This is a genomic window from Paenibacillus pedocola, from assembly GCF_031599675.1.
Classification (GTDB): domain Bacteria; phylum Bacillota; class Bacilli; order Paenibacillales; family Paenibacillaceae; genus Paenibacillus_AQ; species Paenibacillus_AQ pedocola.
Map to the genome: position 1 here is coordinate 1,038,088 of NZ_CP134223.1, position 57,671 is coordinate 1,095,758.

Below are 57,671 nucleotides of genomic sequence, written 5' to 3' on the forward strand. Positions count from 1 at the left end.
CGAAGGAAATGTTAAGCAGCATGGCTCCCATGAAGAACAGCCAGAAGCTGACAGCGTTGAGGCGCGGAAAAGCAACGTCTCTTGCGCCGATTTGCAGCGGAATGATTACGTTCATCAGACCGATGATAAAAGGCATGGCCATGAAGAGGATCATAATCAGGCCGTGGGTGGTAAATACCTCGTTATAATGCTGCGCATCGAGGAATTTCATTTCCGGTGCTGCGGTTTGCAGACGCATCATCATCGCGTCCACGCCGCCTCGGAACAGCATCAGAAGTGCTGCGAGAATATACATGACCCCGATTTTCTTGTGATCCACGGTAGTAAGCCATTCACGCCACAGGTATCCCCATTTCTTAAAATAGGTCAACCCGACGAGAATCCCGATGGTAGCGAGTGCGATACTGACCATGGCTCCGTAAATCAAGGGTTCGCCGTGAACCTTAAATTTGTCTAAATCCATTAGGGTGGCTCCTTTCAGGTTGTTGCTATTGCATCATTAGTTCGTAGTTTCTTCAACAGGCGAACTTGGCAGCGGTTCATCGACTTCCGGATTAGGCACACTGTCAAACTCTGTCTGGCTGGATGGTTCCGGAGAAGGATGGATTTCCTTGTTGTCCTCATGTTCCGTACCGCCGTTCTCCATATCCATTTCCGAGCCGTTTCCGCTCATATGCTCGCTATGGTCACCCGGAGGAGGACTGAACGTCAGATGCGTAGAGGAGTAGGTTTTGCGTCCAAGTACTTCGGCGGCAAGCAGACCTTTGAATTCCTCTTCGGTAAGCGCAGGTGCAGTTTCTTTAACTTCCTTCACCCAATCCTGGTAATCTTTATCGGTCATTACCAGAGTCTCGAATTCCATATGGGCAAAGCCCTTACCGCTGAAGTTCGAGTTCTTTCCGATATAAGAGCCCACAGTATCGGCCGAGAGGTTAAGCTCGGTAAGCATATCGCTCATTGCGTATTTTTGACCGGCAAGCTGGGGAACCCAGAAGCTCGTGATTGTCCCGAAGGAGTACAGTCTGAATTCTACCGCACGGTGAACGGGAATGTTGACGTAGTTAACTGTTTCAATGCCTTCCTCAGGATAGCTGAAATGCCATTTCCAGTTGGATGACGAAGCATAAATGACCAGCGGATCCTGATCCTTGTACTCAGAGGCGACATTCTCGACCGCATGAGTGGACTTAACAGTCACAACGGACAGAAAGGCTACGATGATGATCGGGATGATAATCCAGATAGCCTCAAGAACCTTGTTGCCCTCCTCATGTTCAGGAATGTACCCTTCATTGCTCTTCTTTGCCCGGTATTTCACCAGGACGAAGATATATAAGATGTAGACAACTGCGAGGACACCGGCCATCACCAGAATGGAGAGGATGATCGTGTCAGATAAAGTTCGGGCAGCCGGCCCCTTCGGATTCAGTACGGAAAGCGAACTGCATCCCGGCAGAATAAAGAGCAGGCTTAGAAACAAAGCGTATAACGGTCCCTTTTTTTTCATATAGAACTCCTTCCTTCAATACTTCTTTTCATTAGCCGTTCGATGGCTGGCAAAGCTTAACCTGTATCTATAGTAAGAATTACTTACCCTAATTGCAAAATACATATTTTAACATAATATCTATTATCGACCTTAATAATGGCGATAAAGTTAAATATCTGTGATCAATTTGTTACAAGTGCGGTTAGGTATGACAAAGATCACTGTAGCAACGGGCTTTAAGCTGATTTTAAGGAAGTTCAAAATTTGTTCAAACATTCACAAATGTTGCTAATTTCGTCACAATTATAATGTGTAAAAAGGATGCCTTTTAACCGCTTTTTTTGTTGATGTGACAGCATTCGACGAATTATTAGGAAACTCTGCCTTTTTGAATGAGAAGGGCTTGCTATGTCTTATATCACAGTCCGAAAAAGTAACAATAATTTATGGATTGGGTTACAATCTCTCAAATTACGTTATATCTATGTATGATAGAGTTAGAGGTAAATATACATAGATTGGAGATTCTGCTCGTGCCTATGAAAAAAGTAATGGCTTTATTGATGACATTATTCTTATGTTTTGGGATTCTGCAAACCACAGCTAAGGCTGCGGGGGCAGGTTCAGTCTTGAAGCTGGGAGTCAACGATACCTTGACTGAAATCGAAGCTGTATCCGTCAAAGACACTTATTATGTTCCGCTCCGTGCGCTGTCAGCAGAACTGAAATGGACCATTACCGGTCTGCAGGAAGGAATTGCAGTTGCGGCCGGAGATCATTCGGTTCAGCTGCTTAACAATGACGGGGGACTTCAGCTTCCGGACGGAACCGTTGCTGCGATGAGCACCTTCCTGCAGGACGGCAAGCTGATGGTGCCTCTGCGGATCAGCACCTACCTCGGGTATAGCTTAACCTTTCAGCCGGATAAATATTTACTTCGGGTACGGGATGCTGCGGCGCTGCTGAGCGACGAGGAATACTTTGTTCAATATAAAGACAAGCTGAAACCGCAGGCCGCCAGCGGAACTGCTTCTGCTGGTACGTCAGAGGCCAAGGGGCGGACCCTGTATCTTACGTTTGATGACGGACCGTCGGCAACGACCTCTGAGCTGCTGGGTATACTGGATAAATATGATGCGAAGGCGACCTTCTTTATGCTGGGGCTGAACATGAACCGTTATCCTTCCCAGGTGAAACAGATTGTGAAGGCGGGCTACGGGCTTGGACTGCACGGAATGACTCACCGTAAGGAGGAATTTTATGCATCTCCGGCTGCTGCACTGGCTGAGATGGCGGGAGACAATGCGGTGCTGAAGAAGATCAGCGGAGCGGAAACGTCACTGATCCGGCCGCCATACGGAAGCAAACCCTATTTCACACAAGCCTTCAGGGACAAGGTGTTGACCCAGGGTTATCATTTATGGGACTGGAATGTCGACTCGGAAGACTGGAAGTACAAGGAAGACAGCGGCAAAATCTATGCTTCCGTCATGAGCCAGGTGCACAAACTGCAGAAATCGCAGACGAATCCGGTCATATTGATGCATGACCAGAAGGCGACGCTTAAAGTGCTGCCGCGTCTTTTGGAGACCTTCAAGAAGGAAGGATACAGCTTTGCGATTATCACTAAGGATATTAAACCGCTGAATTTCTGGAAGGATGAGCGTTAATCAGGAAGCAGCAGTGGAAACAGCGGCTGGCGGAAGTAATTCTGCCGGCCGCTGTTTTTTTGCGGAGAAAGGTTAAGACCCTTACGGCCATCCCATAATGGAACAATCTCAAGTTAATCTATATATCAGCCATACAGATACTTAACGAGCATATTGACGAGCTCTGTCTTCAGACGCTCAGGCGAAACCCGGTGCGGAGAGAAGGCGATTACATCCACAATGGCGCTTACGGACTCGAATACAAGGATGGCTGCCGCTTCCAGGTCGGTAACCTTCAGCTCATCCATCCCCATCTGGAGATACTGCAGCGTTCTGACGCGGCCCACTTCATACTGTGCGTCCATCTGCCGCTTAATATCTTCATCGCTGAGATACATGATCGACAGCTCTTTGTGGAAACCGGTATAGACCTCATGTGACAACAGGAGGCTGTCCACGAGATGTGTGAGCAGAGTGTGTTTGTCCATATTGTGGAAATTAATTTCAGCCATGGAAGCATCAATCCGTTCCAGTAAAACCTCGCTATACCCCGTTAGCACTTCCATAAATACAGCCCGCTTATCAATGAAGTAAGAATAAAAACTGCCTGTAGATACTCCTGCCGCGGCGGCTATTTGCTTGGTATTGGTCTGGTGGTAACCCTTCTCTGAAAAAAGCTTCATAGCGGCTTGAATGATCGCCTGTTTGGTTCTGATGCTGCGGTCCTGCTGCGGTGTTCTGATCTTATCTTCCGTATCACCCATGTGTTAAGGTCCCCCTTATATACCCGATTGTAGAGGAGAGCATTTTTACTGTCAATAAAAGATGAACTAAAGTTCATTTTAAATATTGACAAACATGAACTATGGTTCATATAATCTAAAATATGAACTATAGTTCAGATTATAAAGGGAGTGATGAGGTTGAGTATGCGTGTGCGGCGGATTTTTTCTTTTACTGCAATTGTCCTCGGTTTTTTTATGGCACTGCTGGATACCACGATTATTAATATTGCCTTACCGGAGATGACGCGTCATTTCGGGGGAACCGTTTCGCAAATTTCCTGGATAATGAACGGGTACAATCTGGCGTTTGCCGTGTTTATTCTGACGGCATCACGGCTGGCTGACCAATTCGGGCGTAAGCGGGTATTTTTGATCGGTGTTTTGCTGTTCACGGTTACTTCATTGCTTGCCGGTCTGGCTCCCTCACTGGGAATTCTGATCCTGCTTCGTGTTCTCCAGGGCCTGGCGGGGGCGGTTATTGTTCCTGTTACCATCCCGCTGACCACGACTACTTTCCCCAAAGAAATGCATGGCCTAATTATCGGCATCTGGGGAGCTGTGTCGGGTGTTGCTGCTGCAAGCGGTCCGGCACTTGGCGGCATAATCACCCAGCAGCTCAACTGGCAGTGGATCTTTTTTGTCAACGTCCCGCTTGGAGTGCTGAGCCTTGTGCTGACAGCGCTGTTCATCAAGGAATCCCGCGATGACTCTGCGGGCAGGTCCATCGATTATGGCGGAACACTGGGAATCACCGGAGCGATGTTCTTCATCACCTATGCGTTAATCAAAGTCCAGAGCTATGGCTGGAATTCCCGGGTAATTCTGCTGCTGCTGGCACTGGGTATAGTGTTCCTGATATTCTTTTTCTTCTCACAGCGGAAAGGAAGGGAGCCGATGCTGCCGCTCTCGCTGCTGCGGATCCGCACCTTTAACGGTGCATCGCTGACTATGATTATCGTAGGGGCGGCGCTGATGAATATCTCGCTGCTGACCAGCTTCTTCCTGACCAGGATGATGGGAATGACGGAGCTGAAAGCGGGTCTTGTTCTCTCAATGATTGCAGTGGGCTCCATTGCCAGCTCGGCCATATCCGGGCCGCTATCCGCTAAATACGGGAGCCACCTGTTCGCTGCGGGGGGTGTGCTCTTGATGGCTGGTGCCGCCTATTCCTTAAGCGGACTGCAGGCAGATTCGGCGCTGGCCGATGTATTGGTCCGCTTAGTCGCCATGGGACTGGGAACTGGCCTTACGATGGCGCCCGTGATGTCTTCCGCAGTCCGGAACGTTCCTGAAGAAAAGGTGGGAATTGCTTCGGGCGTCACGAATATGAGCAAGGCGCTGGGCAGTGTAATCGGCGTAGCAATTATCGTAACAGTGCTGCAGCAGCAAACGGACAATAACCTGCACACAGCCGGGAGCCGTGCGGTGCAGACGGTGCAGGAGGATCAGGTGCTGCAGCCGTTTATTAAACCGGTGCTGATTGCCGCAGTTACCTCGCTCGGGCAAGGAAAACAAGCCACAGACGGGAAGGCGGACGGCGATGAAGTATTCACGGATGTGATGGCGAAGACCAGGCTTGCCGCTGCCACGCTGAGTCCTGCGGAACAGCAGGCATTTGCGGCGGACAGCGGGAATCAGTTCCGCGAAGCCGGGCAGCTGCTGTCACAAGCTGCAGCAGGTTTGCAGGGGGCGGCTGTTGATGCCTTCAGCCGGACGTTTGTTTTTGCAAGTCTGCTGATGCTTCCCGGGATTCTCTTTGCGCTGCTAAGCGACAAGCGGCCGAAGAGGCAGAAGGAGACCGTGCTTGAGGCGGAAAGCTCTGCTATTTGAGCCGTATACACCAGTAGCAGCAGCCTGTTTATCCGCATAGAATTCTATTAGGATTCTATAGCCGGGGTGAATACGGATGCCACACACAATAGGAAGATCGCCGAGAGAAGACGGTTATCGTATGCCGGGTGAATATGAGCCTCATGCCGGCACCTGGATGCTCTGGCCTACCCGCACCGACACTTGGAGGCTGGGGGCTAAGCCGGCACAGGATGCTTTTGTAGCCGTAGCTGCGGCAATTGCCGAATTTGAGCCGGTAACGATAGGCGTTGTCTCCGGCCAGTATGAGCATGTACGCTCACGGATGCCGGAGTCCGTCCGGGTAGTTGAGATTTCTTCCAATGATGCCTGGATGCGGGATATCGGCCCGACCTTTGTCGTGAACCGGGAGGGTGGCGTAAGGGGAATTGACTGGGGTTTTAACGCTTGGGGCGGACTAAACGGAGGGCTGTATTTCCCGTGGGATCAGGACCTGCTGGTGAAACAAAAAGTGCTGGAGATCGAGCGTCTGGACCGCTATGATCTTCAGCATTTTATTTTGGAGGGCGGATCGGTTCATGTGGACGGGGAAGGTACGCTTATCACTACAGAGCAGTGTCTGCTGCACAAAAACCGCAACCCGCAGCTGACGAAATCGCAGATCGAAGCTGTGCTGCGTAATTCCCTGAATATCGACAAAATTATCTGGCTCCCGCGCGGCATGGTTCATGATGAAACCGATGGGCATATCGATGAGGTTGCGGCGTTTGTGAGACCTGGCGTCGTTGTCATGAGCTGGACGGACAACCGGCGGGATCCGCAGTATGAGGTGCTGAATGAGGCCTATAAACACTTGAGCCGGGCAACGGACGCACAGGGACGCAGGCTTGAAATCCATAAGCTGCACCTCCCGCAGCCCCTGGCAATTACCGGTGAGGAAGCAGGCCGGATTGACCGGGCCAGTCATAGCTATAACCGCAGAGCGGGAACCCTTTTAGCCGCCACCTATGTAAATTTCTATATCTGCAACGGGGGAGTCATTATGCCCGGCTTCGGGGACAGCAATGACGCCGGGGCTTATTCCATGCTTAGCAGGCTGTTTCCGGAGCGGAAGGTCGTGCAGATTAATACAAGGGAAATCGCCCTCGGCGGCGGCAATATTCACTGCATTACCCAGCAGCAGCCCAAAGGGCAGCGGATTAAATATAACCTGGCCCGATAATAGGCTACCGAAACGGCTCTCCGGCAAAGGAGGAAGGCCGTTTCTTTATGTTGACAATAGCATCTAACTGTACTAATAATAGTAGTACAGTTAATACACCTGAGAGAACTGCTATGCAATGGAAAGGAGGATGCTTATGTTCGAACTGGACGTTCGCAGCCGCAAGCCGATTTACGAGCAGCTGACGGGTAAGATCAAAGAGATGATTATGCATGGGATTCTCCGGGCGGATGAACAGCTTCCGTCGGTAAGAACGTTATCTTCACAGCTAACAGTCAATCCGAATACGATTCAGAAGGCTTACCGGGAGCTGGAGCGTGAAGAGTATATCTATTCTCTGCCGGGCAAGGGAAGCTTCGTGGCTCCGCTGCGGCAGGAACGGAATGAGAGCAAGAGGGCGGAGCTGCGCGGGGAGCTGCTGCGGCTGATGGCGGAGGCCGTATATCTTGGATTCACCGAAAATGAGATCAGCACATTGTACCGTCAGGTTCTGGAGCAGAGAGAGGGGGAGAAGCATGATTGAAATCCGCGGGGTAAGCAAGATTTTTCAAGGGGAAAAGGCCGTTGACGGCATCTCACTGACTGTACATAAAGGGGCAATCTATGGATTGCTCGGTTCGAACGGTGCAGGTAAAACGACACTGCTAAAGACGCTCGCCGGTATTTACAGGCCCGAGCAAGGAACGGTTACGATCGGAGGCAAGCCGGTGTTTGAGGCGCCGGAAGTGAAGCAGCGGATTATTTTCATGCCGGACAGCCCGTATTTTTTCCCGCAGGCGTCGATACGGAGCATGGCTGCCTTTTATCGGTCGGTCTATCCATCATGGAGCGAGGAGCGTTTCAAGGAACTAGCTGCCGTATTTCGGCTGGATCAGGGGCGGAAGCTCAGCAGATTCTCTAAAGGAATGCAGCGGCAGGCGGCTTTTTGGCTTGCACTGAGCTGTGCGCCGGAAGTGCTGATTATGGATGAGCCGATTGACGGGCTTGATCCGGTCATGCGGCGGCAGATCAAGAATCTGCTATTCCAGGAAGTGGCCGAGCGCGGCCTGACTGTACTGATCTCCTCGCATAACCTGCGAGAAATAGAGGATTTATGTGATCATGTCGGCATTATGCATGGCGGTAAAATGCTGGTCGAGAAGGATCTGGATGATCTGAAGGCGGACACGCATAAAATTCAGGTGGCTTTCCGTGATGAACGCCACGCCGGCGCACTTACCGCCAAGCTGCAGATTCTCCATCAGGAGCAGCGGGGCAGCGTTAACCTGTATATCGTAAAAGGCGACCGTGAGCGGATCTCCCGGGCGTTTCATGTCTATGAGCCGTATGTGTTTGATCTGCTGCCGCTGACGCTGGAAGAAATCTTTATTTATGAAATGGGGGATGCCGGTTATGACGCGCAGCCGATTCTTCTTTAACAGCAGCGTGATCCGCCAGAATTTGCGCCAGCACGGCTGGATCGGAATTATATATACCCTTGCTCTTCTCTTCGCACTGCCGCTGCAGATGTTCATGAACGGTGACCCGAATGCCAAGCCGCAGACTGTACAGAATCTGTTCTTCGTCGGCGGAGAGATTCAGATGCTGTTCGCCGTTACGGTTCCTGTAGCTGCCGGTTTATTCCTGTTCCGTTATCTGCAGGCCAAAATGCCGTCTGATCTGTGGCACAGCCTGCCGCTGCGCCGGGAGCATCTGCTGGTGTCCCATACGGTGAGCGGTCTGATTCTGCTGATGGTTCCCATCTGGCTGACGGGTGCTGTTGCCGCCATGGTGCAGCCGCTGGACAGTAATATGTACATTTATACTGGATCGGATGCCTTGGAATGGTGCCTGACGCTTAGTATCCTTACACTGTTCCTGTTTATCTTCAGCATGTTTGTCGGCATCTGTACCGGACAAACCGTACTTCAGGGGGCGGTTACCTACATCCTTCTGCTTCTGCCTGTCATGCTGCTCCAATTGGTCAATGAACATTTCGGGATGTACCTGTATGGTTATCCCAGATGGTTTGGGATAAGAGCGCATATCGAAGTATGGTCGCCTATACTGCATATGGTCTATGTGAATACCAATGCCTTCAGCGCCGGTGATCTGTGGATGTATTCGGCCTTGTCTGTCCTGTTGTTTGCGCTGTCTATTCTGCTGTACCGCAGACGCCACGGGGAAAAGGCAGGCCAGGCGATAGCCTTTACGTATTTCAATCCGCTGTTCAAAGCGGGGGTCATGTTCTGTGCAATGCTGATCTCCGGAACCTATTTCGCCCAGCTTAAGCAGCTGCAGCTTGGCTGGATTATCGCGGGCAACCTGGCCGGAGCGCTGATCGGCTACATTGCGGCGGAGATGATCATCCGTAAAACCTGGCAGATTCTAACCCGCCGGGTGCCGCTGGAATTTGCCGGTTATGCATTGCTGCTGGGTCTGCTGCTGTATATTCCGGTCTCCGGAATCTCAGGCTATGAGAACCGGGTGCCGGCGCTTGATAAGATTGAAGGTGTTTATGCCGGAAGTGATTATGCGTCTAATGATGCGTATTGGAATAGCTCCAATCCGAGTATCAGCAAGGATGATCCGTTCACTGAGGACCGGGACTATGTCGAGGCTGTCCGCAAGCTTCATCTTGCCGTGGCTACTGCACGGCCGGAGGTTCCGGCAGGTAATTCATACTCGGATTACCGGCAATTCTATCTGTCCTACCGGCTTGATAACGGGCGGATTGTACAGCGTTCCTACATGATTCCCACTGCCGGGTTTGAACCGGAACTCAAGGCCGTGATGGAGAGTGAGGGATACAAGCGCAAAGCCTATATGCTGTCCCGGCTTGAGGGGGACATCGAAGGTTTCCGCTTGGATAACTATAATAAAGCGCTTAGCCTCTCGGACCCGCAGGAGGTTAAGGAGTTTAAAGAAATCCTGAAACGTGAAATTCTGAATATGACCTATGAGGACCAGAACCAGCGGCTTCTCCGGCCGGCATATGCTTCGATCCAAATCATGAGTAAGCCGGATGCCACCGGATATCAGCTCTATTACGCTTACGAATGGCAGTCCTCCTTCAAGGAGCTGGGGGCATGGCTGGAGCAGAAGGGTTACGCCGATAGAATCCGCACTAAGCCTGGTGATATAGCATCTGCCGAGATTATTCTGGATAATTACAATGACAGTCTTCCAGTTGCTGAGCGATATGACCCTGAGCGCCATCTGCAGCTGGCCCGCAGCGAGAAACGTTCGGCTGTGATCCACGAGGCTGTGCCAATTGCCGATATCCTGGAGCATCAGCGCTATTATTCAGCGAAGACTGGTGATTACCTGGTGAAGCTGGTCTATAAAGAGGGCAGAACGGATTATATGACGCTGCGTGAACAAGACTTAACGCCAGCAGTTAAAGCCATCCTGCCTTAGCTCAGGAATACACTAGCGCAGCCGGCTGCTCTAATGAAGGTTGACAGAAACTGGACTATTGCTTTATGCTTTTGGGAAATGATGACAACAAAACAATAAACTTTTAGGAGGTCAGAACAGATGAATTATATGGAGAAGCATTTCAACCCGGAGAATACCAATTCCAATCTCCATCTGATTCAATCTGTCCAACTGTCCTCCCTGGTTCATAGCGTAGTCTCAGCAGCAGTATATTTATCGCCGGCAGGGTAGTTTAGCGTCGGCAATACGTAGCTGGAAGTCTGCTATAGACGGAGCGGGGCCATGGATGATGGAATCCATGGCCTTTTTTTATTGTTTTGGAGCTGAAGGGAGTGTTGAATGATGTCTGAAATTCATAAAGAGATTGTGCGCCAGCTGCGTTCGATTGAAGCGGAAGAGGATGTGCGTATTCTGTATGCCTGTGAGTCGGGCAGCCGGGCCTGGGGCTTTCCGTCCAAGGACAGCGATTACGATGTCCGGTTCCTGTACTTGCGCCGGCCGGAGGCTTATCTGTCGATCTTTGAGCCGAGAGATGTGATTGAACGGCCGATCAGCGACCTGCTGGATATTAACGGCTGGGATTTGAAGAAGGGGCTGACGCTGTTCCGCAAATCCAATCCGCCGCTGCTGGAGTGGCTGCAGTCCGGTATCCGTTATGAGGAAAACTACACGGTGGCAGAGAGCATCCGCAAGCTTTCGCCGCTGGGCTTCTCGCCTAAGTCGTGCATCTATCACTATCTGAACATGGCGCGGGGCAACTATCGTACCTATCTGCAGGGCAGCGAGGTCAAAATCAAAAAATATTTCTATGTGCTCCGTCCGCTGCTGGCCTGTGCCTGGATTGAGAAATACAATGAGGTTCCGCCATTGGAATTTTCCGTACTGGTAGAGGAGCTGATTCCGGCTGGCACCCTCCTGAGAGAGACTGTGAACAACCTGCTGATCCGCAAAATGTCCGGCGATGAACTGAACCTGGAGCCGCGCCTTGATGTGATAAATACATATCTGGAGCAGCAAATCGCCTATTTTGAAGAGGTGGCTTCCCGGTTTGGTCCGGGGGACGGCGTATCGGATGAAGTGCTGGATGAGCTGTTCCGCGCGGCGCTGGCAGAGGTATGGGGAGAAGATAGCTTATGGACCGCAGGTGTAAGCCGGTGAAGCGGCAATTAAGGGAGGAAAGAAACCGATGCACTTAATAATCAGAGCGACTGGAACGGGAGCAGGCATGCTTTCCCATTTGCTCGCCAAAAATCCCAACAACCTGTATGACCGGACTGAAAAAGAGGCCAGAGTACGCATTGTGTTCACCGTTTCCTCGGAGGAAGAGACGGAGGCAGTTATCTATGTGACACCCGATCCTATCGAACTCGTAAAAGGCGATTCCTCGGCACACAATGATATTACACAATATATTAACGACCGCGAATTTGTAACGAGCAGCCTGTTCTGTTCTTATATCCGTCCGGCGCTCGGCACTGCCTTGAACGGCAAACCCAAAGAAGCTTATATGCCCTGGGTCGGGAAGCCGCTTAAGCTCGAGTTGACTTTTGGCCCTGTTGCCTCCAACCTGCCAGACCGGACGCTTGAAGAGCTGTTTACTGCGCTTGGCTATGAAGTGCAGCTGGAACGGGGCGATGCAGAGTATTCTTTTGCACTCAAAACACGAAGCTCTGCCCGATACATTAAGCTGGCAGGAGAACAGACGCTTCAGACCGCGCTTCAGCAGTTGTTTGTGCTGATTCCTGCACTTGATGATTATAAGCATTATTACATCAGCGATGATGAGGTAGACAAAATCCGGCGGTATGGCGCGGGCTGGCTGGAGGAGCATCCGCAGCGCAGTCTGATTCTAAAGCGTACGCTGCGTTTTGCCGGAGCGATCAAGCAATACGAAGCAATGGCTGCAAAAGAAAAACGGAGCACAGCAGAGAATTCCGTAGATTCGGAGGATGTGCCAGCAGCAGTGACTGTATCCGGTGAATCCGCCGTTACGGAAATGCAGGAGGAGCCAAAGATTCGCCTCAATGATCTGCGCTATGCGGCCATTGCGGCAGCGGTCGAGGAGCTATACGCCAAGGCTACTATCGTTGATTTCGGCTCTGGGGAAGGCAAGCTTTCGGCGAAGCTCAGCAGTGTGCCGGGCGTCCGTGAGATCAAAGCGGTAGAGCCTTCTGCTGCGTCGCAGCTGCGGGCGATGGACCGTTTTGCCAAGCTGGCAGACAAGCCGGGGATCATCGTACCAGATCCGGTGACCGGCTCATTGTTTTATTTTGACGAGTCGCTGCGCGGCAAGGATGTCATGATTCTCTGTGAGGTCATTGAGCATATAGACGAATACCGGCTGGCCCGGGTAATGGAGAATATTTTTGCTGAATATGCCCCGAAAACGCTGATTGTGACGACACCGAACAAGGATTATAACGCTGTGTATGAAATGGAGCAGGAAGAGTTGCGCCATGGCGATCACCGTTTTGAATGGGGGCGGAAGGCCTTCTCCGTCTGGTGTGCGCGCTGGACAGAGACGTTTGATTACACGGCTGAGCTGACTGGGATCGGGGAAGGGTCCGTGGAATTTGGCTACCCGACGCAGATGGCTATTTTTACGAAAGGGGAACACCTGCAATGACGGATAAAATAGAAGGGCAGCGGATCATTCCGTTTCCACATGGCGGAATCGTTGTGCTGGTGGGGCCTTCAAACAGTGGTAAAACCACTCTGCTCCGCAGGCTGGTGGATGAAGGGGTGCTGCTGGGCACTGAGATTGTGTCTTCGGATGATTTCCGTACTCTGGTTGGAGATATCGAGTTTCTGGATTGGAAGGGACGCCCCCGGGAAGAGGCTGATATTATCTATAACGATTATCAGCTGTTGTCGAACTTGGCTTTTGAGGCGATGAACACGGTGGTGGCGATGCGCAGCAGGCTGGGCAAGCTAACAGTAGTGGATGCCACGCATCTGCAGCCGGAATACCGCCGGAAATATATTGAGCTGGCAGCAGAATATGATGTACCATGTGCTGCCTGGGTGCTGGATGTGCCGGAGCAGACACTACTAGCGCGGGATAAAACGCGGGAACAGCCGCGCGGTAAACAGCGGGTCAAGAGTCAGTACAGCCAGTTCAAACGTTCTCTGCGCGGAGTACGGGACGAAGGCTTTGAGTTCACTTATGTACTGAAGGAACCGGAAGCTGTGCAGTTCATCCGCAAGGTAAATCCGCTGCTGGCCGAGATCGGCGTGGGGATCGATGTGATCGGCGATATCCATGGCTGCTATGATGAAATGCTCGAACTGCTCGGGGAGCTGGGCTATGCTGCGGATGAGGAAGGGCTGTACAGACATCCTGAAGGCAGAACGCTGATCTCCGTCGGTGATGTAATGAGCCGAGGGCCGAAATCGCTCGACACGATGAGATTCTGGAAAAAGCACTGCGAGGCTGGAATTGCCCGGATGACGGACAGCAACCACGGCTGGAAAATCGCCCGTTACCTCAGCGGACGCAAGGTGACCTTGAGTCATGGTGACGAGCATATCGCTGCCGAATTGGAGCAGTATGCACAGGAAGCCGGTGAAGATGCCGCAGCGTTGTTAAAAGAAGAATTGAAGCAATTTCTCTTGTCTGCGCCAAATCATCTGGTTATGTGCCGGGACGGAGTGCGGCGGGTTGTCATTACCCATGCCGGAATCCGGGACGGGTATATCGGCAAGCAATCGGCGCGGATTCAGGATTTCTGCCGCTATGGTGATACGGATGGATTTGATGGCAAGGGTTCGCCAGTACGCAAGGAATGGTACACCGGGCATGAATCCGGTGAACTGATCATCTGGGGGCATGATCCGCGGCCTTACCCGACGGTAGTGAAGAATACGGTCAACATTGACCAGGGAGCAGTATTTGGCGGCTCGCTTACTGGCTACCGCTACCCTGAACAGCAGTTCGTCAGCGTCCGAGCCCACCGCGATTATGCCCGGGACCCGGACAGTCCGCTCATCCGCTGGGAGCGCGGACGTTTCTCTCCGCCTAATCTGCGCAAGTTCGTGGAAGGCTACTCCGTCATGACGGACGCCTATGGTGAAATCTCTGTACGCGGAGATTACGTGAAGGCTGCGATCGATAGTGTCTCCCACTTCACTATTCCGCTGGAGGAGTTGGTGTACATTCCGCCGACCATGAGTCCTACTCCATCTGTATCTGCGGATGAGGCGTACCTTGAGCATCCTCAGGAGGCATTTAATTACTTCCGCTCCCAAGGGGTAACAACAATGGTTGCCGAGAAAAAACATATGGGCAGCCGGGCTGTTCTGCTGCTGTTCCGTGATGAGGAGGCCGCTGTGTCGTTTGTCGGCAGGCCTACGCTCGGTACCATTTATAGCCGCACGGGCCGCGCCTTCTTCGACAAGGAAACCGAGGCGCAGGTGCTCGCTAAATTGAATGCTGATCTGTTGCAGGCTGATTATTTTGCCAAATACAACACAGAGCTGCTTTTGCTGGATGCTGAGATTATTCCGTGGAACCTGAAGGCGCGTGAGCTTATTGCTACCCAGTATGCCCACGTTGCCGAATCGGCCATAATGGACCGAGAAAAGCTGCTGGAGAAGCTGCGGCAGGCTGAAGCTGCGGGGCGGGACGTAACAGACTGGTTGCAGGAGATGGAGGAGAAGCTGCGGAATGCCCATGTCTTCCGCGAGGCTTTTCAGCAGTACTGTTGGGATGTTAGCGGGATCGAAGGCATCCGGATTGCGCCGTTCCATACGCTGGCCCACAGCGGTCAGAGTTTTTTTGATCATACTCATGTCTGGCATATGGAGCACGGCCGTGAACTTGCGGGTCTGTCACCTCTGTTCATGGAGACGGAATACCGGGTAATTACAAGCCAGGCCGACGAAGCGGATTTGATCAAGTGGTGGCAGGAAATGACGGAAGAAGGGCATGAGGGGATTGTCATCAAGCCCGAAACTTTTATCGCCCGCAACGGCAAAGCACTGATTCAGCCAGCCATCAAGGTCAGAGGCCGGAAGTACCTTCATATCATATACGGGATCGATTATTTGCATTCGAATAATTTGAGCCGGCTGAAGCTGCGCAAGACCGGCAAGAAAGAGCGCCATGCCCTGATGGAATGTGCGCTCAGCGCCGAATCGGTGAACCGGTTCATCCGTAAGGAGCCGCTTGAACGTGTTCACGAATGCGTACTGGCAGCCTTGTCTCTGGAGTCAGAGCCGGTTGATCCGCGGCTGTAATACGAAAGAGGTGAGTTTCACAGATGTTGAATTCTGATGCTGAGGTTTTACTCAGCAAATTTATGACTAAGCTGCTGCGGCATACGCCGGAGCAGTACGGATTAATTTTAGACCCGGAGGACGGGTCATGCCTGCTGGAAGAACTGCTTGAGGTCATTACAGCAGCGCCTAATTGGTCAGGCATCACGGAGGCAGATATCCGACAGACGGTAGAAGGCAGTACGAAGCAGCGCTTCGCCATTGAAGGCGAGCGCATCAAAGCAAGATACGGACACAGCCATACCAAGGTTGACTATAAACCGGGGCAGCCTCCGGGCATGCTCTATCACGGAACCCATGAGCCTGCCTTATCAGCTATTCTTAAGGAGGGCCTGAAGCCGATGGGTCGGCAGTATGTCCATTTGTCAGAGGGGCTGCAATTTGCCAGTCTGGCCGGCAGCCGCCGGGGGAAGCTTGTGATTCTTACGGTAGACACGGTTAAGGCTGCGGCTTCCGGTGTAACCTTCTATTATGCGGGCAATGAAGTGTGGTTGGCGGAGCAGGTTCCCGCGGACTGTATGGCTGTACTGGAAGAGCCAGAAGTATAACTAGAAGAGCGGAGGGCTGTTCATGGAGGAAGTGCCGGATCACCTGGATCACGGTCTGCAGATTGTCTTTATCGGCTTTAACCCGAGCATCCGCTCAGGGGAACTGGGGCATCATTATGCGAACCCGCGCAACAACTTTTGGAGGATTCTCCACCAGTCAGGTCTGACGCCGCGCCTGTACGAGGCCTCCGAGGATGGAGAGCTGCTGAAGCTGGGGTATGGTTTTACGAACATTGTCGCCCGTCCAACGGTAGGTGCGGAGGATATTACCCGTGAAGAATATGCTGCAGGGAGGGAGCTGCTGAGAACCAAGCTGGCCCTGTACCGGCCGGAAATTGCCTGTTTTGTAGGCAAAGGCGTCTACACTGAATTCAGCCGCAGAACCAAGGTGCAGTGGGGCTTTCAGCAGGAAGCGCCGGTAGTTGACGGTGTACGCGAGTTCGTTGCCCCGTCCTCCAGCGGCCTGGTCCGTATGCCGATGCCGGAGATCGTGGATATTTACCGCAAACTATATGACTTTACCCATGAGGGTGTTTAAATTAGACGCCAGGTTCATGGCAAAAGAAAAACACCCTTGCCGGCAAGGGTGTTTTTACATATTACCGGCTGCCGAAATACCGGCATGCTTGAATATCAGGTTTCGATCAACAGCAGGATGATCGAGGACAGCGACAGACAGACACTGACCAGATACAGGACGGCAACAACCTGCTTCTGGTTCAGTCCGGCTTTGAGCAGCCGGTAGTGTACCTGGCTGGCATCGGCCTGATAGATTGCTTTGCCTTGAATGAACCGTTTGATTACGACAAAAATATTGTCGAAGATCGGCACGCCCATCGCCAGAATCGGGATGAACAACGACAGCACTGTGGCCTGCTTGAAGGCTCCATCCAGGGCGATTACCGCCAGGATAAAGCCGAGAAAGGTAGCGCCGGCGTCGCCCATGAAGATTTTGGCAGGTGCTTTGTTGAAGCGTAAGTAAGCAAGAGTAACACCGACCAGAGAAATGGCCATGATGGCGGATGCGGACTGGCCCTTCATGAGTGCGACAATGAACAGCGTGATTGCTGAGATTGCCGTAAGTCCTCCCGCCAGGCCGTCCATGCCGTCGGAGAAATTAATAACCGTAGTGACACCGAAGATCCAGACGATCGTCAGTACGAACTGCAGAATGAACGGCAGGGAAATGTAGTCCCCGGAGAACGGGTTGATGAACCCGGTAAAAGCATTGCCGGACAGGAACACAAGAATTGCCGCCGCAATCTGTACAATAAACTTGGGGAGCGCCGGGAAATCCTTGCCTTTTGTCTTGTACCAGTCATCAATAGTACCTATAGTGAGCAGAAGCACCCCGCCGATGAAAAGGGCGAGCGTCTCCAGCGAGAAATCCCGGGCAAACAGCAGGTATGTAATGAAAAAACCGATAAATATCGCATAGCTGGCTGTCAGAGGAATAGGCTCCCTATGGATTTTACGTTCGACATCCTGCCGGGGCCTGTCCACAAAATCAAGCCGGAACGCAAGCTTGCCTAGCGGAGGGATGAGCAGGTAAACGATGAAAAATGACACCAGGAACGATAAAACGTATAAAATGACAATCACCACCGTTGATTTTTTTAAACAGGTCTGTCTAAATTATATCGCAGAGCATGTTATCTTGTCGATTGGACGTAAATTTGGAGGCGAATCATGAAATACGATGTGATTTTATTTGATGCGGACGATACCCTGTTTGATTATGGAATGGCAGAGGGGCAGGCTTTCATGAATGTGTTTGCCCATTTCGGGCTGCCGACCGGAGCCGAGGAGTATGCGGCCAGCTACCAGACCATCAACCGGGCGCTGTGGGCGGATCTGGAAGCAGGGCGCGTTACTTCCGCTGCACTGCGGGTGGAACGGTTTAACCGGCTGTTTGCCGCCCATCAGCTCGATCTGAACCCGGAGGAATTCAGCCAGGCCTATCTGCGGTTTCTGGGGGAAGGCACGTTTCTGATTCAAGGAGCAATAGAGCTGTGCCGGGAGCTGGCGGAATGCAGACTGGCGATTATTACGAACGGGTTCAAGGATGTGCAGCTGTCCAGAATTCAGGGATCGCCGCTTGCGGACACTTTTGAGCAGATTATTATTTCGGAGGAAGCGGGTTATCAAAAGCCGGCTGCCGGCATTTTCGACTATGCTTTTGAAAAGCTGGGAATTACGGATAAGCACAGGGTGCTGATTGTCGGGGACTCGCTGACCTCGGATATCCAGGGGGGGATCAACTACGGTATCGATACCTGCTGGTTCAATCCGCTGGGGAAGGCTAACGGTGCAGGGATTATGCCGACCTATGAAATCCGTGAGCTGGCTGCACTGCTGGAGATTGTCCGTGAATAGCAAGCGGACCCTCTAGGGCGTTTTTCCGTTAGAAAAAGGTTGGCGGGGTTCTTCTGGTGGTAAATATATGAAGACGCAACATTCATTTCTACATCATTCTAATACACGGGAGAGGATAGCTATGAATTTGAATAAAAAATGGCTGATTGCCGCGGTCGTTACAGGCATGGCGGTGACCGGCTCAGCAGGGGTCTATGCCGGAGCCAAATTACAGCAGATCAAAGCTTATTTAAACCACAGCATTGGAGTGGTCGTTGACGGTACGCCCTACTGGCTCAAGGACGGCAACGGCAAAACCTTAACGCCGATTACCTACGAAGGTCTTACGTATCTGCCAATCCGCTCGGTTGCAGATGCCCTGGATGTGCCTATCACGTATGATTCCGTAAATTATAAAGTCAGAATTGGCAGCGGTGCGGACACGGCTCAAACGCCGGGAACTTCCGGAAGCACTCCGGTGGAGAGCACGTTGCGGCCGGTCAACCTGCCGAAGGATTTCCCGATCCCGGGAGATGCCATCATTGCGACTACAGTAGATACGGATGCGGACGGAGTGAAGAAGGCTGCGTTCAGCTATTCAACGCAGGAATCGCTGGATACAATGGGCTTCGTGTACAGTGAGTATGTCCGGATAAAACGGCTGGAGAATGCTTCCCAGACTGTGACTTCAACAACGGTCAAAATTACCGGCCTTCTGGGCGGCACAAGTCCGGTCTCGATTACAGGCAAGCCGTCCACCGCCCGTCCCGGCTTCACTATTTTTACGATCACCTGGTCAGAGAGCTGATCTTAATTTCGCCTGCGGAATAGGAAATAACATACCAACAGCTGCGTTCCAGGGCCGGAACGCAGCTGTTTGTGTTGCTGTTACAAGAGGCAGGCCGGGACTCAAGCCTGCTGACGGGTATCCAGCGGCTTGAGATGGGCTTCGATCTGGGCGCGTTTGTCTTCCAGAAACGGCGGAAGAGCGAGAGATTCGCCGAGATGCTCCATAGGCTCGTCGGTGGCAAACCCGGGTCCGTCCGTAGCCAGCTCGAACAAAATGCCGTTGGGTTCGCGGAAGTACAGGGAACGGAAATAGAAACGGTCAACGAAGCCGGAATTGGGCAGCTGAACGGTGCGGATGCGCTCGATCCACAGCTTGAGTTCCTCCTCATTGTCGACCCGGAAGGCGACATGATGCACGCCGCCCCGGCCAAGCCGCTCCTGCGGAAGATCGGTGCGCTCTTCCAGATGCACTTCAGCACCGGAGCCGCCTTCGCCGGTTTCGAATACCACGACATCCGGCTGTCCGGCTACGGTTGATGGATAGCTTCCTTTGCGGCGGAAGCCCAAGAGATCCTCCAGAATGAGCGCGGTATGTTCTGCATTTTCAACGGTGAGATGAGCGGGGCCGAGCCCGGTAATGCCGTATTCGGCTGGTACGGGGCTGCCCGCCCATGGCTTGCCTCCGGCAACGCCCTGATTGTTCTGATCGGATACGAGCAGGAACCGCTGTCCTTCATGATCACGGAAGCCCAGCGTTTGGCGGCCTCCACGTTCAGTGATGGTCTCATGCTCTACGTTAAGGTCTGTAAACCGCTGCTTCCAATAGTCCAGTGCCTGATCATCCGGCACGCGCAGCGACAGTGCGGAGATGCTGTTGTTGCCGTCACGGTTGCGTCCGGCGTTCGGAAGCTCGAAGAAGGTCAGCTCTGTGCCGGGATTGCCTGCTTCGTCGCCGTAGAACAGGTGATAGACAGAGATGTCATCCTGATTGACTGTTTTTTTGATCAGCCGCAGTCCAAGCACTTCAGTGTAAAATTTGTAATTCTCCGGCGCTTTGGCTGTAATCGCAGATACGTGGTGAAGGCCTTTTAATGTTAAACTCATGGTGTACCCTCCTTGAAAGTGTATTTACAAATAATAATGTATGGAAAGATAGGAATGAGTCAGTTACTGGTCCAACGGAAGTTTAGTGAATAATATTAAGTTACTATAATTTTATAAGTAAACTATGATGATTGCAAGCGGAGATTTTAACCTATCCAGATAAGGAGAGAAATGTAATGCATACCGAAGCCAGTCTGCTGAAGCAGCTAAAGGAGCTTGGAATTAACCCGCGGGGGACACTGCTGGTTCATTCTTCATTCAAAAGCATCGGACCCGTGCAGGGTGGTGCAGATACGGTGCTGGATGTGCTGTCAGAGTATATGAAGGATGGACTGCTCGTCCTGCCTACGCATACCTGGTCGTATATTGATGCTGGTCATCCGCGGTTTTCTGTGGAGGAATCGCCTGTTTGTGTCGGCATTCTGCCGGAGCTGTTCCGGCGGCGCCCGGGTGTCATCCGCTCCTGGCATCCGACCCACTCCGTGGCAGCCCTCGGCCTGGATGCTAAAGCTTTCACTGCCGGAGATCACCGCTGGGATACCCCATGCGCCCGGGGTTCGGTCTACGGCAAGCTGCTGGACCGGAGCGCGGAGATTATGCTGCTTGGCGTCGATCTGCGGCGCAATACGTTCATTCACGGCATTGAGGAATGGGTTGACATTCCCGGCAGAATGACCGATGAGCCTGAGCTGCTGTACACAATCACTCCTGATGGCACGGAAATTGCCGTGCCGTCACGCAGACATTGCGGTCTGTCGTGGTCGCAGCATTTCTGGAAGGTGGAGCAGGTTCTGGAGGACGGGGGAGCCTTGCGCAAAGGCCGCTTTGGAGATGCGGCTGTTATGATCTGCAGCGCTGTAGGTACTACGGAAATCCTGAGCAGGATGCTGGCGGAGAATCCTGATCTGTTCGGTGACAACGAACCGTTACAAGGCCAGGACATACCGGAGCCGCTGCCCAAGACGAAACGGGGACTCCCGGAATAACCTGCTGGGCCAGGGTGTTCTGCACTATTGGAATCCCAAGCTGAAGCTACACTAGTATCTCCTAAATAAGGTTGACACTGTTTGGAAATACATGGTAATCTGGCTACAAATTTACGGCCGGCATTTGGCTGAGGGAGGCGAAGGATCAATGAATAAGGTGAACCGGTATGAACAGAAGCTCCAGCACGGCTGGAATGAGCAAGTTCTACTATCCAACCAAACCGCATTTGATTCCTATATAGAGGGTACCCAGGTATCACGCAGCGCTCCCTTGCCTCCCGGTATGCAGGTCTAACCCTGCACCGCTGATATGGCTATACCGGGAACTCAGGCTGCGTGCACCGCAGTCTTTTTCTTTGCCCTTGGATAGGGCAGGGGAGAAGACGGCGGGACGCAGCTTTTTTATTGTCCGGCGGGTGAAACGTACAAATCAGAGGTATAAATCCCTCTGATTCCGCCGCACGCGGGCAAAACGGCGGAATCAGAGGTATAAATCCCTCTGATTCCGCCGCACCCGGGCGAAACGTACAAATCAGAGGTATAAATCCCTCTGATTCCGCCGCACGCGGGCGAAACGTACGAATCAGAGGTAAAAAACCCTCTGATTCTGCCGCATGCGGGCAAAACGGCCAAATCAGAGGTATAAATCCCTCTGATTTCGCAGTGTGCATATCTCGGGACACTTATGTACCGATTCCCGGCAACTGAAATTCTAAGAAAAACTTCAACCCACCCTGAAAGGAGAGAGAAGCATGAATACAAAGATGAATTGGCAAGAGCGGGAGGATATACAGGCCCTATCTCTATCCGTTTCCCCTGATTACTCCACTATATTCCAGCGCGTACAACCCGATGAGCGAGAGCCTTATCTGTCCGTCTGTCTCAAGTATCCTGCTTCCTCTCCTGTGAGGTGGAAGAAGAGGGTTCTCCCAAGGCTATAACCTGCTTACGGAGTTTTTTCGTGAGCGGGTTATTATTTTATAGGCAGCAGCCGGAGAGGGATGATAACTTCCTGCTCCTTGTCTGGCTTGTCCCTATCAATGTATGGTATATTATTCTCACAAAAAACAAAGTAAGGAGATTGGAAATGGAAAAAACTTTGATCTTTGGACACAAAAATCCGGATACGGATACGATTTGTTCGGCAATTGCCTATGCTGCACTTAAGAAGGAACTGGGCTGGGATGCTGAACCGGTTCGTCTGGGAGAGGTAAGCGGCGAAACCCAGTTTGCGCTGGATCAATTCGGCGTGGCTGCACCTAGACTGGTTGAGAATGTTGCAGGGGAAGCTAAACAGGTCATCCTGGTTGACCATAATGAACGCCAGCAGAGTGCGAATGATATCGATCAGGTGCGTGTGGTTGAGGTTATTGACCATCACCGGATCGCTAACTTTGAAACGGCTCACCCGCTGTACTACCGTGCCGAGCCTGTAGGCTGCACAGCAACAATACTGAACAAGCTGTACAAAGAGAATGGAGTAGCCATACCTAAGGAGATCGCCGGCCTGATGCTGTCTGCTATCATTTCCGATTCCTTGCTGTTCAAATCTCCTACCTGCACAGAAGAGGATGTAGCCGCTGCGCGCGAACTGGCTGAAATTGCCGGTGTAGATGCCGAAAGCTACGGCCTGTCCATGCTTAAAGCCGGAGCTGACCTCAGCGACAAGAGCATTGCCCAGCTCATCTCCCTCGATGCCAAAGAATTCAAAATGGGTGACTACAAAGTGGAAATTGCCCAAGTGAATGCGGTTGACGTGAACGATGTGCTCTCCAAGCAGGCGGAGCTGGAAACGGCCCTTACTGCGATCATTGATGAAAAAGGACTGGATCTGTTCCTGTTCGTAGTGACAGATATCCTGAACAATGATTCCGTGGGTCTGGCACTGGGCCGTGTTGCCGGTGCAGTTGAGCAGGCTTACAATGTGAAGCTGGATGACAACAAAGCAATTCTTAAGGGCGTTGTCTCCCGCAAATCGCAAATCGTGCCGGTTCTGACTGAAACGATTGCTAAGCTGTAACTAATATTAGTATTTGTCAGCCTTGAACGGCTGGCAGCCTATAATCATGCGTAACAGGCCTCTGCCGGGGGAATGAAGTGGATTCCTGGCAGAGGCTTTGTTTTGCCAAAATGGTCTTTGCGTTCTATACTTAGTCTACAACATTGAGTTAGGAAGGAGCCGGAACAATGGCGAAAACACGGAACAGCGGGGCTCTTCAATATAAAACCTTCGGGCTTGTCCTGCAGGCGCTTGTGCTGCTGGCGCGCAAAGGCAATACCTGCTCCAGCTGTGAACTGGCGGAACTGCTCTCTTCGGAGGCAACTCTGTTAAGAAAGACAATGGCTAAGCTGACGCGTGAGCAGATTCTGACTACCAAGGAAGGACGGGATGGCGGCTATGCCCTGAACCGTGTCCCGGAAGAACTGACGCTTGCAGAGATTTATCAGGCACTGGAAGATGAATCGCGCTGCCAGGCAGGGAATGATACGATGTGCGGCACTGTGCTGGGGGGACAGCTGAAGGAAGCGTGCTTCGATATTTTTGAGGAAATGGACCGGAGCATGATGACGGTATTAGAGAAATATACGCTGGCGGATATGGTTCGGAAATCGGGCTGTTGACAGGAGGCTTTTTTGTGGATTATACTGTGCATAAATAATTACAGTTAAACACCGCAAGAAGTTGGGAAAGACCGAATATTTTTTTGCGGTTAACTGTGCTTTTATACACACAGAATACAAATCAACTGGATTAGGAAGAGGAGGAGTATGGCAATGACAACAGAACTGAAATCGGAAGTAGAATTTAACAAGGTGATCCGCGAGCGGCATTCGGTACGGAAATACGACCCATCCTGGAAAATTTCCGATGCGGAAATTAAGGAGATTCTGGGTGATGCCATTCTGGCGCCATCCTCATCCAATCTGCAGCCGTGGCGTTTCCTTGTGATCACGGATCAGGAGCTGAAGGAGAAATTGCTGCCGATCGCTAACAACCAGCAGCAGGTTGTCGACGCCTCGGCTACAATTGCCGTGATCGGTGACATCGAAGCTTACCGCAATGCGGACAAAATTTATGAATACGCCGAAGCGGCTGGTTATGTAACCGCAGAAATTGGCGCGGCGATGGCTAAGCGCAGTAAGGACGGCTACTCCAGCCTGCCGCAAGAGAAGCTGAAGGAGATTGCCCTGGTCGATGGCGGTCTGGTCTCCATGCAGCTGATGCTGGCTGCCAAAGCGAAGGGTTATGATACTGTGCCTATGGGCGGTTTCAATCCCGAGCAATTCCGCGAGCTGTTCAATATCCCGGAACGGTATGTGACCGTAATGCTGATTGCGCTGGGCAAAGCCGCTGTCGAAGGACGCTCAACCGCAAGACTGCCGCTGGATGAAGTTACCCAGTGGAACGAATTTGAGGGTTAACTGGCATTGAGTCCGGGAAGCTTCTCTTCTGAGGGCGTATCAAATGAATATATCGTGGAAAAAGGGGCGGCTGGCGTATGCTGGCGCCCTTTTTTTAATAGGCTTTACGTTATCGGCAAAGCTGCAGTTTTTTTGTTTTCCGGAGCTTTCTGCTAAACTATGTTTAGAAGAGGATGCTCACGAATCTTTCAGGAGGGGATCACATGATAAAGGTCTATTCTGCAGAATCCGCTCACCAATTTGATCATGGTTGGCTGAAAGGCAGCCACAGCTTTTCGTTCGGGGATTTCTACGATCCGGACAATACAGCCTTCGGCCCGATGCGGGTCTGCAATGATGATACGATTTCCCCGGGCAGAGGCTTTGGTGCCCATCCGCACAGTGACATGGAGATCGTCTCCATCGTGCTCTCCGGAAGGCTGCGCCATGAAGATAACTTAGGTAATGTGGCGGAAACAACCTTTGGCGGCATTCAGCGGATGTCGGCGGGGACGGGTGCCATTCATACAGAACATAATCCTTCTGATTCGGAGCCGGTCCGGCTGCTACAGCTGTGGTTCATGCCGCGTACCCGCGGCACCGCTCCCTCCTATACTACGGGGCGCTTTGATCCCGCTAAGCTTGAAGGCAGGCTGCTGCCTGTGGTAGCTGCAGAGCGTACGGCGGAAATTGTGGATATCGCCCAGGATATGACGATCTATCTTGGCCGGGCAGGAGCCGGACAGGAGCTGAACTTTCAGCAGGCGCCGGGGCGGCGGGTTTTCATATATCTGATTGAAGGGCAGCTCAAACTGCCGGATGATCAGGTTCTGTCACCGGGAGATTCCGCACGGATTGAAGAGTGGAGCGAATTATTGCTTGCTGCTGAAGCGGATACCCTGGTGATGGCAATTGATTTGCCATAAGCTGTCCCGCCTAAGTACAACATTGAGGGAGGAACGAATGATGATGCAGCAGGAGAGAGTGCTGGTGAAGCATTCCGTAACCGGGCGCATGCTCGTAAGCAGCACCGACGGGCTGACGTATAGTTTTGATCCGCAGGGCGAACTTACACTAATTACGGTTTGCGGAGTGGGGGCTGAGCAAGGTGCGGCAGTAGTGGGGCTGCGGTCCGAGCTGAATGTATTCCGCTTTGAGGAGCCGGCAGGCGGTCCGGTCATCAAGCATTGGTATTACGTGGGAGACAATCCCGTGGAGTATGATGCTGCTTCCGGGTGCCTGAAGATCACTGTACAATCGGAAATTCAATACCGCCCGGATGAGTACTGGGAATAGGGGCGGGGTTAGGCTCGTCTTGCTATTATCTAACACTTTACGTTATGTATATGTTTGCTATGCAGGTTTATTTCATGATTTTTCCTTAAATAAGGACAAATGAACTTGACAATAATCTTTCGGTGTACTAGCTTTGTTATGAAACGTAACACGTTATAAAGAAATGAGACAGGAGAAATGGACAAAATGGAATTGTTTGCAGCAATGGAGCGGGATGATTACGAGGAACTGTTGTTTTGTCAGGATAAGGCATCGGGCTTAAAGGCAATCATTGCAATTCATGACACAACCCTGGGACCCGCACTGGGTGGAACGAGAATGTGGACGTATGCGTCCGAAGAAGCGGCAGTAGTCGATGCGCTCCGGCTGGCCAAGGGCATGACTTATAAGAATGCGGTTGCCGGGCTGAATTTGGGCGGGGGTAAAACAGTCATTATCGGTGATCCTAAAAAAGATAAAAATGAGGCGATGTTCCGCGCCTTTGGCAGATACATACAAGGACTTAACGGCCGTTACATTACAGCCGAGGATGTAGGGACGACGGAAGCAGACATGGACATTATTCATCAGGAGACTGATTTTGTAACCGGGATTTCAGCGACTTACGGTTCTTCGGGCAATCCTTCCCCGGCTACGGCATTCGGAGTGTATCAAGGCATGAAAGCTGCCGCCAAAGCAGCCTTCGGCAGTGATTCACTGGCCGGCAAGACGGTTGCCGTGCAGGGGGTCGGGAATGTCTCGTTTACACTATGCAAGTATCTGCATGAAGAAGGCGCCGAGCTGATTGTAACGGATATCAACAAAGAGGCAGTGGCCCGGGCGGTTGATGCTTACGGCGCTAAGGCCGTAGATCCTGCTGACATTCTCGGCGTGAAATGTGATATCTATGCACCGTGTGCCCTCGGCGCGACCATTAATGATGAGTCGCTGAAGGTACTCCAGGCGAAGGTGGTTGCAGGTGCGGCTAACAACCAGCTTAAGGAGCCCCGCCACGGGGATGCCCTGCATGAGATGGGCATTGTCTATGCTCCGGATTATGTCATTAATGCCGGCGGTGTAATCAACATTGCCGATGAGTTGAATGGCTATAATAAGGAACGTGCCTTTAAACAGATCGGCAAAATTTACGACAGCATTACCCGCGTGCTGGAGATTTCGCGGACCAGCGGCATTCCTGCCTATGTAGCAGCGGACCGCCTTGCGGAAGAACGCATCGCGCTATTGCGGAATAGCCGCAGCACCTTCCTGCGCAATCCGCATCATGCGATTAGCAGAAGATAGCAGCAGGTCGGCCGGCTGCTCCGGCTGCTCAGCGGCAATAGAGCATCGCGGCCGGATGCATAGGCAAAAGCCCATTTCCCTCAAAATAGGGAAATGGGCTTTTTTGGTGTAAGGAAGCCGCGAATTCGGTGAAGCCAGGTGGAGGGCTTTCTCCGAAATATCACCGGCTGAAGTACCGGCGATGGCGGCATGGAATGTTATTGCACCTTTTCCGGCTCCGGATAAGCAACACCGAGTGTGTCTACAGTGACCTTAGTCATTACCGGCGGAGTTTCTGGCCGGTCCGAGCTGTCGCGCGGCAGATTGACGATGGCCTGCACCACATCCAGCCCTTCCGTTACTTTTCCAAAGGCCGCATAGCTGCCATCCAGGCTAGGATAAGCGGCAGCCATAATGAAGAACTGGGACCCGCCGGAGTTCATATCCTGGCTTCTGGCCATGGAGAGCACGCCTTCGGTATGCAGAAGGTTGTTTGTGAATCCGTTCGCGGAGAATTCACCTGCAATGCTATATCCTGGGCCGCCCATGCCGGTGCCATCAGGATCTCCGCCCTGAATCATAAAGCCGGGAATGACGCGATGGAAAATCGTCCCGTTGTAGAAGCCCTTTTGAATCAGGGAGATGAAGTTGTTTACGGTGTTGGGAGCAACCTCGGGATAGAGCTCGGCTTTGATAATACCGCCGTTATCCATCTCAATGGTGACAACCGGATGGCTGGCCGTGGCAGAGGGAACACCTTCAGTTGCGGCTGCCGCACTTTCCTGCGGAGCCGGACTGGCTTCGCTGCCGGTATTGCTGCCTGCGGCGGCATTAACTGCCGTATTGTTGTCTACCGGCTTATTGCCGCATCCCGCGATAATGAGCAGTAGGAGTGTCGTCATCAGCAGCAGGATGACAGGGGTTCTTTTGGTGCGCTTCACGTTTGAATCTCTCCTTTTTTCTTGAGTGTCATCATTCATAATACATGGTTTGTCCCGCTTCTTGCAAAGCCTTAAGACTTACCAGGGATTGGCACACCGGGAAAAGAGGTTTAGAATGGTAGGATACTTCGCGGAAAAAACAGAAAAGGATGGTGAGGGCATGCCATTTTCATGGAAGCGGAATCTGATCGTGCTTTGGGTAGGTGTATTCTTCTGCAGTACAGCCTATTCCATTTCGATTCCGTTCCTCTCGATTTTTTTGAGTGACCAGCTGGGAGTTTCCGATCATTTGGAGATATGGTCCGGGGCCAGCTTCGGTATTACTTTTCTGGCCAGTGCGCTGATCTCTCCTTACTGGGGATCGCTGGCTGACAAATATGGACGTAAGCCTATGCTGATCCGCTCGGGCTTCAGCCTGGCTGCCCTTTATTTGATTAATTTCTTTGTTCATGATCCTTATGTTTTCCTGATTGTGCGGATTCTGCAAGGACTGCTGGCCGGGTTTGTTCCGGCAGCCATCGCGATGGTCGCGACGAATACTCCGGAGGAGAAGACCGGCTACGCGCTTAGCATCATGTCTACGGCGGGAGCTACAGGGAGTATTATCGGCCCGCTTATCGGCGGAGTGGTCAGTTATTATTCGAGCAACCGCAGCGCTTTTCTGTTCTCGGCGGCGATCGTGCTGGTATCGGCGCTGATAGCCACCTTTTTCGCCAAAGAAGAGAACTTTGACCGTTCTGCCCCGCGATCCCGTGTCCGGGATGACATCCGTGAGGCGAGGAACAACCGGGCCTTTATTACTTTGCTGCTGCTTGCCGGCATCAGTACCTTTTCCGTGATGATTCTGGAGCCGCTGCTGCCGATATATCTGCTGGATATGGGGATTGCGAAGAACAGCGCCTCTTTAAGCTCCGGCATTGTATTCTCCGCTGTAGGCATAGCAACCGTTATTATGGCCCCGCAGTGGGGGAGGATCGGCAGCCGCAAAGGATTCGGATTTATTTTGTTCATCGGCCTCATCGGGGGCGGGATCGGGAACATTCTGCAGTATTTTGTATCGGGCTATGTGGAGTTTGCCATCCTGAGATTTGCCTACGGTCTGTTTTATGCCGGGGTGCTGCCTTCGGTCAATGCCATGATTGTACAGACTATAGAGCCGGGCTTCCGCGGCAGGGCGTTCGGCCTGAATCAGGCATCTACCCAATTAGCAACGATGGCCGGGCCGATTATCGGCGGGCTGCTGGGCGCATTCATTCCGATCCGCTGGGTATTTGTCATTAATGGAGTAATGCTGCTTGTAGCAGCACTGCTGGTGAAAGCCGCTAAACTGGAGGCCAAGGTCGGGGAAGCACGTTCCCATGGAGAAACGGCGGATGGAGGGGCAGAGATCAATTTATGAGCTCATATATATGAGCACTTATAGTAGAAGGAACTGCTCAAATTGCAGGCAAAAAAGCACCACCGGAATAGGATCCGGTGATGCGCTATGCCTAATTAATCCTCTTCGCCGGTGGAGCCGTTAAGCACATCGGTTCCAGGCATCACATCAAGCGGTGGGGCCGCAGGATCGACTGCGGTGCCTGGCTGCAATTCGTCAGCGTCAGGGATATCCTCTAGCGGTAAGTCTTCTTCATCCTCGGTGAGACCGTCTGCTAGGACATCCTCATCATCGGCATAATCAATTACACTGCCGGTTAATCCTGCTGCCCCTGCGGCGAAGATCGCATCCGATTCCAGCAGCTCGTCCCGTTCCGGGGCAGGTGCGGAAGTGATGCGGCCGTTGCGGTCGGCTCTTGGGCCAAGGGTAGTTTCCGGAGTATTCAGGCCGATATCGGCAGCCAGAATCGGATCCCCCTCCAGCTCCGGGTCAGAGCCTTCATCCACTACACCGTCCACATAATCGACAAGCGCTTCATGGGTGCGGGGCAGCCGCACATCCTCAGGAGGGATATCTTCTTCGGAAGTGATACTCCCCATTTTCTGATAACGCTCATATGCTAAATCGGCTTCAGTTTTGTTGAATTCATTACCCATAGCCGTTCAACTCCTTTAGGCTTTAGTCTGCCCCTCTTTGGGAACAGCGTGATTAATGGCTGCCTCCTGGTCTTCATCCGGCAGCGCACCGGGATAGGAATCTTCCTGAAACAGGCCGAACTCCTCATCGATATCCCGCTCGGTCACAAGTCCATCCTCGGCCGGAGAACCGCTGGCGGCGGATTTCTCATTGTCGTTCATTGCCCATCCTCCTCCACGAACATCTATAATCATTCTTTACCCGATAATTCGGCGGCGAATCTAATCCCTCAGTCCATTATTCATTGCCTTCCTTAATATATTCATTTTTCTGTGCGATTAACCGCGTGAAGAAGAAAACTACTTATTTCGAGTATTTTTGCAGGATTAGCAGGGATAGTGCGAAGGTTGTCGAAAGTAAGAATCATATGAACTACAAAAATCCAACTAATGATTTATTGAGGTGTCAAGATGAAGTTGCCATCACCAAAAAGAGTGGCTGCTATTCTCATGCTTCTGCTCTTGATAGCTTTAGTACCTTTAGGGATTGCTATGGAGTGGAGCGGCAAGACAGACCCCGCACTTCCGGAATGGGAGATGAAATGGGAACGGCCGGACGCTGATTCTTTAGCTGATTCTTTAAAAGAAGCGGCAGCAGCTCCAGACCAGGAATGGATAAAGGTGCCCGCGAATGCAGCCAGACCGCTGGCCCCGGCCGGAGTAAGCGCAGCCTGGCTGCGTTTTGCAATACCTAAGGTCACTACCAACTCGGCACTGCTTATAGATAAAGTATATGGAAATACAATCAAAGCGTATCGGAATAACGAGATCATATATGATTCAAGTCAAATGGTTAATTTTAATGGCAGCAAGGTACTGATTCCGTTATCCCCGAAAGACGGAAATGGACCGCTGTATCTATGGAGCAGTGGCGGGAGCAAGGGCTTCGGCGTAGAAGGCGAGGTCAGAACAGGGAATTATGATAAGCTGATCGCCCTTTACGTCAAACAGGATTTAGTGGATATGGTGCTTGGTGCGGCGCTGATCTTTATGGCAGCCGTATTGATGACGTGCCTGTTTTTTGTCAGGGTGGAGCTTTTCTCAGGCGGACTTTGGCTGGTGCTGGTTATTTTATGTTTTGGCGTTCTGTTTATTACATACTCACCGTTTTTGCCGCTTATTCTGCACAATCAGGGGCGGTTAATTGAAACCTTTTTTGATCTGGCTTTATTTACACTTCTGCCGGCCTTTACCTTTTATTTCGAACGGATTTTTGGCCCCGGCAGGGGGAAGTTACTTGTACGTTTCCGTAATTTTCAGCTCGGCTATTCCATCTTCTGCTTCGCCTTTCTCCTACTGAATACACTGCTGTCTTACCGGCTGGATCACCTGTATAGGGTCATGACTGTAGAGGTTATGGGAATACTGATGATTATACAGCTCGCTTATTTGCTTGGCCTGGCAGTAATTTATGCTTACAGAGGCAATAAGGATGCCGTTATTTTCTCGCTCGGATTCGCTGCATTTGCTGTTGTTTCCCTCGGTGAGCTGCTGCTGTACTTCACTTCTGCAGAACGCTACCATTTGTATTGGTGGAAGTGGGGAGTGATTGCTTTTGTTATTTCGCTGATTGTCATTCTTGGACGGGGGTTTGCCAGGAACTATGAGCAGGCGGTTAGCTATTCCCGGGATCTGGAGAAGTTCAACAATGAAGTGCAGCGCTCGGAGAAAATGGAGATTATCAGTGAACTGGCCGCGTCCGTTGCCCATGAGGTGCGCAATCCGCTGCAGGTTACGCGGGGGTTCCTGCAAATTTTAGGAGAACGCTCCGGCTCAAAAGAGAAGGAATATCTCGATATGGCGATGCAGGAGCTGGATAGAGCCTCCGTCATCATTACGGATTTTCTCACCTTTGCCAAACCTGGGCTGGATCAGGAGGATATCCTGGAGGTCTCCGGGGAACTGAAGCATGTCTCCGGGATTCTGGTGCCGCTGGCTAATCTGCAGGGCGGAGCTATTCAGCTTCAGCTGCAGGACGGTCTTCAAGTGCTCGGCAGCTCCTCTAAATTTAAACAGGCTTTTATTAATCTGATCAAGAACAGTGTGGAATCTTTACAGGAGAATGGTCTGATCAAGGTATCCGCCTGGAAATCGGGATCACATATAATGGTCAGTGTGAAGGACAACGGGGAAGGCATGAAGGTCAGTGAGCTGGCCCGCCTGGGCGAGCCCTATTACTCCAATAAGACAAAGGGGACAGGCCTTGGTCTGATGGTTACCTTCCGGATCATTGAGGCGATGAACGGTTCTATTCAGTTTCACAGTAAAAAGGGCGAGGGGACCGAAGTGATTGTGAAACTCCCAGCCTACCGCAATAAATAGCAATTTTTTTGGATAATACCGTTTTTTTGAAGGGATAAGGGACGTTTAGGGCGAAATACTAGCTTGTATACATTGCTTCTAAAACTTTATTCTGGGGTGCTTGCATGCGCTTGATCGGTAAAAGTTTATATATAACAGCAGTGTTTTTTCTGCTTTTAATGACATGCAGTTCGCTATTGGCTTCAGCAGATAGTCATTATGCCTCTAAGGAAATCAAGGAATGGCAGGTTAAATGGGGAAGTGATCCGGGGGATAACGGCTTTAACGTACCTGCTCCGGATCAGGGGGAATGGATCAGCAGCGGAGCAGACCCGGGCATGACGGAGCTTCCTAATGGTGTATCCTCGGCCTGGACACGTATTGAGCTGCCGGCATTCAAATATGTGGCACCTGCAGTCTATATCAAAACCTTATACGCCCTGCATGTGAAGGTGTATGTCGAAGACCGCCTGGTATTTGAAGATGACCGGAGCTATATTAAAGACAATTTCTCGCTGCTTGTCCCTCTAAGCGCAGATGATAACGGCAAAAAGATGTATATCTGGACATCAACGCTGCAGGACCGGATCGGAATTAAAGAACCAGCAGTCATCGGCGAGTATAGTGACCTAATGAGAGGTTATATAAAAAATGGGCTTATCGATGTGATCCTTGGCGGTGCTTTTGTTTTTGTAGCGGTGGTCCTGTTTGTATGCGGGTTTTTCCTGGACAGGGAACATTTCCACATAGCAGCCTCTTTAGCAGTTGTCATCGCAGCTACCGGGGTGTTATCGATCACGTATTCTCCGTTTATTTATACCTTTTACAGTTCCCTTGGAGCGCTCAGCATTATTTTTCTGGATCTGGGGCTGCTGTCGCTGCTTCCGGCGCTTACCTATCTGTTCGAGAACATATTCGGCAGCGGGCGCTTCTCGATTATCCGGCGGTTCCGGATCTTCCAGACAGCGTACTCCTTATTCTGCATCCTGTGTCTGATCGTGAATACATTGTCCGGCAACCGTTTTGTAGAATTTTATTATTTTGTATCCGCCACGGTCATCGGCTTTATTATGATTATCCAATTTATTCTGCTCATTGCTTATGTCATTGCCTTCTCTATAAAAGGGAATAAAGACGCGATTATTTTTGCTGTGGGCTTTGGTACAGCGGCTTTAACAGGGGTGTCTGAATTAATCTGGTACTACGTCAAGAGCGGTAATTATGATCTGTTGTACTGGAAATGGGCGCTCGTTGTATTCATACTCTCGCTCATAATTATTCTCGGGCGCAGGCTGGCCCTGAACCACCGGCAGGTGGTCAAATATTCCCGGGAGCTGGAGCTGTTCAACAATGAACTGCAGCGTTCGGAGAAAATGGAGATTATCAGTGAGCTCGCTGCATCGGTAGCACATGAAGTGCGCAATCCGCTGCAGGTGACCAGAGGGTTCCTCCAGCTTCTCAGCGAGAAATCAAGCGGTAGTGAAGAACAGTACCTATCTATGGCACTAAGCGAACTTGACCGTGCAGCAAACATTATTACAGATTTTCTGACCTTTGCCAAACCGGAATTTGAGCAGATATCAATCCTTAACGTTCAGGATGAGTTTAAACATATTGAGAGTATTATGCTGCCGCTCTGTCATCTGAACGGAGGCCGAATGATCATGGAAGCCGGAGAAGGGTTATGGGTAAGGGGGAACTCCTCCAAATTCAAGCAGGCATTCATCAATATCATTAAGAACAGTATCGAGTCGCTGGGTGATGAAGGAACTATACATATGATAGCCTACGGTGTCGGTGACAAGGTGTATATTCATATCAAGGATGATGGCGAGGGAATGGATCAGGAGGTTCTGAACCGGCTCGGGGAGCCGTATTTCTCCAATAAGACGAAGGGGACAGGGCTTGGACTGATGGTTACCTTCCGGATTATTGAATCCATGCAGGGCGAAATCCATTTTGAGAGCCAAAAAGGAGCCGGAACCGAGTCCGTCACTATGCTGCCGCTGGCAGCTGCTCCGGAAGGTTCGGGCTCCCTATGAAGTTAGACTAGGGTGATTTACCAGGAACTAAGTGGAGAGACATCCGTCTTCATGATGCCCGAGGATGGACTGGGAGGAATGACGAGATAAAACTCATTAGAGCCTTCCTCCACGGTTTTGAGTGTAATATTGTCCGGCAGATGAATACCTAGTGCTTCTCTGAGGGCTTCTTTCGGATCTGTAAGCAGCTTCTGTTTGAAACTTGGATCTTCCCATGCCTTCTGAATCACTTGATTCTTAAGAATTACCTCTGACATTACAATCACCCTTCCCGGAAATGGTAAATGCTTACCCCGTAATAATAACATAGCATTATTTTTGAATCTATTACTTTTTCTGGTTGTTATATGCATTTTTGAGGTTTTTAGAGATTCATATTTTTGGATAACCAGTACCCCAGTCCGCCCCCCTGTAATCGTACTTTCTCCGCTTCAATCGCTGCAGCAATTTGCAGGAGATTATCCACCAGCATTTGATGAAAGGCGGTTAGCCCGGGGATAGATAAACGGCCCGATAGCAGCCTTTCGTGGTTTCCGGCTGCCGTTGCCGTATACTGTGCGAGTCCGCCTCTGGTGAAAATGAAATCTTTGACGGCAGCTGGAGTAAGAATAGCAGTATTCTGCTGCAGATGATGACGGACCAGTGACAGCAGGCAATTATAGCTGCCTTCAGCCAGGTCCTCCTCCCAATCCTCATAATCATCGAGCATTTGCAGGGTGAGCAGCACGGCTTCAAGCATTTCTTCCGAATCGGCAATGAAGGAAGACTTGTCTGAGAGCAGCAGGGCGGCAGTGCTGGAGAGTTTAAGGGGACTGGCTTTGCGGGCAACCCGGCTGCGGTCGTTCCAATAATAATCGCCGGCGGTTTCTCCGGCCACACTGTCTGCCCATTCGGTGATATAACGCCTGAAGTAAGACCAAAAGAGGGATTCCGGAGGGAAGAGCGGACGATAAAGATCCAGAAACTCCACATACAGCAGATTGGCAAGCGGCAGCACTTCAGCAGGTGCCGATTGCCTGTTGTCCATCAGATCGTCCTGCAGGAAGAAAAAGAGCATCAGCACGACGTTGCCTGCAGACATCCGGCGCGTCTCCCCGGAGGTTAATCCGCACTCGCGGCTTAACCAGTAAGGCAGCAGATAGCAGATGTAGTTCTTCTTGCTGTGAACCTGGAATACATCAAATTGCTCCAGATAGGCCAGTCCCTGTGAACGGAGCGGTTCCGGAAATCCGGAGATGATCGTTCTGCAATCTTGAAATACGGTGTGAAGCTCCTCCTTATAATCCTCCAGCCAATTCATAGTAGGCTTGTCTCCTGTCAAAAAAGTATTTTAAAAGGAAAAATGTGGGTTTTCACCATGATTATATGCTGCAGGGCGGTCTATTACAATCAGAACTTATGGGGGTGGTTGGCAGATGAAATGGTATACTTTCGGCCAAATGCTGATGCAGATCCGGATCGGGCAAAAAGCCGCCACTCCCGATGGGCGCACCGTACTGCGCACCTCCAAGGGATTGCTCTGGCAGAACGGGAGATCGGCCGGGGCAGCGGTCGAGATTAAAGATTATCTCTTCTCGGACATCTGGAACATCTTCGAAGATGATGAAAGCCTGCAGGAAAGCGCGGGCCGGGAAGAGCTGGAGCAGCGGGAGCGTGAAATGCTGGCCAATCAATATGAGGAAATCCGCTGGGAATTTCTTCAGGCAAAGAGACCGCCAGACCGTGAATGAGATAAAGGCCCGGCAGACCAAGTGAAATCCAATCCGGTCTGCCGGGCCTTTGATTTGGTGCATAGGTCTTAGATCAGGGCTTCATATTCACTTCGGAGGCGGAGAAGCTTGCTGACACTCTGTTCAAGACCGCCAGCCCGGTTGCGCCGGGTCCACAATTGGCGGTAGCTGTGCAGCAGCAGGTCGAGATCCTTAATCAGACCTTGAAGCAGAGCCGGATCAACTTTACCTGGGGATGCTGTGAGCTGCAGCTTGAGCCGTCCGAGGTATAACGCATGTTTCACAAAATGGATACCGTTCGCAAGCTCCTCCCGGACAAGCTCCGCATCATCGCATGCCAGATCCAGCTCCTCCAGTTGCTCCTCTATCGTGCTGATATACGCTTCTAGCTGATCAAAATGAACCGGTGTAAGCTTCTTAACGATTCCCATATTGTCCAGCCGGCTGCGCAGCAGCATCGACAGCTCGGAATCGTTGGGGCGTAACGTTCCGGATTCCAGCTTGTAATAGTTGCCGAGATCAAGCAGCAATTGTCCAATTGTTGCTGAATGGTCCTGGAAGACGGAACGGTTCAAATATCCTGCAACATCAGCTTCGAGATTATTCTCCACATTCCAGGATAATGCGGCCCCGTATATGAAGCCGGCATAGCTGACAGGCAGATGCTGCCAATGGCCGAAGTCTCCCCAATCCGTAATGAGGTAGCCGATCGCCCCGTTCGTTTTGCCGTGAACAGCTGCATTGCGGAGATTGGCCAGCATATTGTCGGTCCGTCCGGTCAGGGAGTTCCAGGAGCTGGTGCCCGGGCAGACATAGAACGGGATTCCCGCTTCACGGAATTTCAGTGTATCTGCCTCGAACGGATGCCCGGCGCTGTAACCCCATTCCATGGCAATGATATCTTTAGGCAGGTGCGGGATCAGCTCCGGATGCTGGATAATGATATCCCCCCAGAATTGCATCGTTTTGCCTCTGGCGGTAACCAGCTCATGAATCTTTTGCAGGAAAGACAAGTAGAGCTGCCCTTTGCCTGCGGAGTCGGCCAGCGCTTTACTTTTACCAAGCCCTAGCTCATAGGTCTCATCACAACCGACATTAAACTGCGAAGAAGTGAAATAGGGAAGAAGATCATCGTACATTCTGCCCAGCAGATTAAGTACTTCAGGGTCTTCCGTATGGAAGGTCCCAGGCTGCATAAACAGACCGTCCGGATACAGATCGCTGTCATACATTGTATCCGGGAGCATGAAGCCCTCTGGAATTTCAGCCAGGTGATTGAACTCCGGCCGGCTCAGCCAATGCTCCATGTGGCCGAAGCTGTTCTGGTTCGGTACCAGCTCGATAAAACGCTCACGGCAATAGGCATCAATCAGCAGAATTTCTTCGCCGGTTACCGGTGTTTCCAGCTCCCAGACCCGGGGAAAAGACTCATAGGCAAAAGGAGAACCTTCTATATATAACTGCAGCTGGTTGAACTTCAAATCCGACATCAGATCAATGATCCGGTAAAGCGTTTCAAGCTTCGGGATTTTGTTGCGGCTGATATCGATCATCAGGCCTCTGGCTGCAAAGTCCGGTTGATCGCAGATGGACAGATAAGGCACGTCTCTTCCGCATTGCTCCAGGATTTGTTTCAGCGTGGCGACTGCGTAGTAAGCGCCTTCCGGAGAACTGTAGCTTATCGCGATTCCGTCCGCTCCGGCTGTAATCTCATAGGCCTGTGCCGGAAGCAGCCGGTTATAACTAAAGTTATAGGCAGACTGGCGGGAGGGACGGGGACCTATAGACAGGGGCAGCTCCAACCGGAGGATTTGTGAAGTCACCTCTTGAAGCTTGCGGGCAGCGGGCAGAATGTCACGGTTCTCTGCATCGTTAAGAACGATACTTCCTTTGGCCGGGATCCGGAATAGTCCTCCGGTCACTGTAAGTGACCTCGGGCGGGGCAACAGCTGCAAGGCAGGAATTTCTGACATAGCGTGGACACCTCTTATTCATGTAGAATATGATCATCTTCAGATTAACCATATCACTCCTAAACAGAGGGAGGAATGCAATGTATGCCCAAGGTCATGGATTATATGATCAGCCCGTATCCCATTAGGATTATTGATCCTAAGGTAGATAGCTCTATGCTTAGACTGGGCGGCATCCGGATAGGGCAAGCAGGTCATCTGCCGGGCAGAACGTTATTCCGCAGGGATGTAGTATTTGAGCATTGGGCGCTGGTCTATATTGTATCCGGCTCCGGTACCTTTGCGGAGAACGGGGGGAAGGTTCAAGCGGTCCGGGAAGGCAGCCTGTTCTTCTTTCGTCCGGGCTGCAGCTATAGCTTTGGTCCGCCGCCTGGAGGAAGCTGGGATGAATATTATATTAACTTTAACGGGAAGCGTGTGGATGAGTGGCTGGAGTCGGGACTAATAGCAGCGGGAATGATATTTCAGGGAAATGCACTGGCAGGACTTGCGGCTTCGTTCGAGGAGGTCCTGGGTCTCATGGACGGGGGCGCACCCGCTGATGCCGACCGGGCAGCACTTCGTCTGGAGGCGATCCTGCTGGAGTGTTCGTTTGTGACCCGGGACAACGCGCGGTTCTGGCAGCATGAAGCTATGCCGCAGATTCGCCTGGACTTGAATTCTTGTGTGTATGAGCAGCCTGACTTACCGCAGATTGCCGCAAAACACCATATTTCCATGTCTACGCTGCGACGTCTGGTCCGCAGCAGCAGCGGATATCCGCTGCATGAATATATCCACCGGCTCAAAATGGCGGAAGCCAAGCATTTGCTGCTGAATACCTCCCTTCAGGTCAAGGAGATTTCAGGCATGCTGCAGTACAGTGATCCTTTTTATTTTTCGAGGCTATTTAAGAAGTATATGGGAATTTCACCCCAGTTTTGCCGCAGTAACGTTCATTAGCCGACACAATTCTGCTTCATCTGTGGATTGTTGTCGGAATATGATGATTGATGTTGACACTGATAAAAATAGAATGTTATTATTTAGATAATATTAGCAGTTTTTATTAGTTCTTATTGACTATGTTATGCCGGAGATGAAACCATGAGAGAGTTTTACTGCATTAGTTGCCGTAGTCTCCATAAGGTGGATGTGCGGAATAATCATACTATACGTATTCTGTCCACCGGGTATCATATCGTTGGCGAGCAGCGTTATCAGATTTGTATCTGTGATCCTAACAAGTTGCATCTATCTTTGCCTGTAGTAGCCGAATAAGCTGCCTGGATGATGCCCTATAACCGATAGTATTCAGAGAATTAGCCTGTCCAGCTGGTGGAGAGGCTAATTTGCTGTTCCTCAAAATTTTATTTGAGATTGATAGCGCTATCTTTGGCTTATATGGATAAAATTACGTTAAACTTAGGAAAAAAAGGTGGACATTCTGTTATTTTTTTTGAAAAGAAAACGCTATCAGCAAATGTTGAAACTTGTTATTGTGATTTTTCTCATGTATGATGCTTTTAAACAAAGCTTTGATAAGCTCGCATTTTCCAAAAAAGGTGGAGAATAGGGTGGTGGGATGAAAATTAAAACAACCGCGGAAGACAGAATGATTGCTTTTTACAGATATTTCTCTTTGTCCCTCACATCGCTTATGTACCTCCTGGACCACACGGGGCCTTCCGTACTTTATAAATCCCTTTTAATTATTGCACTCTTTATGATTGCTCAAGTGTTCACGATCTACTACCGGAGGCTCCGGGCCAGACCACGGGTTCTTATGCTGGTAGTTAGTATAGAGATGGCGGGCGTTATTGCATTGACCTTACTGACTGGCGGCTTTGAGAGCTCCTTCAAGCTCTACGTACTGAATCCTGTTTTAATTGCGGCGGGCTCATTGTCATTTTATTTCAGGTGGAGCCTGCTTCTGAGTTATATTGGCATAGTGACTACATTTTGTTACGTTTTTTTGAACTCTGAGGGCAAATCTTTTGCAGATGCGGTGCTTCAGAACGGAAATTTGTTTCTAGCCCTGGTACTTACGGTTATAGTTATGCAAATGGTTAACAGGATCAAGCGGCAGCGGGAAGAAGCAAACGCGCGGACCAACGAAACCATGGAGCATATTAAATCGCTCTATCATATCGTGGAAACCTCCAGCCAGCATGACTTCATGAACATCGGGCAGGTCATCACAGACTATGTGGTGAAGCTTACCAAATTGGATAAGGCCTTGTTCTGGTTCGCCAAAAAAAGTGGTGAACCCGCACCCCAGAGCCGGCAGACCGGCTGGCAGCATGAAGAAGAACGTTTTTTGTTCACAGAGCTGGAAAAGCATGAGCACGAGTGGAGACTGCAGCGTGAGCCGGTGTTCAAGAGTCTGCCTGGCCTTGGTGACTTTTTGCTGATGCCGGTAAGAATGAGCACCCGATTTGTCGGCATGATCGGCGTGAAGCTGGAATCATCGGAGGGTCTTGAGGGCCGCAGATGGTATATTCAGCAGCTTATGTTTCTATCGGAGCTTAGCGCAATTATTCTTGAGCGCCATGAACTGGGTGTCATCGAAAATCGGCTGATCATCACGAATGAACAGAACCGGATAGCGGATGAAATGCATGACAGCGTGTCACAGAGCCTTTTCGGCATTGTGTACGCAACCCACTCCCTGAAACAGACCTGGCGTAAAATGTCCGAGTCCGAGCTGGAAGAGCAGATTGACCTCATTCATGATTCCGCGACCAAGGTAGCCAAAGAGCTGCGGATTACGATCTACAGTCTCAGCTCCAAGAAAAGCGGCGGACCTACCTGGCTGGGCATGGTGAGATCGCATCTTAAGAGCTTATCCAGGTTAAACGATGTGGAAATTGAATTAAAAATAACGGGTGATGATTTCAGTCTCCCTTATCCTTACCACAAGGCTCTCTTCCGGATTATTTCTGAAGCGACAGGCAACGCCATACGTCATGGTGCGGCCAGCAGGGTGGATGTCGAACTGTCCCTCAAGCCCAAATGGATCAGACTTTCAATTGTGGATGATGGCGTCGGTTTTGATACTGATCTGCTGTGGACAACGTCTGAGGATACTACCAGCGGACTTGGCATGAAGAATATGCAATATCTGGCGCAGTCTCTAGGCGGAGATTTCCAGTTATCGAGCAGCGAGAATGCAGGAACCAAGATTTTAATTTCAATACCTGTCGGTGTGGCTGAATTAAAAAATGCATAAACTTTAGGCAGGAGGTCGTTCAAGTGAATATCGTCATTGTTGATGATCACCCTTTGGTGAGAAGAGGATTGGCAGCAGTCATTTCCATGCAGCCTAATCTGCATTTTGCAGGCGAAGCAACGAATGGCCAGGAAGCTCTTCTTGTTATTGAGGAGACACAGCCTGATCTTGTGCTGATTGATCTGAGGCTAGCTGATGAGTCGGGTCTGGATGTGATCAAGGCTGCGCGGGCCCGCGGGCTGAGCAGCAAATTTATTCTGCTGACCTCTTCGGCTAGCAGAGAGGACTTCCTCAAAGCGGAAGAAGTGCTGGTTGACGGCTATGTGCTGAAGGAAGCACTGCCGGAAGAATTGCTGTTCGCGATCCAGCTGGTCCATAAGGGCCGGAAGTATTATGATCCCGGACTAATGGAAGATAAGATGCGGATGAGCGGCAGCAGCCCGACGGACGAATTGACTCCGAAGGAAAAGGAAGTGCTGATTGAACTTGGCCAAGGTGCCTGCAATAAGGATATTGCTTCGCGCCTGTTCATCAGTGAATTTACGGTCAAGAAGCATGTGAGCCAGATTCTTGCCAAGCTGCAGGTGGCTGACCGGACGCAGGCGGCGCTGTACGCTAACGCGGTAGGGCTGACCAAGTACGAAATGTCTTATGATTAACAGGATTTTGTAATCATTCATGAAATGTTGGAACACGGACACGGATGTCCGTGTTTTTTTGTGTCCAAATCTCCCTGAAGCTAACACAGTGATGTATAAGGATTTAAAGGTTTTGTTAATGAAATAACGGGCCGCGTCGGCTTAGCTTCCATCTATTGATAAAATTTACCAGCGGTATGGTACAAAAGTATACCATGAGGCCCCACTTACGGACCAAACCCACTCACACGAAAGTGAAGATTAAAGTAATGGTAGGAGCCATGTGGCAACTCGTACCGCTTGATAGAATTAAAGCAAGATATCTGAAACTTTCATGATTGCTTTCAGAATGCAACTAATGCGGAAGGAGGGTTACTGTGGAAAAGACGATTTTAGATTACATTAACCTGATTAAGAAGAGGTTGTGGTTGATAACGGTGTTTGTATTAATCTCCTGTGCTACCACCTTCTACATCAGCAAGAACTTCGTTGTACCCGTCTACTCCGCCTCCGGACAGCTGCTGGTCAACAATACTGCAAATGTACCCGAGAGCAATAATCTCAACAATCTGAACTTCAGCCTTAACCTCATCGAGAGCTACAAGGAAATTATGAAGTCCCCCACGATTATGAAGAGTGTTGTAGCCGACCATCCGGAGTTTGGTCTTACGGAAGATCAGCTGGCTGCGAAGCTGCAGGTAAAGACCTCCGAGAAAAGCCAGGTCATCAATCTCAGTGTAGAAGATGAAAGTTACAGCAAGGCGGCAAATATTGTAAACGCGGTTTCACAATCATTTATCCGCAGCCTGCCATCACTCATGAAGCTGGACAATGTAACATTCCTGACTCCGGCTGATCCGGCTGATGTACCGGCGGCAACAAACAGCAGTTTTGCCATGAACCTGATTATCAGCTTTGTTGTCTCATTGATGGCCGCAATCGGGATTATCCTGCTGCTGGAAACACTCAATGGAACACTCCGCACCGAGAAGGAAGCCGAATTCGATCTGGGACTGCCGGTCATTGCCAGCATCCCGACGATCCGCAAACGCGATCTCGGCAAAGCGGCAAACGCTAAGGCAAGAGTAGGGGAGGGCGCTTATGTTACGGCCGAATAAAAGTTTAATTGCGGACCTGAACCCGTCTTCGCATATCTCAGAATCCTTCCGCTCGCTTCGCACCTATATCCGCCAGCTTGGGCTGGCTGGAGGGAGCGGCGGACAGGTGCTTCTCTTCACCTCCGCTGAAGGAGGAGAAGGCAAGACGACGATTCTGTCCAACCTCGCCGTTTCTTTTGTCCAGGACGGCAAAAGAGTAGCTGTTGTTGACTGCAATCTGCGCCATCCCGGACTTCATAACGTATTCGAGGTGGAAGGCAGCCAGGGTCTTGCCGCTTATTTAAGCGGACAGGAGGAAGCCAAGGATATTGCCGTATACGGGAACCTTGCCAATCTGGCGGTTATTCCAGCCGGTATTACCCGGGTCAGTCCTCCGGATCTGCTCGGCAGCGACAAAATGGCTGCTCTGCTGGATGAGTTGAAGGCAAGCTTCGATCTGATCCTGCTTGACTCTCCGCCGGCGGTAGAATTCAGTGATGCACGGATTCTGGCTCCGCTATCCGATGGTGTAATCCTCGTGGCAAGACACGGGAAGACCAAACGTGAAGCAGTCCGCAAGCTGAAGGTACTGATGGAACAGACCGGTTCCAAAATTCTTGGCATCGCCATGAATCAGGCTAAATAGAGTTTTCGAACATATCCCACCAAACTTTATAGGAGGTAAGTGCGATGAAAAAGGTAAAGAAGGTAATTATCCCTGCAGCAGGGCTAGGAACGCGCTTCCTGCCTGCGACAAAGGCCATGCCTAAGGAAATGCTTCCAATCATCAACAAACCGACCATTCAGTATATCGTGGAAGAAGCCATTGCTTCCGGTATCGAGGACATCATTATCGTTACCGGTAAAGGAAAGCGGGCGATCGAAGATCACTTCGACAACGCTTTTGAACTGGAGTCCCGGCTGCTGGAAGACGGCAAGCTGGAACTGCTCAAAGAAGTTCAACGTTCCTCTAAAGTGGAAATACACTATATCCGGCAAAAAGAACCAAAGGGTCTCGGACATGCGGTTTGGTGTGCAAGACGGTTTATCGGAGACGAGCCTTTCGGCGTAATGCTGGGGGATGATATCGTAACCGGAAAAACGCCATGCCTCAAGCAGCTGATCGATCAATACGAAGAAACACAAAATTCGGTGATCGGGGTACAGGAGATTCCGGATGAATTCACCAACCGCTACGGGATTATCGAACCGGATCTTCAGGACGGACGGCTCTACCGGGTTAACAACTTTGTTGAGAAGCCGGCGCTGGGTACAGCACCATCCAATCTGGCGATCATGGGACGCTACGTATTTACTCCAAAAATCTTTAAATATCTGGACCTGCAGGAAAAGGGTGCCGGAGGCGAAATCCAGCTCACGGATGCAATCCAGAAGCTGAATCAGAGCGAACGGGTATATGCCTACAACTTTGATGGTACGAGATACGATGTCGGCGAACGGCTCGGTTACATTTTGACTACGCTGGAATTTGCACTTCAGAGCGACGACCTGCGCTATCCGGTGATGGATGCGATGGCGGAATGGCTCAGCAAAGCCGGACAAATCACTCTTAGCAGCTAATTCATCTTGCGTAAGCCTTACAAAGCAATTTGTACCTAAACATTTAGGAGGAATGAGGAGAAATGAGCATGCAAAAACTGCCGGAAGACTATGAGGCCGTCCTGCCGAAACTTTACATGCTGCATGCCAAAGAAGGAAGTAAAGAAATGGATTCCTATCTGGTAATGAAGCGGATTATCGACGTTTTTTTCTCCGCTCTTGGCCTTCTCGTACTACTGCCGCTCTTCGCTCTTGTGGCCATCCTGATTAAGCTGGAAGACCCCAAAGGCAAAGTGTTCTTCCGGCAAAACCGGGTAGGCAAAGACGAAAAGCTGTTTCCCATGTATAAGTTCAGATCCATGGTCTCCAATGCCGAGGAGCTGAAAGCGAATCTGATGGCCTATAACGAAGTGAGCGGTGCAATGTTCAAGATCAAAAATGATCCCCGCATCACACGGATCGGAAGATTCCTGCGCAAGACTAGCATTGATGAACTGCCTCAGCTCTGGAACGTGCTGATGGGCCATATGAGTCTTGTTGGTCCCCGTCCTCCGCTCGTTGAAGAGGTGGCGCAGTATACGGATTACGACAAGCAGCGGCTGCTGGTTACACCGGGATGCACAGGATACTGGCAGGTTAACGCCAGAAACAGTGTCGGTTTTGACGAAATGGTGCAGCTGGATCTGACTTATATCCATATCCGCAGCACGATGCTGGATCTCAAAATCATTTTTAAAACCGGCCTGATGCTGCTCGGTTCCAAAGACGCTTATTAAAATTATGGGAATTGGGTGATAGCCGATGACTGAGTACGGACACGTCCCTAAGATTTCCATTATTATCTGCACTTATAACAGGTCGGCTTTACTGGTTAAGACGCTCCAGTCCCTAATCACACTGGAGAACCTGCAGGAGGCTGAGATCATTGTGGTGGATAACAGCTCCACGGATGACTCGGCAGCCGCCATTAAAGGCTTTATTGAGGCTCATGGTGCAGAAATGGATATCCGTTATCTTCTGGAGCCGGTACAGGGATTGTCGGCGGCCCGGAATACAGGGATTCTGGCTTCCAAATCGCAAATCATTGCATTTCTCGATGATGACGCGATACCTTGCCGGAATTGGATTACCACAATCATCAGTACATTTGATGAAAGGCCGGAAGTCATGGCCATGGGCGGGAAAGTCGCCCCCATCTTCGAAAGCAAGCGCCCGGACTGGCTGATTAAGCCGTTCGAGCTGCCATACACTATCGTTGATCTGGGCGGCAAGGTCAGGGAATATCCGAAGCGGCTGCATCCGTGCGGTGCCAATATGGCGATGCGCAAACCCGCGTTCAATATCAGCCTGTTCCCGCTGGATCTCGGAAGAAAAGGGGATTCCCTTATCTCCGGTGAAGAGACGTGGCTGTTCGGCCAACTGCAGAAAGAAGGGCACACCATCCTTTATCATCCGCAGATGGCCGTCGAGCATTTCGTAGCGGCAGGGCGCCTGACGGAAGATTGGATTATGAAAAGGTATTACAGTCAAGGCATCTCCAACGCCATGAAAAGCGAAGGGGTAAAAGGAAATCTGCTCCTGCTCGGAAAGACTGCCGCCAAAGTAGTATATATCCTGGCGGACTCGGTGCTATCCAGAAGCCAGGGCAGAAAACTTTTGAACAAGTGCCGGCTGGAGAGCATTCGTGGAACTCTTCATATGTTCTGGAACCGGAAGAGGGAATCTGCAGCGGGGTGAGGGAAGACAATGACTAATTTTGAGTGGGGCTCCAAAATGAACGCTTTGCCATACGGAATGCTCTACCTCGTGTCCGCACTGTTCCTGGGGACAGCGGTCATTTACCAGCCGGCAATTGCGGTAGCGGCCGTACTCCTGATTATTTTGCTGGTTGTCTCCATTTCACGACCCGAGCTGATCAGTTATTTCGTTCTGCTGACGACGGCCATCTCCATCAATTTCCTGTACGACGGCAGCATGTTCGGAATTGAAATCCTCTCGCTCTACAAGCTGGTGATCCTGGTGCTTCTGGTGCCCTGCATTCTGGTAAACGGACTGAAGTTCAAGCTTAGTCCTCCCCTATGGGCCATGCTGGGACTGGTATTTATCACCTTCGGCTTCTCCATCTGGCTGCCGGAGATGAGCTCCTCGATTGCCGTAAAAGCCTTCATCGGATTATCGCTTCCCTTCGTATTTCTCCTGATCAACTGGAAGAAAGAGGTGGCTGAGAAGCAAATCCGCATCATCGCCATGCTGCCGCTGGTCAGTGTGCTGGCGGGAGTGCTGCTGCAGGTGGCTCACCTGCATGCTTTTCTCGACATCGAGTTCACGGGCGCTGTACGGATACAGGGGGCGAACATTCCGGCGCATTTGGCGATGCTGGCCTTCATGGGTATAGGCATCTCATTTATTGAGATTAAACGCAGTCCGCAGCATATCCGTTATTTCTACATCATGCTGGCGCTGAACTTTCTGATTCTGATCGGAACAGGAACGCGCGGACCTATATTAGCCCTGGTGCTGATGATTCTCTATTATTTCTACGACATCTCACGCCAGTACTTAAAAGGCAAAACGCAGTATCTGATTCCACTGCTATGTTCAGTGATGTTGATCTTCTCGGCAGTGTATCTGCAGCTGGACAACATCAAGAAACGTTCCTTTGAACGGACAACTGAAACGGGGGTTGACCTGTCGGGGCGGGCGGAAGCCTGGGAGTACTTCCTGAATAAAGCGGCAGATTCCCCTTGGTCGGGAAGAGGACTGGGAGCAGTTACGGTCGCGAATGACGGGACGCTCTATAAAGGCTTTGTTGTTCCGCATAATGAGTACATCCGGTTTTACTTCGATGGAGGGTATATCGGCGCTATACTGCTGCTGCTTTCCTTATTGGCTGTGTTTCTTCTGGTTTACAGAGCTTTGGCACCGCCGGTCAAACCTTACTATCTGCTCTTTATAGCAGCGTTTCTTATTTATTCTTTCTCCGACAACACGCTGTCGACGGTCCAATCCATTATTCCGTTCTGTTGGTACCTGAACTGCCTGTATCGATCTTCACAGTAGGCCGACTCCCCACAAAAAGAAGTGATACGATGAACCAAGTTAACATGTTCGATGTCAATTTCGATAACTATGATTTCATGGATTTGCTTGAATACATCGACAAAACGATTCAGGAAAGGAACCAGTCCTACATCCTGACCTGCAACGTCGATCATGTGATCAAGCTCCGTAAGGACAAAGAGTTCCAGACTGTTTATTCCGAAGCAGGCGCTGTAGTGGCGGACGGAATGCCGCTGATCTGGGCTTCCAAAATGCTCGGCAAACCGCTGAAGCAGAAAGTATCCGGCGCGGATCTCTTCAGCCGCCTGGGCAATGCCTTCGAGCAGAGGAAATACCGCCTGTTCTTCCTTGGCTCAGCAGAAGGTGTGCCGGAGCGGGCTACTCAAAATCTAAAAGCGGCTTATCCGGATATGAACATCGTCGGCTGCTATTCTCCTTCCTATGGCTTCGAGCATAACGAAGAGGAGAACCGGCGTATTATCCAGATGCTTACAGACAGCCGGCCGGATATCGTATTTGTCGGTGTGGGTGCGCCGAAGCAGGAGAAATGGATTTACCGCCATTACACCTCTTATCAGGCGCCGATTTCGATCGGCGTGGGCGCTACCTTCGATTTTCTTTCCGGTTCGGTAAAGCGGGCGCCGAATTTTATGCAAAAGACAGGGCTCGAATGGTTCTGGCGGCTCAGCCAGGAGCCGGGACGGCTCTGGAAAAGATATCTTGTGGACGATGCCCAATTCCTGGTCCTGCTGCTCAAAGAGCTGCGCAAGAAGGATAAAGTGAAGGGCAGCAGTCTTGAATGAATGACCGGAGCGGAGGTGGGAAAAGAAGATGACGGACCAGAATGAAAGCAGCTTGACGCTGCCATCCCTGACAGCGGTAAGATCGGGTGCGGTTATGGCGCTGATATGTGCCATTTGCCTTGGCCTTCCGCTGATGATCGGGTTCGCCAGTGCGAAACTCAGTGCTTCGAACAGCCTGCAGGGCGTGGTTCTGGCGGGGATTCTCTTTCCCGCCTTCCTGCTGGCGCTGGTGAAGCCGAAGCAGCTGCTCACCTACACACTGCTCGTATGGGCGGTGGCTCCGGAGCTGAGGCGTATCGCTGACTGGTCGGAGGGCGTGTACCATTCCGTATCACTGCTCAGTCTGGCACCGCTGCTGACGGGTGCACTGCTCGCGATTCCGGTGCTCAGGGAGATTCACCGGATCCGCAAATCATCCACCCGGATCATCCTGCTGTTCTCGGTAGCCCTGGCCTACGGTGCACTGATCGGCCTGGCCAAGAACGGCATAGGCTCAGTGTACGATCTGGCGAATTACATCGTACCGCTGCTGCTGATTCCATTCTTTGCAGTCACGCGGTTCAATCCGAAGGATATTGACCGGCTGCTGTACTCTTTTGCCAACATTGCAGTGCTGGTAGCCGTTTACGGTATCGTTCAATATCTGACCGTTCCGCCTTGGGATGCCTTCTGGATGCGGAACGCCGATATGATGTCCATCGGAACCCCGTATCCTTTGGAAATCCGGGTCTTCTCCACACTGAATTCACCCGGGCCGGCCGCAACCTTCCTGGTGTTCGCACTGGTGCCGATGATTCTGGAGAAGAGATGGCAAGGCACACTGCGCTGGATCGGTGTACTGCTCGTAGTGATCTGCCTGCTGACCACTCTGGTCCGCTCCGCCTGGCTGGTAATGCTGGTGATGCTGCTGGTCTACATCGGCTCCTCGCCTTCGAAGGGCAAGTGGAAGGCACTGCTCCAGCTGGCCTTTGTAGCGGCAGCGCTGTTCTGGATCGTACCGAAGCTTCCGGGTGCAGAGGGGCTGGTCGCCCGGATGGAGACACTTACCTCTGTGCAGGAAGACCACTCCTATAACGAGCGGCTCAGCCTCTGGCAGAACATGCTGCCGATGGTCGCATCCAACCCGGTGGGTCAGGGGATCGGCAGTGTAGGGCAAGGAACCAAGATAGGCAACGGAGGAGAACTCGGGGAATACGGCAATATGGATAACGGGTTTATCGCATTGCTGCTTACCTTCGGTGTACTCGGCGCCTTGTTCTTCTTCGGTGCACTCGGTGCAGTCATTAAACAAATTGTCAGCCGGGTGACCAGCAAGGACAGTCTCCAGCCTTATGCCAGGCTGTCGCTGGCCGCATGGACGGGAGCGGTAGTCAGCCTGGTATCGGACAACGGCTTCCCCGGACTTAAAGGATATCTGATCTGGATGCTGATTGGCCTGGGCCTCGGCGCTAAAGAGATTATTGAGAGCAGAAAGAAGGGGACACCACATGCAGCAGTTGAACGCGAAATCACTTCCCACTAGCACAGTCTGGTCCTCGCTCAAGAGCTTTACGAAGAGCAAGAACAACAGCTCTGCCGCCGTAAAAACGATGATGGTCAGCGTACTGATCCTGCTGGTCAATATGCTGACCGGTGTGCTGACCGCCCGCTACTTAGGCCCGACAGGCCGCGGGGAACAGACGGCTATGGTGAACTGGTCGCAGTTTCTGGCGTTCAGTATGAGTTTCGGTATTCCTTCGGCACTGATCTACAACGCTAAGAAGAACCCGGATGAAGCCGGAGTGCTGTACCGGGTGGCGCTGTTAATCGGGCTCGGGTTCGGGGTTGCAGCAACGACGGTAGGCATTCTGGTCTTGCCGTACTGGCTGAAATCCTTCAGCCCGGATGTTGTCCTGTTTGCGCAGGTGTCAATGATTCTATGCCCGCTGATTGTGCTCTCACAGGTCAATAATGCAGCATTTCAATTCAGAGGGGATTACAGAACCTTCAACCTGCTGCGGTATCTGATTCCGCTTTTGACGCTTGCAGCGATCGGGATTCTGATCCTTACCGGCAGCATGAATCCATTTACAACTGCGCTGGCCTATCTGGTTCCGTCGGTTCCGCTGTTCATCTGGATGACGATCTCGCTGCTCCGCACCTACAAGGTAAAGATGAAAGATACTTACCTGAATTTCAAAAGATTGTTCACCTACGGCCTCGGCTCTTACGGCAATGACCTGCTCGGCCAGTTCTCCTACTATATTGACCAGATTATTATCGCCGGCCTGCTGCGGCCAGCCGATCTGGGGCTGTATGCGGTCGCGGTGAGCCTGTCGCGGATGGTCAACTTCTTCTCAAATTCGATCACAGTGGTGCTGTTCCCGAAAGCTTCCGAGCTGTCGAAGGATGAGGCGGTTGCGCTGACCTTCAAAGCTTTCCGGATCAGCACCACCTGCACCCTGCTCGGTGCGCTGTTCCTGATGCTGGTAGCTCCTTTCGTAATTCCGCTGCTATACGGCAAGGATTTCAACACAGCACTGACTGTGTTCCGCCTGCTGCTGCTGGAAGTAACGATTAGCGGAGGCACACTGATTCTGGCTCAGGTGTTTATGGCGCTCGGCAAACCGAAGTTTGTTTCCATCCTTCAGGGGGTGGGCCTGATCCTGGTAATCCCGCTGCTCTTCCTGCTGGTGCCGAAGTTCGGATTGTTCGGAGCAGGGGTAGCGATGCTCTCCTCTGCAGTGCTTCGCTTCTTGTTCATCATTCTTAATATCAGATATAACCTGAAAGTTAAACTGCCCCGCCTGTTGATTAACGGGGATGACATTCAGTGGATGAAGACGACGATGAATTCCTATATTCGCAAAAAACCTATGGATACGAGCAGTTAAGAATTTTTACAGCGAGCAGAGGACACGATGCGAGCTACTAACTGCTAAACAAAACAAGGGACGGTGTGAAAGGAACGGAGAGAAATTTTGGAGCTGTAGAAACGAAGTGTCCGCCTTTGTTCTCTGATTTCAACCGCTATCAGCGTTTTAATCAAGGAAATCAGAGAACAACAGCGGTCGGAAGCCCAAATATTTCTCGTAGTGACGACACGCCGGACCAACCAAGCAAAGGAGGAGACCTTCATGGATTCAGTGACAAGCGTGCTTGGCGGCCCGGGCAGTTACCCGATTTCGGCTGTCATCATTGCTCAGGATGACGAAGTTCGCATATCCAAAGCAATTCAGTCCTGCCGACTATTCGCCGATGAGGTGGTTGTAATCGACGGGGGGAGTAAAGACGGGACGGTGCAGCTGGCCGAAAGCCTGGACTGCCGGGTGTTCGTCAACCCATGGCCCGGATATGCCAAACAAAGGGAATTCGGGGTGGAACGCGCCGTCCATGATTGGGTCTTCCTGATTGATACCGATGAAGTGGTCAGCGATGAGCTGGCCCAGGATATTCTGCAGCGTAAGCCGGCCCTGACGGACAGGGCTGTGGCGTACTCGCTATACCGGATCGGAGATTTCCTGGGCAGATGGTTGGACAAAGGAGAATACCTGGTGCGTCTGTACAACCGCAAGGAGTACGGCATCCGCAACTCTCTGGTGCATGAAATGCCGGAGGTTGAGGAAGAGCGGACAGTCCGCCTGAACGGAATTCTCTGGCACCAAGGCTTCCGGAGCATCAATGACCATGTGGCCCGCTTTAACAAATACACCGATCTGGAGGCGCAAAGCGCTTTTGCCAGCGGTAAGCCGTTTAAGCTGAGAAATCTGCTGCTGCGGCCGCCGGCACGCTTCCTGCAGAAATATTTCTTGCACGGTTTGTTCAAAAAAGGCATTTCGGGATTCGCGGTATCCGTATTCTGGGTGATGTATGAATTCATGGTCGGCTTCAAGCATTACGAATTAACAAGCTCCAGCAAGCTGGCCCGGCACAACGCACAGGGTCAGGCGGAGAAGGAAAAGAAAGGGGAGCGAAGCTATGCCGTACAGTGACGGACTCAATATAATGACGACCGGCCTCAGTTGGCCATCGCTCCAGCCCGGCGGGCTCAACACGTATTTCAAATCCGTATGCGAGCAGCTCTCCTCACGCAATCAGGTGCATGCGCTGATCTGCAGCCAGGAGACGCCCTCCACCCCCAAAGAACTGATTATCCATAACGCCGGCGACCCCAAAGAGACCATCTGGAAGCGCAAGGATGCATTCCAGCGTAAAGCAGCGGATCTGATGGGGAATGGCAGCGGGCGTATTGATATCCTATACTCGCATTTTGCCCCATACGGCATTGGGCCGGCAATGGAAGCAAAGAAGCGGGGCATTCCGGTGATCATGACCTTTCACGGTCCGTGGAATGAAGAGATGAAGATCGAAGGGCAGGGCATCAAGCACCGGGTCAAGACGACCATTGCCAAATCGATTGAACGCAAAGCCTATAAGCTGGCGGATAAGTTCATCGTACTCAGCGAGTACTTCCGTGACATGCTGCACACGCTGCACGGTGTACCGCTGCATAAGATCATCGTCATCCCGGGTGCAGCGAATGTGGAACGTTTTGTTCCGGCAAGCAACCGGCTGGCCGTACGGCGGACGCTGAATCTGCCGGAGGGGGCAACGACAGTCCTGACTGTACGGCGGCTGATGAACCGTATGGGGCTGCTCCAGCTGCTGGATGCCTGGAAGCAGGTCACGGAACGCTTCCCGAATGCGATTCTGCTGATCGGCGGCAAAGGGCCGCTGCGAGCTGAGCTGGAAGAAAAAATCGCCGATTACGGCCTTGGCAACAAGGTCCGGCTGCTCGGATACATTCCCGATCATCAGCTGGCCTCCTATTATCAGGCAGCCGATATGTTCGTGGTTCCCTCGCAGGCGTTGGAAGGCTTCGGCCTGATCACCGTTGAAGCACTTGCTTCCGGTCTTCCCGTGATGGCTACGCCGGTAGGCGGCAACAAAGAAATTCTTCAGGGCTTCCGCCCGGAGCTGCTGTTCAAGAGTGCGGCCAGTGATGATATGGCGGAAGGCATGATTCATATGCTAAGCAACCGCAAGCTGCTGCCAAGCCGCGACGAATGCCGGGATCATGTGCTGGAGAAATACACCTGGGAGCATGTGGGTGACCGAGTGGAATCCGTATTCCTTGAAACTTTGGGAAAGGGTGTGGCCGCAGGATGCTAAAAGTCGCTTATATTGATCACACCGCGAAGTGGAGCGGCGGAGAGGTTGCTCTTTTCAACATTCTTACCAATATCGGTGAGCAGATTGAGCCGCTGGTAATCCTGGCGGAAGAAGGTACGCTAGCTGAACGGCTCCGCGAGAAAGGGATTGATGTCCGCATTATCCCGCTGGATGAGAGCATCCGCAGCCGCGGCAGAAACACCGTCAACCTCGGCGCTCCGGCGGCAGCCATTAAGCTGCTGGCTTACGGACGCAAGCTGGCGCCGCTGCTCAAGCAGGAGAAAGTGGATTGTGTGCATACCAATTCCCTGAAGTCGGCCTTCTACGGCGCAGTTGCCGCCAAAAAAGCAGGAGTGCCGCTGATCTGGCACATCCGGGATCATATCGGAGCCCCGTACCTGAAGCCGGTTGTTGCCAAGGCTATCCGGCTCCTGTCACGCCTGCTCCCGAACGGCGTAATCGCCAACTCCCACTCTACGCTGAATGCGCTGGAGCTGCCCCGCACCAAAAAAACCCTCGTCGTGTATTCCGCTTTTGCCAAAGCGATCGGCGAAGGGATCGGCAAACGGGATCAGAAGGATTTCAACGTGCTCCTGGTAGGGCGGCTGGCACACTGGAAAGGCCAGCATGTTGTGCTGGAAGCAGCGAAGGCTTTTAAACAGGATAGCCGGGTTAAGTTCTGGCTGGCTGGTGACGCGCTTTTCGGAGAAGAAGAATACAAACAGGAATTAATCCGCAAGATGCAGCAGGATGATCTGAGCAATGTCAGTCTGCTGGGACATGTGGATGACATACAAGGCCTGATGAATAAAGCTGATTTGCTGATACACACGTCGATCACCCCCGAGCCGTTTGGCCAGGTTATCGTCGAAGGCATGGCGGCTGGACTGCCGGTGATCGCCTCCAATGAAGGCGGACCGGTAGAGATCGTAGTACCCGGTGTAACGGGACTGCTGATCCAGCCTGGAGACGCTAAGGTACTCGCAGAATCAATCACCTGGATGCTGGACCATCCCGAAGAGCGCAGACGGATGGCGGATAGTGGAATGAAGCGGGTGAAAGAGCATTTCGTCATCGAGAATACAGTCAAGGACATCGTTGACTACTACAAAGGTTTGCTGGCAGCGACCTAATAGATTCCCGAACTCAAGCCAAACGTAAACAACAACCGCCTGCATCCATACAATCACTACTTGATGATGCTGCTCCATAAAACTTTGAGGATGATTCACATGAAAATTGCGATAGCGCACGATTACTTAATCCAAATGGGCGGGGCGGAAAGAGTAGTGGAAGTTTTCCACCACATGTATCCGGATGCTCCGATCTTCACGACGGTTTTTAACGGAAGCCGCCTAACCGACAACCTCAAAGATGCGGATATCCGGGCCTCCTGGCTGCAAAAAATTCCGGGAGTGAAGACCAATTTCAAAGGGGTGCTGCCGCTTTATCCCATGGCCATCCGAGATCTGGACTTTCGCGGATATGATATTGTCCTGAGTTCCAGCAGTGCTTTTATGAAAAGCATTCAGGTGCCCGAATCGACGTTTCATCTATGCTACTGCCATACGCCAATGCGCTTCGCCTGGGATTATGACACTTACATGGAGCGGCAATCGAACTCCGGACTGTTCAAAAGACTGCTGAAGGTCTACATGCAGCGGCTCAAGTCCTGGGACCAGCGGACATCCAAAAATGTGAACCAGTTCGTAGCCAACTCTTCCGTAGTGAAGAAGCGGATTCAGAACTATTATCACCGCGATGCCGATGTGATTTTCCCGCCGATCAACACCGCCCGGTTCACCAGCTCGAGTTCCATCGGCGATTATTACCTGATCGTCTCCCGGCTTGTTTCCTACAAGCGGATCGATCTCGCCGTGGAAGCCTTCAACCGCAATGGTCTTAAGCTCTATATCGTCGGTGACGGACCGGACCGCAAAAGGCTGGAGGGCATGGCCAAAGACAATGTATCCTTCCTCGGACGGCTGGATGATGGAGAGGTAACAGGCCTGATGTCACAGTGCCGGGCATTTATTTTTCCGGGAGAAGAGGATTTCGGTATTACGCCGCTGGAGGCGAATGCCGCAGGCAGACCGGTCATCGCTTATCAGGCCGGAGGCGCGCTGGACACCATCGTGCCATACGTCAACGGTGTGTTTTTTCAGAACCAGGAAGTTGACGATTTACTGAAGGCCATCCACGAAGTGGAATCCTACCCATGGGATATCGGCCAAATCATGGGCCACGCCCGCAAATTCGACGAACAGGCGTTTATGGTGCAGTTCAAGCAATATGTAGAGCAAGCCTACATTAATTTCCTAAAAGGAGGATGATTGTATGAAGCTGGCAGTTATCGGTACCGGCTATGTCGGTCTAGTATCTGGCGTATGTTTTACACTTAACGGGAATCATGTCATCTGCGTCGATAAGGATGAGGAAAAAATCAGCAAGCTTAACCGGATGGAATCCCCCATCTATGAACCGGGGATCGAGGCATTGATTGAGATGAATCTCCGGGAGGGCAGATTATCCTTCTCTTCGGATCTTCAGGAATCGGTGCGCCGCTCAGATATCGTCATTCTGGCTGTGGGTACACCTTCTTTACCGGGTGGCGAAGCGGATTTAAGGTATATCGAAGGAGCCGCTACGGAAATTGCCCAGGCGATGGAAGGCTACAAAATCATCATGACCAAGTCGACTGTTCCGGTTGGCACGAATGAGAAAATCCGCAACCTCATCGCTTCCCACACGAATCATCCCTTCGATATTGTCTCCGCTCCCGAGTTCCTGCGTGAAGGCTCTGCAATCCGCGACACCCTTCATCCGGACCGGATCGTTATCGGCCTCGATAATCCGCAGCTTGAGCCGACCATGCGCCAGCTTCATCAGGGCTTCACGGAAAATGTCTTCGTAACAGATATCCGCAGTGCGGAAATGATTAAATATGCTTCGAACGCATTCCTGGCAACCAAAATTTCGTTTATTAACGAGATTGCCAACATTTGCGAAAAAGTGGGAGCTGATGTAACCATGGTGGCGGAAGGTATGGGAATGGACCGTAGAATTGGTTCCTCGTTCCTGCAGGCCGGCATCGGTTATGGAGGCTCCTGTTTCCCGAAAGATACCAATGCGCTGATCCAAATCGCCGGTAACGTCGATTACGAGTTCAAGCTGCTGAAATCGGTGGTTGAGGTGAACAAGGACCAGCGGTTCATGATCATCTCGAAGCTCCATGAATCGCTAGGCAGCCTGCGCGGCGCAGTTATCGGTATCTGGGGGCTGGCCTTTAAGCCGAATACCGATGATGTCCGCGAAGCTCCAGCGCGGGAAATCGTCGAAGCTCTGGTGGCGGAAGGAGCAACAGTGAAGCTGTATGACCCGATTGCTGCTGATAACTTCAGAGCAGGGTATGATCATCCGCAGCTGCGCTGGTGCGGCCTTGCTGAAGAGGCGGCCGAAGGCAGCGACGCCATCTGCCTGCTGACCGACTGGGCCCAGTTCAAGGATATCGATCTGCATCTGCTGGCAGGCAGCATGCGCCGCCAGATTCTGATCGACGGCCGCAACGTCTACTCCAAGGAGCAGATCGAAGGCACCGGGCTGGAGTACCACTCGGTCGGTCGCCCGCAGATGGGCGGACTGAGCGGATATTCCCCAAGCGTCGCCGGGGCGATCTAATTCAGAGCTGCTCTTGAGCGCA

Annotated in this window: 54 protein-coding genes (1 of these 54 running past the window's edge); 43 read left to right on the forward strand and 11 right to left on the reverse strand. The window is 51.5% G+C overall.

Annotated features, from left to right (window positions below; genetic code table 11):
• Together qoxB and qoxA are read right to left on the reverse strand one after the other, a co-directional pair.
• On the reverse strand, positions 1–463 hold the beginning of the coding sequence (qoxB, locus tag QU597_RS04455) for a cytochrome aa3 quinol oxidase subunit I (protein ID WP_310831553.1). 1,481 nt of this gene lie to the left of the window's left edge; only the first 463 of its 1,944 coding nucleotides appear in the window; its start codon is at positions 461–463; the stop codon falls past the left edge of the window.
• Positions 464–499: 36 nt separating this feature from the next.
• Positions 500–1,507, reverse strand: a complete 1,008-nt coding sequence (gene qoxA, locus QU597_RS04460) for a cytochrome aa3 quinol oxidase subunit II (RefSeq protein ID WP_310831554.1) — start codon at positions 1,505–1,507, stop codon at positions 500–502.
• A 521-nt stretch (positions 1,508–2,028) separates the two neighbouring features.
• Here qoxA and QU597_RS04465 point away from each other — a divergent pair.
• On the forward strand, positions 2,029–3,159 hold the full coding sequence (locus tag QU597_RS04465; RefSeq protein ID WP_310833224.1) for a polysaccharide deacetylase family protein: 1,131 nt from the start codon (positions 2,029–2,031) through the stop codon (positions 3,157–3,159).
• 125 nt (positions 3,160–3,284) lie between these two features.
• Here the strand turns inward: QU597_RS04465 and QU597_RS04470 are convergent, their stop codons facing one another.
• Complete coding sequence (locus tag QU597_RS04470) at positions 3,285–3,902, reverse strand: TetR/AcrR family transcriptional regulator (RefSeq protein ID WP_310831555.1); 618 nt, start codon at positions 3,900–3,902, stop codon at positions 3,285–3,287.
• Positions 3,903–4,067: 165 nt separating this feature from the next.
• On the opposite strand from QU597_RS04470, the gene QU597_RS04475 reads away from it, so the two are divergent.
• From QU597_RS04475 to QU597_RS04525, 11 genes are all read left to right on the forward strand, one after another.
• Complete coding sequence (locus QU597_RS04475) at positions 4,068–5,753, forward strand: MFS transporter (protein ID WP_310833225.1); 1,686 nt, start codon at positions 4,068–4,070, stop codon at positions 5,751–5,753.
• Between the two features lie 76 nt (positions 5,754–5,829).
• Positions 5,830–6,954 carry an agmatine deiminase gene (gene aguA, locus QU597_RS04480; RefSeq protein WP_310831556.1) on the forward strand — a complete coding sequence of 375 codons (1,125 nt, stop codon included), beginning with the start codon at positions 5,830–5,832 and terminating at the stop codon, positions 6,952–6,954.
• A gap of 136 nt (positions 6,955–7,090) precedes the next feature.
• Positions 7,091–7,477: a GntR family transcriptional regulator gene (locus QU597_RS04485; protein ID WP_310831557.1), complete on the forward strand. Its 387-nt coding sequence runs from the start codon at positions 7,091–7,093 to the stop codon at positions 7,475–7,477.
• Positions 7,470–8,372 (forward strand): ABC transporter ATP-binding protein, encoded by a 903-nt coding sequence (locus tag QU597_RS04490; protein ID WP_310831558.1) that lies wholly within the window; start codon positions 7,470–7,472, stop codon positions 8,370–8,372. The genes QU597_RS04485 and QU597_RS04490 overlap by 8 nt, the downstream gene beginning before the upstream one ends.
• Positions 8,347–10,353 carry a DUF6449 domain-containing protein gene (locus QU597_RS04495; protein WP_310831559.1) on the forward strand — a complete coding sequence of 669 codons (2,007 nt, stop codon included), beginning with the start codon at positions 8,347–8,349 and terminating at the stop codon, positions 10,351–10,353. The genes QU597_RS04490 and QU597_RS04495 overlap by 26 nt, the downstream gene beginning before the upstream one ends.
• Before the next feature lie 120 nt (positions 10,354–10,473).
• On the forward strand, positions 10,474–10,605 hold the full coding sequence (locus QU597_RS04500; RefSeq protein ID WP_310831560.1) for a hypothetical protein: 132 nt from the start codon (positions 10,474–10,476) through the stop codon (positions 10,603–10,605).
• A gap of 111 nt (positions 10,606–10,716) precedes the next feature.
• Positions 10,717–11,532, forward strand: a complete 816-nt coding sequence (locus QU597_RS04505; RefSeq protein ID WP_310833226.1) for a nucleotidyltransferase domain-containing protein — start codon at positions 10,717–10,719, stop codon at positions 11,530–11,532.
• Between the two features lie 28 nt (positions 11,533–11,560).
• A complete protein-coding gene (locus tag QU597_RS04510) occupies positions 11,561–13,000 on the forward strand; it encodes a 3' terminal RNA ribose 2'-O-methyltransferase Hen1 (protein ID WP_310831561.1) in 1,440 nt (479 codons plus the stop codon).
• Positions 12,997–15,612, forward strand: coding sequence for a polynucleotide kinase-phosphatase (locus tag QU597_RS04515; protein ID WP_310831562.1), 2,616 nt, complete (start codon positions 12,997–12,999; stop codon positions 15,610–15,612). The genes QU597_RS04510 and QU597_RS04515 overlap by 4 nt, the downstream gene beginning before the upstream one ends.
• A 23-nt stretch (positions 15,613–15,635) precedes the next feature.
• Complete coding sequence (locus QU597_RS04520; protein WP_310831563.1) at positions 15,636–16,199, forward strand: RNA 2'-phosphotransferase; 564 nt, start codon at positions 15,636–15,638, stop codon at positions 16,197–16,199.
• A 22-nt stretch (positions 16,200–16,221) separates the two neighbouring features.
• Complete coding sequence (locus tag QU597_RS04525) at positions 16,222–16,737, forward strand: mismatch-specific DNA-glycosylase (RefSeq protein WP_310831564.1); 516 nt, start codon at positions 16,222–16,224, stop codon at positions 16,735–16,737.
• Between the two features lie 95 nt (positions 16,738–16,832).
• On the opposite strand, the gene QU597_RS04530 is transcribed toward QU597_RS04525, so the two are convergent.
• Positions 16,833–17,798 (reverse strand): MraY family glycosyltransferase, encoded by a 966-nt coding sequence (locus QU597_RS04530; RefSeq protein WP_054941937.1) that lies wholly within the window; start codon positions 17,796–17,798, stop codon positions 16,833–16,835.
• A 90-nt stretch (positions 17,799–17,888) separates the two neighbouring features.
• Here QU597_RS04530 and QU597_RS04535 point away from each other — a divergent pair, with 90 nt between their 5' ends.
• On the forward strand, positions 17,889–18,575 hold the full coding sequence (locus QU597_RS04535) for a YjjG family noncanonical pyrimidine nucleotidase (RefSeq protein ID WP_310831565.1): 687 nt from the start codon (positions 17,889–17,891) through the stop codon (positions 18,573–18,575).
• 121 nt (positions 18,576–18,696) lie between these two features.
• Positions 18,697–19,362: a hypothetical protein gene (locus QU597_RS04540; protein WP_310831566.1), complete on the forward strand. Its 666-nt coding sequence runs from the start codon at positions 18,697–18,699 to the stop codon at positions 19,360–19,362.
• 101 nt (positions 19,363–19,463) lie between these two features.
• Here the strand turns inward: QU597_RS04540 and QU597_RS04545 are convergent, their stop codons facing one another.
• Positions 19,464–20,447, reverse strand: a complete 984-nt coding sequence (locus QU597_RS04545) for a ring-cleaving dioxygenase (RefSeq protein ID WP_310831567.1) — start codon at positions 20,445–20,447, stop codon at positions 19,464–19,466.
• 176 nt (positions 20,448–20,623) lie between these two features.
• On the opposite strand from QU597_RS04545, the gene QU597_RS04550 reads away from it, so the two are divergent.
• From QU597_RS04550 to QU597_RS04585, 8 genes are all read left to right on the forward strand, one after another.
• A complete protein-coding gene (locus QU597_RS04550; RefSeq protein ID WP_310831568.1) occupies positions 20,624–21,433 on the forward strand; it encodes an AAC(3) family N-acetyltransferase in 810 nt (269 codons plus the stop codon).
• 148 nt (positions 21,434–21,581) lie between these two features.
• The gene (locus QU597_RS04555; RefSeq protein ID WP_310831569.1) at positions 21,582–21,728 is read left to right on the forward strand and encodes a hypothetical protein; all 147 of its coding nucleotides are present in this window, start codon (positions 21,582–21,584) and stop codon (positions 21,726–21,728) included.
• 792 nt (positions 21,729–22,520) lie between these two features.
• Entirely contained in the window at positions 22,521–23,453 is a 933-nt protein-coding gene (locus QU597_RS04560; protein WP_236335984.1) for a manganese-dependent inorganic pyrophosphatase, read from the forward strand.
• A gap of 167 nt (positions 23,454–23,620) precedes the next feature.
• Positions 23,621–24,055, forward strand: coding sequence for an Rrf2 family transcriptional regulator (locus QU597_RS04565; RefSeq protein WP_310831570.1), 435 nt, complete (start codon positions 23,621–23,623; stop codon positions 24,053–24,055).
• Positions 24,056–24,208: 153 nt separating this feature from the next.
• The gene (locus QU597_RS04570) at positions 24,209–24,856 is read left to right on the forward strand and encodes a nitroreductase family protein (RefSeq protein WP_310831571.1); all 648 of its coding nucleotides are present in this window, start codon (positions 24,209–24,211) and stop codon (positions 24,854–24,856) included.
• A gap of 203 nt (positions 24,857–25,059) precedes the next feature.
• The gene (locus QU597_RS04575) at positions 25,060–25,761 is read left to right on the forward strand and encodes a pirin family protein (protein WP_310831572.1); all 702 of its coding nucleotides are present in this window, start codon (positions 25,060–25,062) and stop codon (positions 25,759–25,761) included.
• Between the two features lie 37 nt (positions 25,762–25,798).
• Positions 25,799–26,131 (forward strand): hypothetical protein, encoded by a 333-nt coding sequence (locus QU597_RS04580; protein ID WP_310831573.1) that lies wholly within the window; start codon positions 25,799–25,801, stop codon positions 26,129–26,131.
• Positions 26,132–26,317: 186 nt separating this feature from the next.
• Positions 26,318–27,412 carry a Glu/Leu/Phe/Val family dehydrogenase gene (locus tag QU597_RS04585; RefSeq protein WP_236336173.1) on the forward strand — a complete coding sequence of 365 codons (1,095 nt, stop codon included), beginning with the start codon at positions 26,318–26,320 and terminating at the stop codon, positions 27,410–27,412.
• A gap of 197 nt (positions 27,413–27,609) precedes the next feature.
• Here the strand turns inward: QU597_RS04585 and QU597_RS04590 are convergent, their stop codons facing one another.
• Positions 27,610–28,293 (reverse strand): peptidylprolyl isomerase, encoded by a 684-nt coding sequence (locus tag QU597_RS04590; protein ID WP_310833228.1) that lies wholly within the window; start codon positions 28,291–28,293, stop codon positions 27,610–27,612.
• Positions 28,294–28,492: 199 nt separating this feature from the next.
• Between QU597_RS04590 and QU597_RS04595 the strand changes: the two genes are divergently transcribed.
• Positions 28,493–29,731, forward strand: a complete 1,239-nt coding sequence (locus QU597_RS04595) for an MFS transporter (protein ID WP_310831574.1) — start codon at positions 28,493–28,495, stop codon at positions 29,729–29,731.
• Between the two features lie 95 nt (positions 29,732–29,826).
• Here the strand turns inward: QU597_RS04595 and QU597_RS04600 are convergent, their stop codons facing one another.
• Entirely contained in the window at positions 29,827–30,366 is a 540-nt protein-coding gene (locus tag QU597_RS04600) for a hypothetical protein (RefSeq protein WP_310831575.1), read from the reverse strand.
• 15 nt (positions 30,367–30,381) lie between these two features.
• Positions 30,382–30,567, reverse strand: a complete 186-nt coding sequence (locus QU597_RS04605) for a hypothetical protein (RefSeq protein WP_310831576.1) — start codon at positions 30,565–30,567, stop codon at positions 30,382–30,384.
• 249 nt (positions 30,568–30,816) lie between these two features.
• On the opposite strand from QU597_RS04605, the gene QU597_RS04610 reads away from it, so the two are divergent.
• Positions 30,817–32,727, forward strand: a complete 1,911-nt coding sequence (locus tag QU597_RS04610) for an ATP-binding protein (RefSeq protein WP_310831577.1) — start codon at positions 30,817–30,819, stop codon at positions 32,725–32,727.
• Positions 32,728–32,903: 176 nt separating this feature from the next.
• Positions 32,904–34,748, forward strand: coding sequence for an ATP-binding protein (locus tag QU597_RS04615; RefSeq protein ID WP_310831578.1), 1,845 nt, complete (start codon positions 32,904–32,906; stop codon positions 34,746–34,748).
• Between the two features lie 17 nt (positions 34,749–34,765).
• On the opposite strand, the gene QU597_RS04620 is transcribed toward QU597_RS04615, so the two are convergent.
• Positions 34,766–35,005 carry an NHLP leader peptide family RiPP precursor gene (locus QU597_RS04620; protein WP_310831579.1) on the reverse strand — a complete coding sequence of 80 codons (240 nt, stop codon included), beginning with the start codon at positions 35,003–35,005 and terminating at the stop codon, positions 34,766–34,768.
• 107 nt (positions 35,006–35,112) lie between these two features.
• Positions 35,113–36,048, reverse strand: coding sequence for a hypothetical protein (locus QU597_RS04625; protein ID WP_310831580.1), 936 nt, complete (start codon positions 36,046–36,048; stop codon positions 35,113–35,115).
• A gap of 115 nt (positions 36,049–36,163) precedes the next feature.
• Here QU597_RS04625 and QU597_RS04630 point away from each other — a divergent pair, with 115 nt between their 5' ends.
• On the forward strand, positions 36,164–36,478 hold the full coding sequence (locus tag QU597_RS04630; RefSeq protein ID WP_310831581.1) for a hypothetical protein: 315 nt from the start codon (positions 36,164–36,166) through the stop codon (positions 36,476–36,478).
• Positions 36,479–36,546: 68 nt separating this feature from the next.
• Here QU597_RS04630 and QU597_RS04635 read toward each other — a convergent pair whose 3' ends face one another.
• A complete protein-coding gene (locus QU597_RS04635; RefSeq protein ID WP_310831582.1) occupies positions 36,547–38,451 on the reverse strand; it encodes a beta-N-acetylhexosaminidase in 1,905 nt (634 codons plus the stop codon).
• 84 nt (positions 38,452–38,535) lie between these two features.
• On the opposite strand from QU597_RS04635, the gene QU597_RS04640 reads away from it, so the two are divergent.
• The 17 genes from QU597_RS04640 to QU597_RS04720 all read left to right on the forward strand — a co-directional run bounded on the left by QU597_RS04640 (position 38,536) and on the right by QU597_RS04720 (position 57,649).
• On the forward strand, positions 38,536–39,393 hold the full coding sequence (locus QU597_RS04640) for a helix-turn-helix transcriptional regulator (RefSeq protein WP_310831583.1): 858 nt from the start codon (positions 38,536–38,538) through the stop codon (positions 39,391–39,393).
• A 622-nt stretch (positions 39,394–40,015) separates the two neighbouring features.
• On the forward strand, positions 40,016–41,662 hold the full coding sequence (locus tag QU597_RS04645; RefSeq protein ID WP_206103335.1) for a sensor histidine kinase: 1,647 nt from the start codon (positions 40,016–40,018) through the stop codon (positions 41,660–41,662).
• A 23-nt stretch (positions 41,663–41,685) separates the two neighbouring features.
• Entirely contained in the window at positions 41,686–42,321 is a 636-nt protein-coding gene (locus tag QU597_RS04650; RefSeq protein ID WP_054938969.1) for a response regulator, read from the forward strand.
• 356 nt (positions 42,322–42,677) lie between these two features.
• Positions 42,678–43,418, forward strand: a complete 741-nt coding sequence (locus QU597_RS04655; RefSeq protein ID WP_310831584.1) for a YveK family protein — start codon at positions 42,678–42,680, stop codon at positions 43,416–43,418.
• Complete coding sequence (locus QU597_RS04660; protein WP_206103337.1) at positions 43,402–44,043, forward strand: CpsD/CapB family tyrosine-protein kinase; 642 nt, start codon at positions 43,402–43,404, stop codon at positions 44,041–44,043. Before QU597_RS04655 ends, QU597_RS04660 begins: the two co-directional genes overlap by 17 nt.
• Before the next feature lie 44 nt (positions 44,044–44,087).
• Positions 44,088–44,978: a UTP--glucose-1-phosphate uridylyltransferase GalU gene (gene galU / locus QU597_RS04665; RefSeq protein ID WP_054938972.1), complete on the forward strand. Its 891-nt coding sequence runs from the start codon at positions 44,088–44,090 to the stop codon at positions 44,976–44,978.
• Between the two features lie 62 nt (positions 44,979–45,040).
• On the forward strand, positions 45,041–45,733 hold the full coding sequence (locus tag QU597_RS04670) for a sugar transferase (RefSeq protein ID WP_054938973.1): 693 nt from the start codon (positions 45,041–45,043) through the stop codon (positions 45,731–45,733).
• Between the two features lie 25 nt (positions 45,734–45,758).
• Positions 45,759–46,694: a glycosyltransferase gene (locus QU597_RS04675; RefSeq protein ID WP_310831585.1), complete on the forward strand. Its 936-nt coding sequence runs from the start codon at positions 45,759–45,761 to the stop codon at positions 46,692–46,694.
• Between the two features lie 9 nt (positions 46,695–46,703).
• A complete protein-coding gene (locus QU597_RS04680) occupies positions 46,704–48,017 on the forward strand; it encodes an O-antigen ligase family protein (protein ID WP_310831586.1) in 1,314 nt (437 codons plus the stop codon).
• 29 nt (positions 48,018–48,046) lie between these two features.
• On the forward strand, positions 48,047–48,820 hold the full coding sequence (locus QU597_RS04685; protein WP_310831587.1) for a WecB/TagA/CpsF family glycosyltransferase: 774 nt from the start codon (positions 48,047–48,049) through the stop codon (positions 48,818–48,820).
• 28 nt (positions 48,821–48,848) lie between these two features.
• The gene (locus QU597_RS04690) at positions 48,849–50,342 is read left to right on the forward strand and encodes an O-antigen ligase family protein (RefSeq protein WP_370656230.1); all 1,494 of its coding nucleotides are present in this window, start codon (positions 48,849–48,851) and stop codon (positions 50,340–50,342) included.
• On the forward strand, positions 50,308–51,693 hold the full coding sequence (locus tag QU597_RS04695; RefSeq protein WP_310831588.1) for a lipopolysaccharide biosynthesis protein: 1,386 nt from the start codon (positions 50,308–50,310) through the stop codon (positions 51,691–51,693). Before QU597_RS04690 ends, QU597_RS04695 begins: the two co-directional genes overlap by 35 nt.
• A gap of 243 nt (positions 51,694–51,936) precedes the next feature.
• Complete coding sequence (locus tag QU597_RS04700; RefSeq protein WP_310831589.1) at positions 51,937–52,791, forward strand: glycosyltransferase family 2 protein; 855 nt, start codon at positions 51,937–51,939, stop codon at positions 52,789–52,791.
• Complete coding sequence (locus QU597_RS04705) at positions 52,778–53,971, forward strand: glycosyltransferase family 4 protein (RefSeq protein WP_310831590.1); 1,194 nt, start codon at positions 52,778–52,780, stop codon at positions 53,969–53,971. The genes QU597_RS04700 and QU597_RS04705 overlap by 14 nt, the downstream gene beginning before the upstream one ends.
• Positions 53,965–55,104 (forward strand): glycosyltransferase family 4 protein, encoded by a 1,140-nt coding sequence (locus QU597_RS04710; protein WP_310831591.1) that lies wholly within the window; start codon positions 53,965–53,967, stop codon positions 55,102–55,104. The genes QU597_RS04705 and QU597_RS04710 overlap by 7 nt, the downstream gene beginning before the upstream one ends.
• Before the next feature lie 99 nt (positions 55,105–55,203).
• Positions 55,204–56,304, forward strand: a complete 1,101-nt coding sequence (locus QU597_RS04715) for a glycosyltransferase (protein ID WP_206103347.1) — start codon at positions 55,204–55,206, stop codon at positions 56,302–56,304.
• 4 nt (positions 56,305–56,308) lie between these two features.
• Positions 56,309–57,649 (forward strand): UDP-glucose dehydrogenase family protein, encoded by a 1,341-nt coding sequence (locus tag QU597_RS04720; RefSeq protein ID WP_310831592.1) that lies wholly within the window; start codon positions 56,309–56,311, stop codon positions 57,647–57,649.
• Positions 57,650–57,671: the final 22 nt, after the last annotated feature.

Excerpts from the sequence above, each read along its gene's own strand:
- QU597_RS04640 (WP_310831583.1), top strand. The coding sequence starts at position 38,536 with ATGCCCAAGGTCATGGATTATATGATCAGCCCGTATCCCATTAGGATT.
- QU597_RS04695 (WP_310831588.1), top strand. The coding sequence starts at position 50,308 with ATGCAGCAGTTGAACGCGAAATCACTTCCCACTAGCACAGTCTGGTCC.
- QU597_RS04680 (WP_310831586.1), top strand. The coding sequence starts at position 46,704 with ATGACTAATTTTGAGTGGGGCTCCAAAATGAACGCTTTGCCATACGGA.
- QU597_RS04500 (WP_310831560.1), top strand. The coding sequence starts at position 10,474 with ATGAATTATATGGAGAAGCATTTCAACCCGGAGAATACCAATTCCAAT.
- QU597_RS04505 (WP_310833226.1), top strand. The coding sequence starts at position 10,717 with ATGTCTGAAATTCATAAAGAGATTGTGCGCCAGCTGCGTTCGATTGAA.
- QU597_RS04700 (WP_310831589.1), top strand. The coding sequence starts at position 51,937 with ATGGATTCAGTGACAAGCGTGCTTGGCGGCCCGGGCAGTTACCCGATT.
- QU597_RS04535 (WP_310831565.1), top strand. The coding sequence starts at position 17,889 with ATGAAATACGATGTGATTTTATTTGATGCGGACGATACCCTGTTTGAT.
- QU597_RS04470 (WP_310831555.1), bottom strand. The coding sequence starts at position 3,902 with ATGGGTGATACGGAAGATAAGATCAGAACACCGCAGCAGGACCGCAGC.
- QU597_RS04490 (WP_310831558.1), top strand. The coding sequence starts at position 7,470 with ATGATTGAAATCCGCGGGGTAAGCAAGATTTTTCAAGGGGAAAAGGCC.
- QU597_RS04595 (WP_310831574.1), top strand. The coding sequence starts at position 28,493 with ATGCCATTTTCATGGAAGCGGAATCTGATCGTGCTTTGGGTAGGTGTA.
- QU597_RS04560 (WP_236335984.1), top strand. The coding sequence starts at position 22,521 with ATGGAAAAAACTTTGATCTTTGGACACAAAAATCCGGATACGGATACG.
- QU597_RS04520 (WP_310831563.1), top strand. The coding sequence starts at position 15,636 with ATGTTGAATTCTGATGCTGAGGTTTTACTCAGCAAATTTATGACTAAG.
- QU597_RS04610 (WP_310831577.1), top strand. The coding sequence starts at position 30,817 with ATGAAGTTGCCATCACCAAAAAGAGTGGCTGCTATTCTCATGCTTCTG.
- QU597_RS04685 (WP_310831587.1), top strand. The coding sequence starts at position 48,047 with ATGAACCAAGTTAACATGTTCGATGTCAATTTCGATAACTATGATTTC.
- QU597_RS04635 (WP_310831582.1), bottom strand. The coding sequence starts at position 38,451 with ATGTCAGAAATTCCTGCCTTGCAGCTGTTGCCCCGCCCGAGGTCACTT.
- QU597_RS04625 (WP_310831580.1), bottom strand. The coding sequence starts at position 36,048 with ATGAATTGGCTGGAGGATTATAAGGAGGAGCTTCACACCGTATTTCAA.
- QU597_RS04690 (WP_370656230.1), top strand. The coding sequence starts at position 48,849 with ATGACGGACCAGAATGAAAGCAGCTTGACGCTGCCATCCCTGACAGCG.
- QU597_RS04590 (WP_310833228.1), bottom strand. The coding sequence starts at position 28,293 with ATGACGACACTCCTACTGCTCATTATCGCGGGATGCGGCAATAAGCCG.
- QU597_RS04570 (WP_310831571.1), top strand. The coding sequence starts at position 24,209 with ATGACAACAGAACTGAAATCGGAAGTAGAATTTAACAAGGTGATCCGC.
- QU597_RS04660 (WP_206103337.1), top strand. The coding sequence starts at position 43,402 with ATGTTACGGCCGAATAAAAGTTTAATTGCGGACCTGAACCCGTCTTCG.
- QU597_RS04705 (WP_310831590.1), top strand. The coding sequence starts at position 52,778 with ATGCCGTACAGTGACGGACTCAATATAATGACGACCGGCCTCAGTTGG.
- QU597_RS04485 (WP_310831557.1), top strand. The coding sequence starts at position 7,091 with ATGTTCGAACTGGACGTTCGCAGCCGCAAGCCGATTTACGAGCAGCTG.
- QU597_RS04605 (WP_310831576.1), bottom strand. The coding sequence starts at position 30,567 with ATGAACGACAATGAGAAATCCGCCGCCAGCGGTTCTCCGGCCGAGGAT.
- QU597_RS04620 (WP_310831579.1), bottom strand. The coding sequence starts at position 35,005 with ATGTCAGAGGTAATTCTTAAGAATCAAGTGATTCAGAAGGCATGGGAA.
- QU597_RS04510 (WP_310831561.1), top strand. The coding sequence starts at position 11,561 with ATGCACTTAATAATCAGAGCGACTGGAACGGGAGCAGGCATGCTTTCC.
- QU597_RS04515 (WP_310831562.1), top strand. The coding sequence starts at position 12,997 with ATGACGGATAAAATAGAAGGGCAGCGGATCATTCCGTTTCCACATGGC.
- QU597_RS04475 (WP_310833225.1), top strand. The coding sequence starts at position 4,068 with ATGCGTGTGCGGCGGATTTTTTCTTTTACTGCAATTGTCCTCGGTTTT.
- QU597_RS04670 (WP_054938973.1), top strand. The coding sequence starts at position 45,041 with ATGAGCATGCAAAAACTGCCGGAAGACTATGAGGCCGTCCTGCCGAAA.
- QU597_RS04465 (WP_310833224.1), top strand. The coding sequence starts at position 2,029 with ATGAAAAAAGTAATGGCTTTATTGATGACATTATTCTTATGTTTTGGG.
- QU597_RS04600 (WP_310831575.1), bottom strand. The coding sequence starts at position 30,366 with ATGGGTAATGAATTCAACAAAACTGAAGCCGATTTAGCATATGAGCGT.
- galU (WP_054938972.1), top strand. The coding sequence starts at position 44,088 with ATGAAAAAGGTAAAGAAGGTAATTATCCCTGCAGCAGGGCTAGGAACG.
- QU597_RS04630 (WP_310831581.1), top strand. The coding sequence starts at position 36,164 with ATGAAATGGTATACTTTCGGCCAAATGCTGATGCAGATCCGGATCGGG.
- QU597_RS04645 (WP_206103335.1), top strand. The coding sequence starts at position 40,016 with ATGAAAATTAAAACAACCGCGGAAGACAGAATGATTGCTTTTTACAGA.
- QU597_RS04715 (WP_206103347.1), top strand. The coding sequence starts at position 55,204 with ATGAAAATTGCGATAGCGCACGATTACTTAATCCAAATGGGCGGGGCG.
- QU597_RS04525 (WP_310831564.1), top strand. The coding sequence starts at position 16,222 with ATGGAGGAAGTGCCGGATCACCTGGATCACGGTCTGCAGATTGTCTTT.
- QU597_RS04720 (WP_310831592.1), top strand. The coding sequence starts at position 56,309 with ATGAAGCTGGCAGTTATCGGTACCGGCTATGTCGGTCTAGTATCTGGC.
- QU597_RS04540 (WP_310831566.1), top strand. The coding sequence starts at position 18,697 with ATGAATTTGAATAAAAAATGGCTGATTGCCGCGGTCGTTACAGGCATG.
- QU597_RS04555 (WP_310831569.1), top strand. The coding sequence starts at position 21,582 with ATGAATAAGGTGAACCGGTATGAACAGAAGCTCCAGCACGGCTGGAAT.
- QU597_RS04575 (WP_310831572.1), top strand. The coding sequence starts at position 25,060 with ATGATAAAGGTCTATTCTGCAGAATCCGCTCACCAATTTGATCATGGT.
- QU597_RS04550 (WP_310831568.1), top strand. The coding sequence starts at position 20,624 with ATGCATACCGAAGCCAGTCTGCTGAAGCAGCTAAAGGAGCTTGGAATT.
- QU597_RS04495 (WP_310831559.1), top strand. The coding sequence starts at position 8,347 with ATGACGCGCAGCCGATTCTTCTTTAACAGCAGCGTGATCCGCCAGAAT.
- QU597_RS04710 (WP_310831591.1), top strand. The coding sequence starts at position 53,965 with ATGCTAAAAGTCGCTTATATTGATCACACCGCGAAGTGGAGCGGCGGA.
- QU597_RS04675 (WP_310831585.1), top strand. The coding sequence starts at position 45,759 with ATGACTGAGTACGGACACGTCCCTAAGATTTCCATTATTATCTGCACT.
- QU597_RS04580 (WP_310831573.1), top strand. The coding sequence starts at position 25,799 with ATGATGATGCAGCAGGAGAGAGTGCTGGTGAAGCATTCCGTAACCGGG.
- qoxA (WP_310831554.1), bottom strand. The coding sequence starts at position 1,507 with ATGAAAAAAAAGGGACCGTTATACGCTTTGTTTCTAAGCCTGCTCTTT.
- QU597_RS04585 (WP_236336173.1), top strand. The coding sequence starts at position 26,318 with ATGGAATTGTTTGCAGCAATGGAGCGGGATGATTACGAGGAACTGTTG.
- QU597_RS04565 (WP_310831570.1), top strand. The coding sequence starts at position 23,621 with ATGGCGAAAACACGGAACAGCGGGGCTCTTCAATATAAAACCTTCGGG.
- aguA (WP_310831556.1), top strand. The coding sequence starts at position 5,830 with ATGCCACACACAATAGGAAGATCGCCGAGAGAAGACGGTTATCGTATG.
- QU597_RS04545 (WP_310831567.1), bottom strand. The coding sequence starts at position 20,447 with ATGAGTTTAACATTAAAAGGCCTTCACCACGTATCTGCGATTACAGCC.